The sequence below is a fragment of the Steroidobacter sp. genome (assembly GCF_036402275.1).
Taxonomy (GTDB): Bacteria; Pseudomonadota; Gammaproteobacteria; order Steroidobacterales; family Steroidobacteraceae; genus Steroidobacter.
Window position 1 is genome coordinate 115,344 of the sequence record NZ_DASWTF010000014.1, and the last position, 57,671, is coordinate 173,014.

The 57,671-nt window shown below is 61.5% G+C and carries 48 protein-coding genes and 2 pseudogenes (2 of these 50 cut by a window edge); 12 read left to right on the plus strand and 38 right to left on the minus strand.

The genetic code is table 11. The features are described from left to right. The 9 genes from VGD45_RS07525 to VGD45_RS07565 all read right to left on the minus strand — a co-directional run. Positions 1-943: the 5' portion of an MFS transporter gene (locus VGD45_RS07525; RefSeq protein WP_331154661.1), read on the minus strand. Its footprint begins 548 nt before the window's first position; 943 of the gene's 1,491 nt are visible here — the first part of the coding sequence; it begins with the start codon at positions 941-943; the stop codon falls past the left edge of the window. Beyond that, positions 934-2,457, minus strand: coding sequence for an AMP-binding protein (locus tag VGD45_RS07530; RefSeq protein WP_331154662.1), 1,524 nt, complete (start codon positions 2,455-2,457; stop codon positions 934-936). The genes VGD45_RS07525 and VGD45_RS07530 overlap by 10 nt, the downstream gene beginning before the upstream one ends. Positions 2,458-2,496: 39 nt before the next feature. Continuing rightward, positions 2,497-3,318, minus strand: a complete 822-nt coding sequence (locus tag VGD45_RS07535) for an SDR family oxidoreductase (protein WP_331154663.1) — start codon at positions 3,316-3,318, stop codon at positions 2,497-2,499. Then, the gene (locus VGD45_RS07540; protein WP_331154664.1) at positions 3,315-4,499 is read right to left on the minus strand and encodes a lipid-transfer protein; all 1,185 of its coding nucleotides are present in this window, start codon (positions 4,497-4,499) and stop codon (positions 3,315-3,317) included. The genes VGD45_RS07535 and VGD45_RS07540 overlap by 4 nt, the downstream gene beginning before the upstream one ends. A gap of 112 nt (positions 4,500-4,611) precedes the next feature. Further along, positions 4,612-6,210, minus strand: coding sequence for a GMC family oxidoreductase (locus VGD45_RS07545; protein WP_331154665.1), 1,599 nt, complete (start codon positions 6,208-6,210; stop codon positions 4,612-4,614). Position 6,211: 1 nt separating this feature from the next. Beyond that, on the minus strand, positions 6,212-7,390 hold the full coding sequence (locus VGD45_RS07550) for a CoA transferase (RefSeq protein ID WP_331154666.1): 1,179 nt from the start codon (positions 7,388-7,390) through the stop codon (positions 6,212-6,214). Next, positions 7,387-7,905, minus strand: coding sequence for a MaoC family dehydratase (locus tag VGD45_RS07555; RefSeq protein ID WP_331154667.1), 519 nt, complete (start codon positions 7,903-7,905; stop codon positions 7,387-7,389). Before VGD45_RS07555 ends, VGD45_RS07550 begins: the two co-directional genes overlap by 4 nt. Continuing rightward, complete coding sequence (locus VGD45_RS07560) at positions 7,898-9,397, minus strand: aldehyde dehydrogenase family protein (RefSeq protein ID WP_331154668.1); 1,500 nt, start codon at positions 9,395-9,397, stop codon at positions 7,898-7,900. Before VGD45_RS07560 ends, VGD45_RS07555 begins: the two co-directional genes overlap by 8 nt. Positions 9,398-9,414: 17 nt before the next feature. Further along, positions 9,415-10,962: an AMP-binding protein gene (locus VGD45_RS07565; RefSeq protein ID WP_331154669.1), complete on the minus strand. Its 1,548-nt coding sequence runs from the start codon at positions 10,960-10,962 to the stop codon at positions 9,415-9,417. A 310-nt stretch (positions 10,963-11,272) separates the two neighbouring features. Here VGD45_RS07565 and VGD45_RS07570 point away from each other — a divergent pair, with 310 nt between their 5' ends. Together VGD45_RS07570 and VGD45_RS07575 are read left to right on the plus strand one after the other, a co-directional pair. Further along, positions 11,273-12,181 carry an SDR family NAD(P)-dependent oxidoreductase gene (locus VGD45_RS07570; RefSeq protein ID WP_331154670.1) on the plus strand — a complete coding sequence of 303 codons (909 nt, stop codon included), beginning with the start codon at positions 11,273-11,275 and terminating at the stop codon, positions 12,179-12,181. 84 nt (positions 12,182-12,265) lie between these two features. Then, positions 12,266-14,992 carry a LuxR C-terminal-related transcriptional regulator gene (locus VGD45_RS07575; RefSeq protein ID WP_331154671.1) on the plus strand — a complete coding sequence of 909 codons (2,727 nt, stop codon included), beginning with the start codon at positions 12,266-12,268 and terminating at the stop codon, positions 14,990-14,992. Between the two features lie 63 nt (positions 14,993-15,055). Here the strand turns inward: VGD45_RS07575 and VGD45_RS07580 are convergent, their stop codons facing one another. The 7 genes from VGD45_RS07580 to VGD45_RS07610 all read right to left on the minus strand — a co-directional run bounded on the left by VGD45_RS07580 (position 15,056) and on the right by VGD45_RS07610 (position 22,139). Further along, the gene (locus VGD45_RS07580) at positions 15,056-15,952 is read right to left on the minus strand and encodes an enoyl-CoA hydratase (RefSeq protein ID WP_331154672.1); all 897 of its coding nucleotides are present in this window, start codon (positions 15,950-15,952) and stop codon (positions 15,056-15,058) included. Between the two features lie 14 nt (positions 15,953-15,966). Next, the gene (locus tag VGD45_RS07585; RefSeq protein WP_331154673.1) at positions 15,967-18,174 is read right to left on the minus strand and encodes a TonB-dependent receptor; all 2,208 of its coding nucleotides are present in this window, start codon (positions 18,172-18,174) and stop codon (positions 15,967-15,969) included. A gap of 147 nt (positions 18,175-18,321) precedes the next feature. Then, a complete protein-coding gene (locus VGD45_RS07590) occupies positions 18,322-19,467 on the minus strand; it encodes an acyl-CoA dehydrogenase family protein (RefSeq protein ID WP_349263232.1) in 1,146 nt (381 codons plus the stop codon). Further along, positions 19,436-19,888 (minus strand): MaoC/PaaZ C-terminal domain-containing protein, encoded by a 453-nt coding sequence (locus VGD45_RS07595; protein ID WP_331154675.1) that lies wholly within the window; start codon positions 19,886-19,888, stop codon positions 19,436-19,438. The genes VGD45_RS07590 and VGD45_RS07595 overlap by 32 nt, the downstream gene beginning before the upstream one ends. Before the next feature lie 5 nt (positions 19,889-19,893). After that, entirely contained in the window at positions 19,894-20,334 is a 441-nt protein-coding gene (locus tag VGD45_RS07600) for a MaoC family dehydratase N-terminal domain-containing protein (RefSeq protein WP_331154676.1), read from the minus strand. Between the two features lie 2 nt (positions 20,335-20,336). After that, a complete protein-coding gene (locus VGD45_RS07605; protein WP_331154677.1) occupies positions 20,337-21,524 on the minus strand; it encodes a lipid-transfer protein in 1,188 nt (395 codons plus the stop codon). A gap of 132 nt (positions 21,525-21,656) precedes the next feature. Further along, positions 21,657-22,139, minus strand: coding sequence for a MaoC family dehydratase (locus VGD45_RS07610; RefSeq protein WP_331154678.1), 483 nt, complete (start codon positions 22,137-22,139; stop codon positions 21,657-21,659). 432 nt (positions 22,140-22,571) lie between these two features. Between VGD45_RS07610 and VGD45_RS34315 the strand changes: the two genes are divergently transcribed. After that, positions 22,572-22,976: a GFA family protein gene (locus VGD45_RS34315; RefSeq protein ID WP_414717563.1), complete on the plus strand. Its 405-nt coding sequence runs from the start codon at positions 22,572-22,574 to the stop codon at positions 22,974-22,976. A gap of 1,059 nt (positions 22,977-24,035) precedes the next feature. Here VGD45_RS34315 and VGD45_RS07620 read toward each other — a convergent pair. Further along, complete coding sequence (locus VGD45_RS07620) at positions 24,036-24,977, minus strand: LysR family transcriptional regulator (RefSeq protein WP_331154680.1); 942 nt, start codon at positions 24,975-24,977, stop codon at positions 24,036-24,038. A 199-nt stretch (positions 24,978-25,176) separates the two neighbouring features. On the opposite strand from VGD45_RS07620, the gene VGD45_RS07625 reads away from it, so the two are divergent. The 3 genes from VGD45_RS07625 to VGD45_RS07635 are packed head-to-tail and all read left to right on the plus strand — an operon-like array spanning position 25,177 to position 27,942. Then, complete coding sequence (locus VGD45_RS07625; RefSeq protein WP_331154681.1) at positions 25,177-26,127, plus strand: SphA family protein; 951 nt, start codon at positions 25,177-25,179, stop codon at positions 26,125-26,127. Then, positions 26,120-26,758: an NAD(P)H:quinone oxidoreductase gene (wrbA, locus tag VGD45_RS07630; RefSeq protein WP_331154682.1), complete on the plus strand. Its 639-nt coding sequence runs from the start codon at positions 26,120-26,122 to the stop codon at positions 26,756-26,758. Before VGD45_RS07625 ends, wrbA begins: the two co-directional genes overlap by 8 nt. Beyond that, the gene (locus VGD45_RS07635; RefSeq protein WP_331154683.1) at positions 26,755-27,942 is read left to right on the plus strand and encodes an MFS transporter; all 1,188 of its coding nucleotides are present in this window, start codon (positions 26,755-26,757) and stop codon (positions 27,940-27,942) included. Before wrbA ends, VGD45_RS07635 begins: the two co-directional genes overlap by 4 nt. Before the next feature lie 848 nt (positions 27,943-28,790). On the opposite strand, the pseudogene VGD45_RS34065 reads toward VGD45_RS07635, so the two are convergent. From VGD45_RS34065 to VGD45_RS07690, 12 genes and pseudogenes are all read right to left on the minus strand, one after another. Next, a pseudogene (locus tag VGD45_RS34065) lies at positions 28,791-28,946 on the minus strand (deoxyribonuclease I); the annotation flags it as partial. A 215-nt stretch (positions 28,947-29,161) separates the two neighbouring features. Next, the gene (locus tag VGD45_RS07640) at positions 29,162-30,106 is read right to left on the minus strand and encodes an MBL fold metallo-hydrolase (protein WP_331154684.1); all 945 of its coding nucleotides are present in this window, start codon (positions 30,104-30,106) and stop codon (positions 29,162-29,164) included. 22 nt (positions 30,107-30,128) lie between these two features. Continuing rightward, the gene (locus tag VGD45_RS07645; protein ID WP_331154685.1) at positions 30,129-30,785 is read right to left on the minus strand and encodes a ricin-type beta-trefoil lectin domain protein; all 657 of its coding nucleotides are present in this window, start codon (positions 30,783-30,785) and stop codon (positions 30,129-30,131) included. Between the two features lie 11 nt (positions 30,786-30,796). Further along, positions 30,797-33,517, minus strand: coding sequence for a TonB-dependent receptor domain-containing protein (locus VGD45_RS07650; RefSeq protein ID WP_331154686.1), 2,721 nt, complete (start codon positions 33,515-33,517; stop codon positions 30,797-30,799). A gap of 172 nt (positions 33,518-33,689) precedes the next feature. Then, complete coding sequence (locus VGD45_RS07655) at positions 33,690-34,565, minus strand: NAD(P)-dependent oxidoreductase (protein WP_331154687.1); 876 nt, start codon at positions 34,563-34,565, stop codon at positions 33,690-33,692. Beyond that, on the minus strand, positions 34,562-36,244 hold the full coding sequence (locus tag VGD45_RS07660) for a dihydroxy-acid dehydratase (RefSeq protein WP_331154688.1): 1,683 nt from the start codon (positions 36,242-36,244) through the stop codon (positions 34,562-34,564). The genes VGD45_RS07655 and VGD45_RS07660 overlap by 4 nt, the downstream gene beginning before the upstream one ends. Positions 36,245-36,251: 7 nt before the next feature. Continuing rightward, complete coding sequence (locus VGD45_RS07665) at positions 36,252-37,280, minus strand: zinc-binding dehydrogenase (protein WP_331154689.1); 1,029 nt, start codon at positions 37,278-37,280, stop codon at positions 36,252-36,254. Positions 37,281-37,289: 9 nt separating this feature from the next. Continuing rightward, on the minus strand, positions 37,290-38,687 hold the full coding sequence (locus VGD45_RS07670) for a RidA family protein (RefSeq protein WP_331154690.1): 1,398 nt from the start codon (positions 38,685-38,687) through the stop codon (positions 37,290-37,292). Continuing rightward, entirely contained in the window at positions 38,666-39,259 is a 594-nt protein-coding gene (locus VGD45_RS07675; RefSeq protein WP_331154691.1) for a VOC family protein, read from the minus strand. The genes VGD45_RS07670 and VGD45_RS07675 overlap by 22 nt, the downstream gene beginning before the upstream one ends. A 2-nt stretch (positions 39,260-39,261) precedes the next feature. Continuing rightward, positions 39,262-40,122 carry a fumarylacetoacetate hydrolase family protein gene (locus tag VGD45_RS07680; RefSeq protein ID WP_331154692.1) on the minus strand — a complete coding sequence of 287 codons (861 nt, stop codon included), beginning with the start codon at positions 40,120-40,122 and terminating at the stop codon, positions 39,262-39,264. 111 nt (positions 40,123-40,233) lie between these two features. After that, on the minus strand, positions 40,234-41,466 hold the full coding sequence (locus VGD45_RS07685) for an aromatic acid/H+ symport family MFS transporter (RefSeq protein ID WP_331154693.1): 1,233 nt from the start codon (positions 41,464-41,466) through the stop codon (positions 40,234-40,236). A 74-nt stretch (positions 41,467-41,540) separates the two neighbouring features. Next, a complete protein-coding gene (locus VGD45_RS07690; protein WP_331154694.1) occupies positions 41,541-42,449 on the minus strand; it encodes a LysR substrate-binding domain-containing protein in 909 nt (302 codons plus the stop codon). Between the two features lie 578 nt (positions 42,450-43,027). Between VGD45_RS07690 and VGD45_RS07695 the strand changes: the two genes are divergently transcribed. The 3 genes from VGD45_RS07695 to VGD45_RS07705 all read left to right on the plus strand — a co-directional run bounded on the left by VGD45_RS07695 (position 43,028) and on the right by VGD45_RS07705 (position 45,876). After that, the gene (locus VGD45_RS07695) at positions 43,028-44,038 is read left to right on the plus strand and encodes an isopenicillin N synthase family dioxygenase (RefSeq protein WP_331154695.1); all 1,011 of its coding nucleotides are present in this window, start codon (positions 43,028-43,030) and stop codon (positions 44,036-44,038) included. 79 nt (positions 44,039-44,117) lie between these two features. After that, positions 44,118-44,315 (plus strand): hypothetical protein, encoded by a 198-nt coding sequence (locus VGD45_RS07700; protein WP_331154696.1) that lies wholly within the window; start codon positions 44,118-44,120, stop codon positions 44,313-44,315. A 922-nt stretch (positions 44,316-45,237) separates the two neighbouring features. Continuing rightward, a complete protein-coding gene (locus VGD45_RS07705) occupies positions 45,238-45,876 on the plus strand; it encodes an ester cyclase (RefSeq protein WP_331154827.1) in 639 nt (212 codons plus the stop codon). A 348-nt stretch (positions 45,877-46,224) separates the two neighbouring features. Here the strand turns inward: VGD45_RS07705 and VGD45_RS07710 are convergent, their stop codons facing one another. From VGD45_RS07710 to VGD45_RS07740, 7 genes are all read right to left on the minus strand, one after another. Next, positions 46,225-47,262, minus strand: a complete 1,038-nt coding sequence (locus VGD45_RS07710) for an endonuclease (protein WP_331154828.1) — start codon at positions 47,260-47,262, stop codon at positions 46,225-46,227. 177 nt (positions 47,263-47,439) lie between these two features. Beyond that, the gene (locus tag VGD45_RS07715) at positions 47,440-48,012 is read right to left on the minus strand and encodes a cyclase family protein (RefSeq protein ID WP_331154697.1); all 573 of its coding nucleotides are present in this window, start codon (positions 48,010-48,012) and stop codon (positions 47,440-47,442) included. Between the two features lie 33 nt (positions 48,013-48,045). Next, positions 48,046-48,381, minus strand: coding sequence for a 2Fe-2S iron-sulfur cluster-binding protein (locus VGD45_RS07720; protein ID WP_331154698.1), 336 nt, complete (start codon positions 48,379-48,381; stop codon positions 48,046-48,048). Beyond that, positions 48,381-50,513, minus strand: a complete 2,133-nt coding sequence (locus VGD45_RS07725; protein ID WP_331154699.1) for a TonB-dependent receptor — start codon at positions 50,511-50,513, stop codon at positions 48,381-48,383. Before VGD45_RS07725 ends, VGD45_RS07720 begins: the two co-directional genes overlap by 1 nt. 64 nt (positions 50,514-50,577) lie before the next feature. After that, the gene (locus tag VGD45_RS07730) at positions 50,578-50,970 is read right to left on the minus strand and encodes a YybH family protein (protein WP_331154700.1); all 393 of its coding nucleotides are present in this window, start codon (positions 50,968-50,970) and stop codon (positions 50,578-50,580) included. A 24-nt stretch (positions 50,971-50,994) separates the two neighbouring features. Next, positions 50,995-52,023 carry a Rieske (2Fe-2S) protein gene (locus VGD45_RS07735; RefSeq protein ID WP_331154701.1) on the minus strand — a complete coding sequence of 343 codons (1,029 nt, stop codon included), beginning with the start codon at positions 52,021-52,023 and terminating at the stop codon, positions 50,995-50,997. Positions 52,024-52,118: 95 nt separating this feature from the next. Then, positions 52,119-54,812, minus strand: a complete 2,694-nt coding sequence (locus VGD45_RS07740; RefSeq protein ID WP_331154702.1) for a LuxR C-terminal-related transcriptional regulator — start codon at positions 54,810-54,812, stop codon at positions 52,119-52,121. 247 nt (positions 54,813-55,059) lie between these two features. Between VGD45_RS07740 and VGD45_RS07745 the strand changes: the two genes are divergently transcribed. Together VGD45_RS07745 and VGD45_RS07750 are read left to right on the plus strand one after the other, a co-directional pair. Next, positions 55,060-55,743 carry a type 1 glutamine amidotransferase domain-containing protein gene (locus VGD45_RS07745; RefSeq protein WP_331154703.1) on the plus strand — a complete coding sequence of 228 codons (684 nt, stop codon included), beginning with the start codon at positions 55,060-55,062 and terminating at the stop codon, positions 55,741-55,743. A gap of 20 nt (positions 55,744-55,763) precedes the next feature. Continuing rightward, positions 55,764-56,987: an NAD(P)/FAD-dependent oxidoreductase gene (locus VGD45_RS07750; RefSeq protein WP_331154704.1), complete on the plus strand. Its 1,224-nt coding sequence runs from the start codon at positions 55,764-55,766 to the stop codon at positions 56,985-56,987. Between the two features lie 143 nt (positions 56,988-57,130). Here the strand turns inward: VGD45_RS07750 and VGD45_RS34320 are convergent, their stop codons facing one another. Further along, on the minus strand, positions 57,131-57,385 hold the full coding sequence (locus tag VGD45_RS34320) for a helix-turn-helix domain-containing protein (RefSeq protein WP_414717564.1): 255 nt from the start codon (positions 57,383-57,385) through the stop codon (positions 57,131-57,133). Between VGD45_RS34320 and VGD45_RS07755 the strand changes: the two genes are divergently transcribed. Then, positions 57,362-57,544, plus strand: a complete 183-nt coding sequence (locus tag VGD45_RS07755) for a hypothetical protein (protein WP_331154705.1) — start codon at positions 57,362-57,364, stop codon at positions 57,542-57,544. The genes VGD45_RS34320 and VGD45_RS07755 overlap by 24 nt on opposite strands. A 68-nt stretch (positions 57,545-57,612) precedes the next feature. On the opposite strand, the pseudogene VGD45_RS07760 reads toward VGD45_RS07755, so the two are convergent. Then, positions 57,613-57,671: pseudogene (locus tag VGD45_RS07760) on the minus strand (hypothetical protein) (its annotated part continues 169 nt past the right edge of the window); the annotation flags it as partial.

A 57,671-nucleotide genomic window follows, 5' to 3' on the forward strand; every position in this document is an offset into this window, starting at 1 on the left:
CCAGCGGCGCCCCCATGGCGAGGCCGAGCACGGCGGCCATCATCAGCGTCTGCATCTGTTCGGAGTCCAGTTCCCAGAAGAACACGCCGACGTGCAGCGACAGCGCCTGGTTGACTCCCTGCGTGATGTGCAGCAGCAGGCTCGCGCCGAAAAGGATGCAGAACGTCCGATTGCGCAGCATCTCGACCATCTCGCCGAGCAGGCGACGATGGATCGCATGTGTTGGAGCTGCGGTCTCGCGCTGCAGATGTCGGGTCGCCAGTCCGGTGTAGATCGCGGCGAGCGCCCCAATGACGATGAGCACAGTCAGCGTGAGCGTGAGCGAGAGATAGCCCTCGCGGCGCGAAAGCCCGCTTGGCCCCGCCAGGAACACACCGTAGCCCAGTGCGATCACCGCAACGGTGCCCATGATCCCGATGCCCCATCGCCACACTGCAATCGAAGAGCGCTCCGAATAGTCGCTGCTCAGTTCTGCACTCAACGCCTGGTACGGCAGAGAGAAGATGGAGAGCGACACGCGTAGCGACACGGACAAGACCGTCAGCCACATGAAAAGAGCGGTGTGACTCCACGTCGAGGGCAGCGCGAAGATGAGATTGAAGGTCAGCACCAGCGGAACCAGACCGGCGACCATGAAGGGCACGCGCCGGCCGAAACGCGATCTCCAGCCATCGGAGAGTGAACCGATCAACGGATCAAGGATCGCGTCGATGACCAGCCCCGCGCCGAGCGCGAGGCCGGCGAGCCCTGCAGGCAACCCGCACACCGCGGTCGTGTAGAACAGTACGAAGATGTTGAGCGTGCCGCCGATGATCAACTCGACCAGTTGCCCGGCGGAATAAGCGACCTTGCGTCCGAGCGGCAGTCGCTCCACGAGCGGCGCCGACGTATCCGGTGAAGCGCCGCCGAGAGCCGCGGACTCCTCGATTTCGCTCAGCTGCATTCAGTTGCCCTGCGCTGGGTGATCGCAATTCCATCCGGACGCAATTCAAACGCGCGCCCCGCCGCGAGCCAGGCCCGACGCTGCTCTTTCAGCAGCGAGCGGCGGACCTTTCCGGCGTCGTCTCGCAACGGCTTGTCGCTCACTTCATAGGAGGCGGGCCGTTTGTACTTCGTCAACCTTTCTTCGACGTGAGCAACGATCGCGGCAAGGTCCAACTTCTCTGCGCCGCGCAGTTCGATGATCGCGTGAACGCGCTCGCCCAGATCGGCACAAGGCAACCCGACGACTGCCGACGAGGCGACCGATGGATGCTCGTCCAGCACCGCCTCCACCTCGGCGGGATAGATGTTGGCGCCGCCGCGCAGAATCAGATCGGAGCGGCGATCGGCGAGAAACAAATAGCCGTCGTGGTCGATGTGTCCCAAATCGCCGATCGAGTAGCCGCCCGCGTGATCCGTTTTCGCTTCCGCACCGATGTAACGAAACTTGCTTCTATGGTTGGCCGAGAAGTGGATTTCACCAATCTCGCCCACGGCCGCCTCGCTGCCGTCCTCGCGCAGCACTCGCAGCGTTCCAGGGACCACCTTGCCCACCGAGCCCGGCTTGGCCAGCCATTCCCGGCCCGTGATCACGCAGCCGCCCGCTTCGGTTCCACCATAGCTTTCAAAGATCCGGTCGGCACCCAGCCACTCGATCCAGGCGCGCTTCACCCATTGCGGGCACGGCGCCGACATGTGCCAGACTTTTTTCAACGAGGACATGTCATGGGCAGCGCGCACGCATTCCGGAAGCGCCCAGATTCGTTGCATCATCGTCGGCACGACCGCGACGACTTCGATCCGGTGACGCTCCACCAGCTGCAGAAACATTTCGGCGTTGAATCGGTGCATGCCCACGACGTGCGTTCCCGCCAGCAACGCCAGGCTGGTGAACAGAAACGGCATGTTGTGATAGAGCGGTCCCGGATTGAGCATCGCGCCGCCATCGGAGAAACCCATCACCGCGAAAGGGGCTGTTTCGAAATCCACGACAGCCGGCGTGGTATCGACGATGATCTTGGGACGGCCACTCGAGCCGCCGCTGGCCACCGCCTTCCAACTGGCGGCGGCTGCATCCTTCACCGGAGCATCGCTGAACTGGCCCAACGCAGCGCCAGCGGCAATTCTAGGCCCGTCATAGGAGAACGGCACGTCGCCGATCACCGCTGCCGGCGCCGCAAGCGAAATGATGTCGCTGGCTTCGCGCCCCGGTAGTTTGGACGGCAGGATGCACGGCGTCGCGCCCGCTTTCCACACGCCCACCACCGCCTCGTGGAACTCGGTGCAGTTGGGCAACATCACCACAACCAGATCGTCCTGCTTCACTCCCATCGAGGCGAGCAATCGAGCACGTTGGTTCGAGCGCCGGTCGAGCTCGGCCCAGGTCAGCGAGCCATCGGGATAGGTGACCGCGGGCGCCGAGCCCTTGCGCCTGGCGTGATCCTGGACGACCGACGATATCGACTTAGTGGACATGGTTGCGTGCGATGGCGATGCGATTGTCGAAGCGCGGTTCTATGGCAAGGCTGCGAGTAGCGCCTGGGTGCGGGCCTTGATCGGTTCTTCCATGAAACGGTCAGTGTGAATGTACAGCCTGTTCTCCCGCACCGCTCGCAACACCATCTCACCGACAGTGTCGGGGCTGGTGCCTTGTTGAAGTGCCTGGTTGATCTGCTCTCTCAAACCGGCGCGGCGCTTTTCATGCTCCGCCGACAATTGAACGGCACCCTTGGGCGCGACCTCATGCGAACGATGCACGATGCCGGTCGCGACCGGCCCGGGGCACAGGACGCTGACGCCGATATCGGCGCCCCTGAGCTCGACATTGAGCGCCTCCGACATGCCCACGACGGCGTACTTGGTCGTGCAGTACAAGACTCCCGAGCCGGTGGTTGCCGCAAGGCCGGCACCCGAGGCCGTATTCACGATGTGCCCGCCCTGGCGGCGCTCCACCATCCTGCGCAGGAAAGTCTGGACGCCGTTTATGACGCCGTTGACGTTGATGCCGAGCGCGAAGTCCCAAAGATCGTAGTTGATCTTGGCCGGCGCCTCCGCCACCAGCACGCCGGCGTTGTTGAATAGTAGAGATACCGGGCCAAGCCTGCTTTCGACTTCATCGGCGGTGGATGCATAAGCTATGCGATCGCGCACGTCGAGCTGATACGTTTCTACCTGCGTCATGCCTTGCAACTCGGCTTTTGCGCGAGCGAGGGCAGCGACATCTACATCTGCAAGCGCCAACTTCGCGCCTGCGCGTGCAAGGCTCCGGGCGATGCCGAGGCCGATGCCGTTCGCCCCGCCGGTGATGAATGCGATGCGCCCGCTGACGTCCGTCATTTCGTCACTCCATACAGCGTGACCACGCACGCGCCACCAAGACCGACGTTATGTTGGAGTCCAAGGCGCGCGCCTTCGACCTGCGTCGTCTCGGCGGTGCCACGGAGCTGACGCGTCAACTCATAACATTGCGCCAGGCCGGTCGCGCCGATCGGGTGCCCCTTGGAGAGCAAGCCGCCGCTGGGATTCACCACATGCTTGCCGCCATATGTGTTCTGCCCATCCCGAATGTATCGTTCTGCGGTCCCCTCCGGCGTCAGCCCCAGCGCCTCGTAGGCGACCAACTCATTGGGCGTAAAACAGTCATGCAGCTCGACCACGTCCACATCGTCGGGCGACACGCCCGCGGTTTCATAGACCCGGCTGGCCGCGGCTTTCATCATGTCGAAACCGATGAGGCTGATCATGGAGCGCTGGTCCCAGGTGCTCTGGAAGTCGGTCGTCAAAGCCTGCGCGAGAATCTCCACCCGTGCATCGATCCCGTGCTTGGCTGCGAAGCGCGGAGAAACCAGCACCGCCGCGGCCGCGCCGCAAGTCGGAGGACACGCCTGCAGGCGAGTGACCGGGCCGGAGAGCTGAGGTGACGCCATCACCTCCTCCAATGTCACCGGATCGCGAAACACCGCCAATGGATTGTGAGCTGCGTGCCTGCGCGCCTTGACCGAGATCATCGCGAACGTCTCGGCGCTGGTGCCGTAACGCTGCTGATATTCAACGGCGGCGCCACCATACATCTGCGCGGTCGGCGGCTTGGTCGGATCGTACTCGCGCATTTCCAGGAATTTGGCGCCGTGCCGCTCCATCGTCGCCTTGCGATCGTTGAATACCGCGCCGAGAGCGCCCGGCACCATCTGTTCGAACCCGAAAGCGAGCGCGCAATCGATCGCGCCCGTCTCGATCATCTGACGCGCCAGATAGAGTGCACTCGATCCCGTCGCGCAGTTGTTGTTGACGTTGAAAACGGGAATGCCAGTGGAGCCCACACGGTACAGCGCGGACTGCCCCGCAGTGGAATCGGCGTAGACATACCCCGCATAGGCCTGCTGAATCAGATCGTAGGAGATGCCCGCATCGGCCAGGGCCAGGCGGATGGCCTTCTCCGCCATCACATCCCACTGCTCGCTCTTGCCGGGCTTGGTGAAGGGAATCATGCCGACGCCGGCCACTCGCACATTGCTCATTTCCCGATTCTCCCGTAGGGGCCTCGACTGCCCGCATGACTGTAAAGAAGCATCGTGGCGCTCTGCGACGCCGCTCGCCCCCCTCTTTTCGCAGGGGACGAACTCTGACAGCTCAGCCGCGCGCGAATTCGGCTGCGCGCTCGCCGATCATGATCGAAGTGGCATTCGTATGCCCGCCGATCAGCGTGGGCATGATCGACGCGTCCGCGATTCGCAAGCCTTGCAATCCATGCACCCGCAATTGCGGGTCGACCACGCTTGCAGCGTCAACGCCCATACGGCAGGTGCATGCGGGATGCTGTGCGGTGACGACGGCGGAGCGAATGAATTCCTGCACGTGCCGGACATCGCTGGCGCTGCGCCCGGGCAGTGCTTCCTCGCCCACGTAGCGTTGCATCGTGCTCGCGAACATCAAGTCTCGTGTCCAGCCGATCGCATGCCGCAGTAGATCCACGTCGCGATCGGACTGGAGCAGATTGAACTGGATCGCCGGTGGATCCTGGGGATTCGCCGACCGTAACCGCACGCTGCCGCGACTCTCCGGCCGCATCACGATGTTATAGATGCTCAGCAGGTCCGCGCTTGGTGGGCGAATGCCGGGAAACCAGACCTTGGCGTCGAGGCTCGTGGGTATCAACACGAACTCCAGATCCGGCCTGTCCAGCTCTGGCCGGGAACGATAATAAGCAACCGATGACAACGGCTGCGTCGCCAGGAAGCCCTTACCGGTGAACATCCAGCGCAAGGCGGACCAGGCAATCCGGTCGGCGCGTGTCGCTGATCGGACCCGCAGCGGTTGTCTGCTATGGAACACCATCGGAACCAATGGATGATCCTGAAGACCCGTGCCCACCCCTGGCAGATCGGCGATGACTGCAATTCCATGCTGCCGCAAATGCTCGGCAGGACCGACGCCAGACAGCATCAACAATTGAGGCGAGCCATAGGCGCCGCCACACAGAATGGTTTCGCGCGCGCAAGATGCTGTAAATGTGGTCTCACCTGCGCGGTACTCCACGCCGATTGCGCGCGTGCCCTTGAACAAGATGCGCGTAGCGTGAGCGCCAGTCACGATGTGCAGATTCGCACGACCGCGCGCGGGCGCAAGGAATGTGCTCGCGGTACTGGAGCGGCGGCCGTTGCCGACAGTCAGATCGGGCAGACCGAATCCTTCGTGCGACCCTGCTTCGAAGTCGTCGACCACCGGATAACCAAGCTCGACCGCCGTTTGTTCGATCGCATGCGAAAGTGGATCGTCGTTCGACATGCGCGAAACTGGCATGGGCCCGTCCACGCCGTGCCAGGTACTCTTGCCTCGATCGCTTCGCTCCGACCTTCGGAAATAAGTCAGCACGTCGTCGTACGACCAGCCAGCCGCACCCATTCGCGCCCATTCGTCGTAATCGCGTGCGTGGCCGCGCGAATAGATCATCCCATTGACGGCGGACGATCCGCCCAACACCTTTCCTCTTGGGATGTGAATGGACCTGGCGTTAGCGTGGGGTTCCGGCTCGGAACGGTAGCCCCAATCGAACAGCGCCAATTGTCGAATCAACCGGAAACCCAGCGGCATGCGGATCAGCACGCTCTTGTCCGGAGCACCCGCCTCGAGCAACAGCACCGAGTACTTCGCATCTTCACTGAGCCGTGCCGCTACCACCGCGCCGGCGGAGCCGCCGCCCACCACGATGAAGTCGAAGCTGTGATTCATTCTACGATCCAGCATTCAGCAAGCGATCGACCGCTTTCGCATCGAGGCCGGCTTCCAGAAGTATCTGCCGGCCGTGCTCCCCAAGCCGGGGCGGCAGAGTCGTCTTCGGCCGCTCGCCGTCGAACAGCACCGGCACACCGGGCATGCGAACCGCACCAATGACGGGGTCGTGCAGCATGTTGAAAAATCCGACCTCTCGCAGGTGAGGATCCGCGAGCAGCGCCTCTAGCGACAGGATGGGCCCCGCCGGAATCCCCAGACGCTCGCATGCGGCGAGCCAATCGGCGGAGCTCTTCTTCAAAAGAAACGAAGAAACGAGCTCATACAGCTCGTCTATGTGAGCCGTGCGCATGGCAATCGATCCAAAGCGCGCATCGGCGAGCAACTTGTCGGCGCCCACTTCCTGAAAGAACTCCCGCCAGTGCGCATCTGTGTACGGCATCATGCAGATGTAGCCATCCAAGGTCTTGAAGGGACGCCGCTCGCGAGACAAGGCGCGGGGATATCCGGTCGCGGCGAGTGGCGGCTCGAACTGATGGCCGTACAGATGCTCTACTAGGTTGAAGGCGGCCATGCATTCGAACATCGGAATCTCGACCACGCTGCCCCGGCCGCTGGACGCGCGCCCGGTCAGCGCTGCAAGAATGGCCAGTGCGGCAATCAGTCCCGTGGTCTTGTCCGCCGTGATGGTGGGAAAGTATCTGGGCTCGCCGCCCTGCCGGGCCATGAGATCGGCGCATCCGGACAATCCCTGGATGATGTCGTCGTAGGCCGGCTTGCCGCCATACGGGCCCGCTTCGCCAAATCCATGCAGACCGGCATAGACGAGTCGCGGATTCCTCGCTTGCAGAGCATCCGGTCCGAGCCCGAGCCTCGCGAGCTTTTGCGGGCGAATGTTGTGCATGAAGACATCCGCGCCATCGACGAGTTTCAATAACGCATCGCGCCCCGGCCCGCGCTTCAAGTCGAGCACGATGCTGCGTTTGTTGCGATTGGTGCTGAAGAACAGAGCCGCCATGCCGGACTCGATCGAGGGTCCGGTCTGCCGCGTCGAGTCGCCTCCCGGCGCTTCGACCTTGATGACATCGGCACCGAGATCGCCCAGCCATTGACTCGCCAAAGGTCCCATGGCAATCGTCGTGAGATCGATCACGCGTATGCCGGACAGCGGCGCGGTCATGGCGATTGTTCCGTCGCCGGCCGGCCGGCAAGCATGCGCTTGGAGGTGTAGCGCAGAACCAATGTTTTGTTCTGGTTGTAAATGGAGATCAGCGAATCGACGATGGCGCGGCCATGACTCAGCGTCGGGCGGACAGCGGTGATCTCGATCACGGCGTGGATCGTGTCGTTCACGCGCACCGGCGCGATCGCTTCCTGCGTGCAGGAGAGCATCGCGATGCCAGTCCCTCTGATCAGCGACTGAACGATGAAGCCTTCGATGAGCGCATAGGTAAGCGCGGCCGGCACAGGCCGTCCGCCCATCGGTCCGGCGGCGGTGGCGTCAAGGAAGGTGCTGTCCACCATGCCGGTCAAGGTCACGAACTGAATCAGGTCGGCCTCGGTCACCGTGCGACGGTAAGTCCGAAACCTCTGCCCGACGCTCAGGTCCTGCCAGAACAACCCCTGACCGAGCAGCGTTGCCGACTGCCACTCCATGGCCACGTCCGGTGGCGGCTGCGGATTGCCCTCAGACATCGAGATTGAGCACCACGGTCTTCAGTTCAGTGAAAGCCTCGATGGCCGCATAGCCGCCTTCGCGGCCGATCCCCGAGCGTCTGATCCCGCCCATCGGCGAATGCGGGCTGCTCGCATAGCCGTTGATGCCGATGGAGCCGCTGCGGATCGCGCGCGCGACACGAAATGCTCGCGTGATATCCGTCGTGAACACACATCCGGCGAGGCCATATTCACTGTCGTTGGCAATAGCGATCGCTTCGTCCTCGCTGTCGAAGGGAATGACGCTGAGCACGGGGCCGAAAATCTCTTCGCGAGCAATCGTCATGTCGTTGCGAACGTCGATGAACAGCGCCGGGTTGATCCAATTGCCATGCGACAGCTCGCCGCCGGGCGTATCCCCACCGAAGCACAACGTGGCCCCTTCACGCTTGCCGCTGTCGATGTAGCCGAGCACGCGCGCGACCTGCCGTTTCGAAATGATTGGAGCGGCATTGGTGGCCGGATCGAACGGGTCGCCGAAGCGAACGGTCTTCACTTGCTCGCTCGCGTGCTGGACGAACTCATCGAGCACCGAGCGGTGTACGATGGCGCGGCTCGGCGTCGAACATATCTGACCCGACAGGAACGTGGAGCACAGCCCCATCAACGTGCGCGCCGCGGCCGGGACGCTGCGGGCATCGGGAAACACCACGCCGGCGCTTTTTCCGCCGAGCTCCAGCGAAAGCCGCTTCATGTTCCGGCCGCTGGTGCTCATGATCTGCTCGCCTGCTGCCGCGCTGCCGGTGAAGGAGATCTTGTCCACGCCGGGATGCGTTACGAGCGCAGTTCCGGTCCGGGCACCGCCGGTGATGAAATTGAACACCCCGGGCGGCACGTCGCTACTCGCAAGAATTTTTGCCAGCCGCTCGACCGCGAGGTTTGTGTATTCCGAAGGCTTGACGATGACCGTGCAGCCGCTGGCGAGCGCAGCGCCTACCTTGATTGCAAACATGGCGAGCGGCGCATTGAACGCAAGGATTGCGGCCGCGACTCCGACCGGTTCCCGGAACGACAAGTAATGCATGTTGGAATCGGAGGAGAAGCGCGGATACGTTTCTCCGGTGATCTTGTCGCACCAGCCGGCATAGTGATCGAAGATGTCAGCCGCCGCCTTTCCCGAGACGCGCGAGCCACGGCTGAATTTGTACGGTATGCCGTTGTCCAGCGTCTGCAGCTGCGCGAGCTCTTCCTCGGCGGCATAGATTCTCTCGATGATGGGCTGGAGAATGCGTTTTCGATCCTGGGCCGGCATGCGCGGCCATGGCCCTTTGTCGAAGGCTTCTCGCGCGGCCGCGACCGCGCGGTCGACGCCGCTTTGGCCCGCTTCGATGAAGCTGGTCATCACCTCGTTGGTCGCCGGGTGAATCTGCTCGAAACGCTCGTCACCGGCATCGATCCACTCGCCGCGGATGAATAATTTGCCTGGCTGCACACCCAGCTTGTCTCGCACCGATCGAAGACTCGTAGCCAATGGACGTTCCCCCGCACTTACGCGCCAATTGTCGCCGCGGCCGGCGTGCTCGGCTGCAGCGCCGATTTCAGGATCTCGCCATTGACCGATCGCGGCAGCGCCGCTCGAAACTCCACGCTCACCGGACATTTGTATCCGGCGATGTAGCGACGGCAATGGGATCTGATCGCATCGAGCCCGGGAAGATGTATGCCGGCCTTGGGCACGATGATCGCGTGCACCGCTTGTCCCCACTGCTCGCTGGGAAGACCGATGACGGCGCAGGCTTCCACCGCCGGATGCAACATCAGCACGCTTTCCACTTCCGAGCAGATGACGTTCTCACCGCCGGACACCACCATGTCGCTCAACTTGCCGATGACGAACAGCTCGCCCGCCTCATTCATGTACGCGGCATCGCCCGTGTGCAGCCAGCCATCGCGTATCGTTTTTTCGGTCTCGACAGGCCGGTTCCAATAGCCCTGCATCAAGCCCGCGCCGCGAACGACCAGCTCGCCGGTCTTGCCTCGAGGGACTTCCTTGCCGTCCTCGCCAAGGATGCGAGCTTCGGTCGTCAAGCCGGGCCGGCCGACCGCGCCCGCTGGTTTGGAAACATTGGTGTCGCTGGCATCGATACTCACCAATGGCGCCATTTCTGGCACGCCATACACCTTGACGAACTTCACCGCGGGCAGCCATTTTCCGCAGTCCTTCGCGAGCTCGTCGGTCGAGGCGGAGACCACGCAACTGAGTTGCCGCAAGCGGGTGCGCCTCAGCTTTTCCAACGCCGGGCTGTCGAGCAGTCGGTGAAGCATCGTCGGCACCAACAGAGTGTTGGAGACCCCCTGCTCCACAATGAGCTTCACCGCGTCCTCCGCCTGGAAGCCTGGAGCAATGACCTGCGTTGCCCCACGCAACGTCAACGCGAGCATGAACATCGCGCCGGCCAGGTGAAACAGTGGCGCGACGTGCAAACCGATGTCTTGCTCGGTCGCCAGTTGTTCGAGCCCACCGAGCACACTGCTCATCATGTTGGCGTGAGATAGCATCACGCCCTTGGTCGACTCGCGGCTGCCGCCACTGTAGAAGATCGCCGCAAGCTGCTCGCCGCCGCGGCGGACATCGCCGTGCGGCTTCGAGTCGCGAATCAGCTGCTCATAGGAAAACATGCCGCTGTGGACGCTGCCATCGCCCGCATGGATCACGGTCTGCAGGTGCTCGGAACGGTCACAAAGGCCGGCCACCAGGGGCACCGAGGCGTCGTCCACGAACAGAATCCGGGTCTGACAGTCATCGAGCGCTCGGACCATTTCCCATTCGTTCCAGCGGATGTTGATGGGATTGGCGACGCCGCCGGCCCACCACACCGCATACAGAAATTCCACGAACCGATCCGAATTGTGGGACAACAAACCGACGCGATCGCCTTGCCTCAAGCGCAGCTTCGCCAGCGCCGAGGCCATCCGAGCCACTCGCACCGCGCAGTCGGCATAAGTGGTCGTCCGGTCCTGGAAGATCGTCGCCACCCGGTCGGGATGCTGCTGGGCGGCTCGATGCAAGGGTTGTGTCAGATACAAATTCGACATTCAGAGTAGCGACAACGAAGGCCTGCAATCACAGGTGCATGCAACGTCAACATACTGGATGCATGCGGGCATGCCGCCCCTCCTTTTCGCAGGGGTAATTGCGGCTGCATCTCTCCTAGTGTTTGGGGATAAATCATCCGCGGCCGAGCGAAGATGGCTCATCCCAGCACACTGGACTGGGCAGATCGCAGGTTGCAAGGCAGAGTCATGATCGGGGGATTTCCAGGCACGGGCGTTCGCGCCCGACCCACACGCCGGCCGCTTGCGTATCTGCCCCGCTTGGCGATCGATTCTCGTGAGGAGTAGTTCCATGAAAGACCTGTCGGGCCGTACGGCCTTCATTACCGGCGGAGCGCAGGGCATCGGGCTGGGAATCGCGCGGCGTCTGGCGCGTGAGGGCGTCAATCTGGCGATCGTCGATATCGATGCCGAAGCGCTGGAGCAGGCGCGGCTGGAGCTTGAAACAGCGGCGCCCGAACAATCGATTCGCGTAGCGGCGTACAAGCTCGACGTGCGCGATCGGCAGGCATTCGCGCAAGTCGCGGACCAGGTCGAAGAGCGCCTCGGCCCCGTGTCCCTGCTGTTCAACAACGCCGGTGTGGCATCCGGCGTGACTGTCGCGAAAATGACTTACGAAATGTGGGATTGGGTGCTCGGCGTCAACCTGCAGGGCGTGGTCAACGGGATCCAGACGTTCCTGCCTCGCATGATCAAGCGTGGCGCCGCGGGCCATCTCGTCAACACCGCTTCGGGCGCCGGCCTGGCGGCGACCAACGCGGGGTTTCTCTACACCACTTCGAAATATGCGGTGGTCGGTCTGTCCGAGTCGTTGCGCAACGAGCTGCAGGCGGCTGGGACCGGGATCGGCGTCAGCGTGCTTTGTCCGGGGCCCGTCGCAACCGGCATCGTCAGCCGCTCCATGATGGCTCGGCCCGGCGCCAGGCAAGAGGCCAACAGCGAAATGCTGAGCCGCCTCAAGGAAGTGGACAACCACCTTCTCCAGCACGGCGTCAGCATCGATGCCGTCGGTGAGATGGTGCTGAACGGGATCAACAACAACAGCGCCTACATCTTCACCGACCGGCTCGCGGAGGATCTGGTGATCGAACGTACCAAGAGCATTCTTGCGTGCCTGCCGCCGCGCTCCGATAAAAACGCCGACACCGACGCGCGCTCATTGTCACTGCTAGCCGGAGGGGCCGGAAGAAGCGGAAGTTGACGGGCGATCCACTATGATAGCGGCGAACCCACCTCGCCCTGCCGAGGACACCGAAACGGGTGTAGCAACGATAGTGGAACCTGCATGATGAAGCCGAAGTCTCCGGAACCCGCCATCATCCGGACCAGACTTGCGCCGCCCCGTATCGGCAGCGCGCCGGTGAGCCGAGACAAGCTGCTGCAACGTCTGAACGCGCGCAGCGACTGCAAAGTGACCCTCGTGCTGGGGCCGGCCGGCAGCGGCAAAACCATGTTGCTCGCGCAATGGCGCAAGCAGCTCTCGGAACAAGGCGCAAAGGTCGCCTGGTACAACCTGGGCACCGACGACGACGTGACCCAGGTCGCCGCGTACATCGTCGAAAGTCTGCGCAGCGTGCAGCTGGACATCCGCACCGACGAGCTGCAGTTCTTCAACCGCTCCGGCGGCAAGTCCCGCAACAGCTTGCTCGCCTCCCTGGTCGACGATCTGATCGACTGCGGCGAACAGGTTTATTTGATCATCGACGACATCCATCACGGCACCGCCTTCAATATCTTCCAGCTGCTGGACGCGTTCCTGGATGCGCTGCCCGAGAACGTCCATCTGGTATTCGGCGCCAGGTCGCGGCCGTTGCTGAACCTCGTCAAGCTGCAGACCCAGGATCAACTGGCCGAGTTCGATTTCAAGGATCTGCGTTTCGATGTCGATGAAACCGGCAAGTTCGTCGCCGCACAGGGCCTGACCAGCCTCGCTCCCGCCCACATCGCCCGCCTGCACGAGATGAGCGACGGCTGGGCAGCCGGACTGCAATTACTGCTGTTTTCACTACGCAAGGAAAGCCGCGTCGAGCACTTCTTCGAGCGCCACGCGAGCAAGCCGAGCGTTTCGCAAGAGGGCGCGCTGGTCAGCTATCTCGAATCCAATGTCGCGGACTTCATCAGTACGGAAGAGCTCGATTTTCTGTGCGCGATTTCCATCTGCGGCCGCTTCAATCGCGCCCTGTGCGAAGTCCTGAGCGATAATCCCAAAGCCGGCGAGCTGCTGAAGAAATTTGCGGACGAACAGTTGTTCCTGCTGCCGATCGACACGCCGGAAGTCGATCCCTGGTATCGATTTCATCGCCTGTTCAACGATTTCTTGCACAGCCGGCTGGAACAGCGCGAACGCGCCGAGATCCAGTCGCTATACCGAAAAGCCGCGCACTGGTTTGCGGAACAACGGCTGTATGTCGAAGCCGTACGTTATGCGAGTGAAGCCGGTGACAACGAGCTGCTGGCAGAGCTGATCGATCGTTCGGCCCGCCGGCTGTCGGCCGCTGGCAATTTCAGGCAGCTCATCAAATGGTGCGGCCAGCTGCCCAAGGACATCCTGGGTGATCGACTGAACATCAGTCTGAACCTGGCCTGGGCCCAGATCTTCTGCGGCCACTTCGATGCCTTTCAGGAAAACATTCAGGGCATCCTGCAGCACCCGAAGCACAATGCACACTCGGTTCGCTTCGAAGTTCAATTGCTGCGTGCCTGCGGCCACTCGGCAGTGGACGATACCGCCGCGTTGAATCGCATCGTCGAGCCCATGCTGCAGGAGTCACTACCCGCGGATCCATTCCTGCTGTCGCTGATCAGCAGCCTCGCCTCCGCCGGTTTCGCTTATGCCGGACGCTTTGCCGAAGCCAGGGAAGCGGTTCGTATCTTCTACAAGAATCTTTCTCCGGGCCAGACCCAGCACCAGTATCTGCTCGCCGACGTGGCGATCGGCAGCTCGTATCTCGCCGAAGGCCGCATCCGCGATGCGCTGGCCCACCTGATGCCGTTCAAGGAGAAAATCATCTTGCGCGGCAGGATCGGGCCCGACGCCGTCGGCAACACCATTGGCTCGCTGTGCGAGGCTCTGTTTCAATTCAACCTGCTGGATGACGCCAGAGAGCTGCTCGACTCCTACGCGGAAATGATCGGCGCGGCGGAATTGCCGGAAGGAATTCTGAATGGATATCGGGTTCGCGCCCGCCTGGAGTTGCTTGCCGGTCACGCGCAGTCTGCATTCCAGACCATGCAGCGCCTCGAGGAGATCGGCCTCCAGCGGCGGCTCGATCGGCTGGTGGCGTGGAGCCTGTACGATCAGTTCGCGCTCTCCGTGCACTTCCAGCATCTGACTTCCCGCGATGAGATCCTGCATCGACTTGCGCTGCTTGCGGCGAAATACGCTGAGTACCAGGACTGCTCGTGGGCGCAGATCCCAATGATCTACGCGCTGGCTGCTGCCGAGGACGCACTCCACCAGCGCCTCGACCACCTCGAATGTTTGCAACTCATCGAGACCGCTGAAACGCTCTGCCGGAGAATCGGTCGCGCGGCCATCCTGATACGCCTCGGATTCATGCGCTGTATTGCCAGGCTTGCGGCTGGCAAACAGCAGGCAGCGTTGAGCGAAGCCTCGGAGCTGCTCGCTAAGGCAGCCCAGCTCGGTACGGTGCGAGCGCTGGCAGACCTCGGCGCCCTCGCGCACCCATTGGCGAAGCTGCTCGTGAGTCGCGGACACGGCGAAACCGAGCATGAAATGCTGCAGATCGCTCTGCGCAGCGGCCGCTCTCTACCAGACACTAGCGCCGATTCAGCGGACCCCGTCGCACCGTTGACGGAACCATTGACCGCACGGGAACAGGACGTGCTGGAGCTCTTGGGCAAGGGACTCTCCGCCAAAAGCATCGGCCGCAGCCTGGACATCTCCCTGGCCACGGCGAAGTGGCACCTGAAGAATGTCTACGGCAAGCTGCACGCCGGTTCTCGCGAAGACGTGCTCGCGAAGGCAAGACGACATCGCATCATCAGCTAACAAGAACAAAGTAACGAGCCGGAATTGCCGCGGCAGATTATCCACCCGCCGCGGCTTTCGCTCTCAGCTCTTCCCTGCGAACTTACGCGTCGCCAGCACCTTTTCGATATTTGCCCGCATGGCGGGTGGCAGTTTCTCTATGTCGATGGGAAAGCCATTGACCAGCATCGCTTGCATGTGGCCGATTTGGTGCAGGTGAAAGCCATAGTCCTGCGCCGCCTTGCGTCCCATCTGATCCTGCGCGAAGTTGATCGCCTGCTTCACCAGCTTCATGGTGAACGGATTGTTCGCGGCAATCGCCTGGGCCAGCTCCAGTGTTCGAGCGGCGAGTTGGTCGCGCGGCACGACATGATTGATCATGCCCCGCCGCTGCGCTTCCTGCGCCGTCAGCCAGCCGCCGGTCATCAGCCATTCCTTTGCCTGGCGCACGCTCATCTCGAAAGGATGCTGCCAGAACTCGACACCGGCGATGCCCATCTCCGCCGCGGTGGCGTCACGGAAGCGTGCTTCCTCCGAGCAGACGATGAGATCGCACATCCATGCCAGGATGATCCCGCCAGAAATCACTGACCCCTGGATCTCGGCAATGGTCGGCTTCGGCGAGTTGCGCCAGCGCTCGCTGATCTCCAGATAGATCTCCTTCTCGCGCGCGTAAAAGCCCTCCCAGCCTTTGCCTTTATAACTGCCGCCCCAGAGTCCGACTGTTTGATCTGGCGCCGGGTTGTCCGGCCCCTCGCCGCTCAAATCGTGGCCGGCGTTCCAATGATCGCCGCTCGCCGCGAGGATGATCACATTGATGTCATCGTCGTGGCACGCGCGCTTGAACGCATCGTCGAGCTCGTACGTCATTGTGATGCCCTGCGCGTTGCGCCGGTTGGGCCGATTCATGACGATTCGCGCGACCTTGGGAGCGGGCTGCTCATAGATCAGTTGCTCGTACTCGCGGCCTTTAGCGGCCATATCCATCTCCTGTTTCAGAAGTTATATTCGAGCGACACACCATACGTGCGTGGCATTCCAAACGTAGCGGCCGTGGTGAGCACGTTCTGCGAATAGCTGGTGTAATAGCTCTCGTCGCTCAGATTCCGGCCGAACACCGACATCGACAGCCGGTCGTTGAATGCCAGCGTGGCGTTCGCGTCGGTGAGGAAATACGACGGCTGGCTCAGCGTATTGCTGAAATTGAAGTAGACGCGGCTCGAATACGCGCCGGACAGCGACAGATCCAGCCTCATGTCGCCGGGAAGCCACGCATGAAAGTTGAGCGCAGCGCTCGCAGACCACTCGGGCGCTCTGACCATGTTGGAGCCGCTCGCATCCACGCTCGTGCTGGAGTAAAACAGACCGAAGACGGACGCCGGATCGGTGGGATCGATCCGGTAATCGAGCGCGTTCGTGAACTCTTCGTAGCGAGCGTGCGTGTAGGCCACCGACGCTCGAAAATCGAAGGCAGTGTTGAAACGATAGGTGCCGTCGATATCCAAGCCGTAAATCTCGGACTTGGGCGCATTGAAGAGCTGTTGGAATATCTGCCCGCCGCTGGAGAAGATGGCGTTCACCTGCGTGTCCGTGAAATCGTAGTAATACAGCGCGCTGTTCAGCGTGAAGTCCTGCGACGAGGTCTTGTATCCGATTTCGTAGGCATTCACGTACTCCGGATCGACCTCATTCCCCAGCGGCGACGTGGCATCGAAGATGCCGGCCTTGTAGCCGCGCGTATAGGTCGCATAGACATTGCTTTCCGGGGTGAGCTCATATCGGACGCCGACGCGCGGAGTCCACACGCTCTCGGTCGTGCTTCCAACGTTTTCACCGCGCCCCACAGGGAGGAATCGGGTGTCGATCTCACGCGTTTCATGCGTATAACGCAGGCCGCCGATGAGCACCCAGTCGCCTAGATGATAGTTGCCATCGAAGTAGGCGGACTTCGCCGTGGTATGGCCGACGGTGACGAACTGCGTCACGTCGTTGATATTGAGATAAGGAATGTCGCCGCGATTGCGGTAGTAGAACAAGCCCGCCACATAGTCGAGCGTCGATCCCGGCCGCGAGGTCAGGTTCACCTCCTGAGTGAAGGTATCGAACTCGCTCTTCAGGGCGATGCGGGCATTGGCGGCGGGCACCAGATCCTGATAGGTCGAATCCAGATCGTTGACGCTGACCAGCTCGCTGCGCTGACTCGACGTCATCGACTGCAGCGTGCCGAAATCCAGATCCCACTTGACGCGGCCGGAGTATTGCGCCGACTCGGTGCGCACCAGGTCCTCGACATTGTGCGATCGATGAAATCGATCGCTGGCGATCGGGCCGGCATTGGCGTCGATACCCGGCACGCTGAAGAACGGCGAGGGAGAGATCGCCTGATAGCTCGAGCCGGTCGGATCGTCGAACTTGCTGAGATATCCTGCCAGCACGATGCTCAGCGAATCGGTCGGCTGCCACAGGAACTTCATGCGTCCCGAGTAATCCTCGCCTTCATTGACGAGATCGTTGGTGCGCGAGTCGCGGATGTATCCATCGGAATGCCGGTAGGAGACGGCGGCGTTTGCAGCGATCCCCTCGGCGATCGGCACATTCACATAGCCGCTGCCACGCGCCTGGCCGAAGCGCTCGTACGAGACTCTCAGTCGTGCCGCTGGGTCCATCGAAGGGTCGAGCGTGGTGATCAGGATCGCACCGCCGGTCGCGTTACGACCGAACAGCGTGCCTTGCGGCCCCTTCAGCACCTGTACGTCGGAGACGCTGGCGAGATCGAAGATGTTCGTCGCCTTGAAGGGCAGGTACACGCCGTCCACGTACACCGATACGTTGGATTCGCCGCCCGAAGAGCTCAGCGTCGAACCGATGCCACGTACCGTCGGCGAAAGACCATAGACATCGCGTTGCAAGTAGATGCCGGGAACGAGTTTGTTCAAAGACTCGAGGCTCATAGCGCCCGCACGCTCCATCTCGGAGATCGAGACTGCCGCTACGGAAATCGGCACATCGACGAGACGCTCGGAGCGCCGCTGCGCCGTGACGATGATTTCTTCCAGCCCTGCGGAGCTGACGCTACTCGCGTCGGGGTTGGCCGAAGTCGGAGTCGACGGTTCCTGCGGCGCTCCCTCGGCGGGCTGCGCCTGCGCGCTCGACACGGCCGCGCAGGAGACGGCCAGTAACGAAACAGCGACTTTTGTCATCATCGAACATCCCCCTTCCTCTATAGTTGTTCACCAGCATTGCAAAGCCAACATACTGGGTCCGTGGAAGCGCGGCCCCCTCTTTTTAGTAGGGGGAGTGGCACGATGGGACGGGCCGTATTGAATCCTGGCGAGCATGACGCCATGGCCTCACGGCAATTGGCGCGAAATGACTTCCTTCATGATCTCATTCGCGCCACCGTAGATGCGCGACACTCGCGCATCTGCCCAGGCACGCGCGATCGGGTACTCCCACATGTACCCATATCCGCCGTGCAGCTGCACGCACAAATCCAGTACTTTGCTCGACAACTCGGTGCACCAGTACTTGGCCATGGACGCGGTGGAGGCGTCGAGTTTGTCTTGCAGCTGCAGCTCGATGCAGCGATCGACGAACACTCGGGCGATCTGCACTTCGGTCATCGCTTCGGCCAGCTCATGCCGTGTGGCCTGGAATTCCATGATCTGCTTGCCGAAGGCTTTGCGCTCTCGACAATAGTTCGATGTCTCCACCACGGCCGTTTCCATCTGCGCCACCGCCGTGATGGCAATCTGCAAACGCTCCCAGCTCAGCTCCTGCATCAGGTACACGAAGCCCTTGTTGGCTTCGCCCAGCAGGTTGTCCCGCGGCACCTTCACATTGTCGAAGAACAGCTCGCCGGTGTCCTGCGCCTTCAGTCCGACCTTCTTCAGCCGCTTGCCCTTGCTGAAGCCGTGCATCGAGGTGTCGACGACCAACAAGCTCGTTCCCTTCGCACCCGCTGCCGGCTCAGTCTTAGCGACCACGATCACCAAGTCGCAGTGCATGCCATTGGTGATGAAGGTCTTGGAGCCGTTGAGAATGTACTGATCGCCATCCAGCATGGCCGTCGTTCGAATGCCTTGCAGGTCGGAGCCGCCGCCCGGCTCGGTCATTGCGATGGCGCCGATCATCTCGCCTGTGGCCATGCGCGGCAGGTACTTTTGTTTCAGCGGCTCGCTGCCATAGTGCAGGATGTATGGCGCGACGATCTCCGAATGCAGCGACATGCCGAGCAGCGCCGAAACATGCTTGCGCGCGAACGCCTCGAACAGCACCACGCTGAAGATCTTGTCGACACCGGCGCCACCGTACTGCGCAGGCATGGTTGGACACAACAAACCGGCATCAGCTGCTTTGCGCCACACCTCACGGTCGACGTAGCCCTGCTCTTCGTAGCGCTCGTAGTGCGGCACGACTTCGACATCCAGGAACCGGTCGACCGCGTCCCGGAACTGCAGATGTTCATCGAGCAACAGTGTGCGCGGCATTGCCATCGGAGCCCCCCAGCGCCACCAACGCCTCGCCTTGGATCTTCAGCTCGCCGTACTGGTTGCGCATCTCGACCTGCACGCGAGCCAACGGACTTTCTCCCTGATCGAGGGTCTCGATGACGCGGCCCGTGAGCACCGGTTGATTGCCGAGATGGATCATGCCCATGAAACGCACATCGAAGCGTCGCAGGCAGGATTGCGGGCGCCACTCGGTCAGCAATCGGCCGAGCCAGGCCATGCCGAGCATGCCCTGGGCGAACACATCGGGCATGCCCGCGCGGCGAGCAAAATCGATATCGATATGAATCGGGTTCAGGTCCCCCGATGCACCGGCATAGATGGCGAGCATCTTTCGGTCGATCGCGGGGAGGCGCAATTGCGGCAGCTCGTCGCCGACGACGACGGATTTTGCACTCGTGCTCATGTTCTTCAATTCCTCGCCACGAGGACCGAGGAGATGTCGCCCACGGCTTGCCCGAGCTGATTGGTCACAGTCGTACGAGTCGTGATCAGCTCCATGGTTCCGCCCTTCTTCTCGACGATATCGGCGACCGTCGATTTCAGCGTCAGCACATCGCCGGCGCAGACCTGCGCGTGATAAGTGAACGATTGCTCACCGTGCAGGATGCGCTGGATGGGCACTTCCAACGCGGCCAACATCTGCATCAGCGTGCCGGCATCGAACTGTGCCGCGAACCAGAACGTGGGCGGAGCGAGCAAGCCACGATGGCCGGCGGCGCGCGCCGCCGCATCATCGACGTATTCAGGTCGCTTCTCGCCAATCGCATTGGCGAAGGCGAGCAAGCGGCCTCGCTCGATCGCCCAGACAACTGCAGGCAACTCCATGCCGACGTGTTTTTTGTCGATCATGATCAGTTGTCACGTTGATACAAGGTGACGACGCAAGCGCCGCCGAGACCGAGATTGTGTTGCAAACCCAGGCGGGCGCCGGGCACTTGGCGCTCGCCCGCCTCACCGCGCAACTGCTCAACCAGCTCCGTGCACTGCGCGAGACCCGTGGCGCCGAGCGGATGGCCTTTCGACAGCAGCCCGCCGGAAGGATTGGTGACGACCCGGCCGCCGTAAGTGTTATCGCCGGCAGTCACGAATTTTTCCGCGCCTCCTTCGTCGCACAGACGCAGCCCTTCGTACGTGATGACCTCGTTCTGGGCGAAGCAGTCATGCAGCTCGACGACATCGATGTCTTTCGGTTCGATGCTCGCCTGCTCGTACACTTTGTCCGCCGCTTCGCGCGTCATGTCGGCGCCCACCAGTGCCATCAAGCTGCGCTTCTCAAAGGTGCCCGGACGGTCGGTGGTCATCGCTTGAGCGGCGATGAAGACACGGCGATCGAGGTTGTTGCGCTCGGCAAAGTCACGAGACACGAGGACGGCAGCAGCCGCGCCGCAAGTCGGCGGGCAGGCCATCAGTCGGGTCAAGCTGGCTTCGGGGAACACGAGAGGCGCGGCCATCACGTCATCTTCGGTGACCACCTTGCGCAGTAGCGCCATCGGATTATGCGCCGCGTGTCGGCTGGCCTTGGCGCGCACCTTGGCAAACAAGTTCGGCTTCACGCCGTACTTGTCCATGTACTCCATACCCGCGCCGCCGAAGTAACGCAGCGCCAGCGGCACCGGGTACGGATTGATCTCGTCACACAGCCGATCGAAGTCCGCAAACGGCGAAGGACGATCGGTCCAGTGAGTCGTGAGCGCGCCCGGCTGCATCTGCTCGAAGCCGAGCGCCAGTACGCAGTCGGCCGCGCCGCTCTCGATCAACTGTCGCGCCAGAAACAGTGCGGTCGAGCCGGTCGAGCAATTGTTGTTCACATTGGCGATGGGAATGCCGCTCATGCCCACCTGATAGAGCGCACGCTGCCCGGAGGTCGAGTCACCGTAGACATAACCAACGATCGCTTGTTGCACGTTGGCGTATTCGAGCCGCGCATTGGCTAATGCCTTGCCCACGGCGGCAGCAGCCATCACGTCGTAGCTGTCCGACGCGCCTGGCTTGCCGAAGGGCACCATGCCGACGCCGGCGACGTATGCCTTTTCTTTCATGAGAGCTCTCCGATTTCCCATCGCTGCGCCAAACTACTGCCCGATGCGGAAAGCTCCACCCTACGGAAAGTAGGGTTTACAGCACGACTTCTTCAATCACCCTCGCCGCGAACGGCAGTGCCCCCGAGATGATCAACCAGCGAGGTTCGGCCGTGGCAGAATCGTGAGCGTGAGCCACTCCGCCACCAGCGCCGGCTTGTGTTCACCTTCAATCTCGACGGTGGCGGTAAGGATGGACTGCCATTGTGCCGGACTGCGCTCTTGCAGGTCTTTAAGCGTAAAAATCCCTCTGACGTGCTTGCCCACGCCTACCGGCTGCAGAAAGCGCACGCTGTTCAAACCGTAGTTGATCATCATCTCGGCACCGACCACGGGAGGAATGACCGAAGCAGCCATCGCGCTCAGCATCGAGAGAGAAAGGAACCCGTGTGCGATCGTGCCGCCGAAGGGCGTTGTTGCCGCGGCCAACGGATCGACATGGATGAACCGCTCATCCTCGGTTACCGCGGCGAACCGGTCGATGCGTTGCTGGTCCATGAGGTACCAGCCTGACACACCGATCTGTCGGCCCACGAATTGCCTGTACTGCTCCAGTGAAACCGGCTCAATGGCCATCGCAGCACCTCGACGAACGCCATGTAGACTCGACGCATCACACATGGTCAGGTTTCCTCGGTCTGACTCGCGTCGAATCCAGCTTTAGCAAGTTCTATTTGGGCTTGGAGCGATGCGCGCTCGGGCACGATCTCGTCATCGCGATTCGACAGCTTGTCGTAGCTCGCTTGCAATCGCTCGGCCGCATCGGCGCCGTCACCGATCCAGAACTCCTCGCTGTCCGGCTTGGTACCAGTGAAGATCGGACGTCGCGAATCTGTGTCTACGGCGACAGTTCAACACAAACAACTTAGAGAGGTATGATGCATGCGCACGATCGGACTCGAGGGAGGATGCACCTGCGGAGCGATCCGGTATCGATTGGCAGCGATGCCCTACGATACTGGCTGGTGTCACTGTCGTGTCTGCCAGCGCGCGTCGGGTTCAGCCGGCATGGTCTTCACCACGGTCCCGAAAAAGAGCTACACAATCGTACAAGGCTATGATCTGATATGTCGGTTCCAGTCGACCTCATTCGGTGAGCGGACATTCTGTCGGAATTGCGGCGCGCCGCTGACGATTCACGTCGACCATCAACCCGATGAGATCGATATCGCCGTCGGCTCGCTCGATGAGCCAAGCGCGGTCAAGCCAGGATTTCATCTGTTCGTCGAGTACATGCCAGCATGGATGTCACTCGCGGATAACCTTCCCCGTTACCCAGGTCTACGTCCGAACACGAGAGGCCTCGAGCCTGGTCAAACGGATCCTGTGGGTGGCGTCGCACGGCCGCGGGCAGCTGATACAACCCGCGGCAGTGAGATCGCAAGCGAATCACAAGCCAACCGGATTGACTAAGCCAATTCGGGGGTTGAGCAACGAGCTTGGTTCGGCTTGCCTCGCATCTGCCGGGACGCACCTTGCAGGCTCAACGGAGGTGATAGTACCCGACGAGTCCGGGAGTAAACGTTACCTTGTCGTTCCCGACCGCCTCGAGAATGCCGTTACGAACGGATTCACTCGGAGTGCCATACACCTCCATGCTTTGAACGACGCAGTACCTCATGACCTCACTTATATGGGGATCGGAAACTTCCCAGTGACGGAGAACAGCTTCAGAATTCGCATAGAGTTGGAAGCTATAGCAAAGGCACTTTTCATGATCAATGAATACTTGCACCATTAGCTGAGGGGCATTTTTCTCGGCGAACAAAACAGCATTCCGTATAGCCCGCTCAAATTCAGTCGTGTGCTCGCGCTCGTATGCCATAGTGTTACGGAGCAGGATAGCTCGTTCAGGCCGTTCTTTTTCCATAGCAAAGACTTTCCATTACTCATGGTTGAAACGTTCAGTGCGCTCGAAATCCTAACGTTTGACACGAGAGGCGTCGCCCGGCTTGCCGGCGACGTACTCTCGATGGAAGGGTCAAGCGGCCGCACCTAAGCGCGTAATGCGCTTTCGAAGCCTCGGGCTAGAAGCAGCCTTGGATGTGCGTGGCCTACTATTGGCGCAGGCGCGCTGCCTTTTCCCCAAGCGCAAGGGAAAAGCCTTCAGCATTTTGGCTCGGATTCAATCAGCATGCTGCTCGCTCCCATCTCGGCGGCCTTGCGATGGCGTGACGCGCCAGGCCTCTGCCTATCCCCTGACCATTGCCTGTGGGTTGATCCAAAGGTGCTCGAGCCGCGAGCAAAGGCGCCTCGCCTTTGCGAGTCGGGCGCGCAAATGCGCGCGGACTCGATTCTACAGGACAACCCCAATGCCGGGGCTACGCCGCCGTCCGCCACTTTGCTTGCAATGACGATCTCTTGCCCCGCAGAGAGCCGGAAGATACTTCGAACTTCGCCATCTGAATGCCTGACTTGCGGCACGGTCTTGATCTCGTTCACGTCAAGAATGCGCAGATTGGGATTTCTGAGTCAACTGGCGCGCTTTGATGATTTCCGGGGCGAAGCTCCACGGGTGGTGGCTTGTGCTAGCCCCGACGCAAAGGCGCGAGCCGCAGGACCGAGCGCCTGATCGGTGCGGTGACTCAGATATGCATGATAGTTCGCCTCGCCGCCCGGACCTAACGCCGAGGCAGGCAATTGGATCAGCGTGCGCGCTTTCAGGTCAGCTTCAACGAGCCATCGGGGCATAGTGCCCCAGCCGACGCCGGCGCGGAGCAACGCGAGCTTTACGTGCATATCATCCACTTTCCACGTGCGTGGTGACAGCACCCCGAAATCCTTGCCCCGCGTGAGTTGCGACTTGTCTTCCAGGACGATCTGAAAATGCTCGCTCAGCAGATGTTGCTGCTCCGGAAGCTTCCTGGGCAGGCGCGATAAAGGATGGCCTGGCGCGACGACCGCGACTGTCGTGAGCGGCATGACGAACTGGCGCGTGAGTCGATCGTCCTGCCAGTCCAGCACCGCCACCGCCACCATGCATCGCTTGGTCAGCAGTGCATCCACGGTGCCACCCATTGATGCATATTCAATCCTGACATCTACGCTCGGGAAGCGTGCGTGGGTCTCTCGTAGCGCCTGCGCGAGTATATGCAATGGAAACATCGTATCCACGGCGATCGAAAGGACGATCTCCAGGCCTTCCTCTAACTCGCGGGCACGAGCGCGCAATCCATCCACTTTCGCGAGCACCGCACGCACCTCAGCCAGCAACGATCGACCCGCGGCCGTCAGAGTCGGCTTGTAGACCGAGCGATCGAAGAGCTGCACGCGCAGCTCCGATTCCAGGTTCGAAATTGCGTGGCTCACCGCCGACTGCACTCGATGCAGACGCTGAGCGCCGGCGCGGAAGCTTCCGGCCTCTGCCACGGCGGCGAACACTCGCATCTGATCCAGGGTGAGATTGTCCAACATGTTCTGAATCTTCGATCAACTTGAGCGATTTTATCCGTTTTCATTGCTCGGGTGCACTTGGCAAATTGACGCCATGTTCGCCTCGACGCACTTGCCAAGCACTAAGCAGGGCCAGAGCACCCGCCGGCCGTCACGCAGGACCACGCAGCTGCTGATCCTTACCATGCTGTGCTGTGCCGCCCTTGACAGCCATGCACAAGTGAGCCTGCCTCCGACCAATCTCGGCGATACCAGCTTTCGCGATGGCATCGCGGGTCCCGGCGCATTGCTCGAGCATTCACTTTCCTTCTATCGGGCGACGCGACTCACCGATGCGGACGGGGATGCCCAACCACAGTTCGATCAGCTCGAAGTTGGCGCTCTTGTCACGCATGTTGCGCGTATCACTGATCTACGCATTTTCGGCGGAAACTGGGGATTTGAAGCGCTGTTGCCGATCGTCTCGAGTGCATCGTCGCCCTCCCCCGCCGCCAGCCATTCGCGCAGCGGACTCGGCGATCTGACCGTGAGCGCTTTCATCTTGCAGTGGCCCGCTCGGGACCTGGGCACCGGTCGCCTGTGGCAGCGACTGAACCTCGCTGTCACCGCACCCACCGGTAAATACGACGCGCAGTCGCCGATGAACATTGGAAGCAACACGTGGATATTCAATCCGCACTATGCGTTTACGTGGGAGGCGGCCTCTGGATGGGAGCTCAGCGGCCGCATTCATTACCTGTGGCCAGGAGAAAATGAGCAGCCGCCCACGCCGATCGCGCGTGGCTCCACCAAGGCCGGTGAGGCTATGCATTTGAATCTATCTGTCTCTTATGAAATGTCACAGCGGCTGCGCTTGGGCATCGCAACCTACGCCCTGAGCCAAATCTCCGAGGACCGGATTGACGGTCGTGAGCTACGCGGATCGCGCGAAGCCATCTTCGGCATCGGACCCGGGCTGCAGTACCAATCACGCTTTGGCGATCTATTTATCAACAGCTATGTCGAGACTGCGGCACGCAACCGGCCGCAGGGCGCAAAGCTCATGGTGCGTTGGGCGTTCCCATTTGCAGCCGACACCCGGCCAGCACAATCGGCGAACAGCCGGAGCGCTCCTGTTCGGACCATGACGTTGCAAGCAACCCAGAATCACGGAGGTGTGCAAAGTGACTGACGTGCTCGTGCTCTACTACTCTTCATACGGCCACATAGCGACGATGGCATCGGCGGTCGCCGAGGGAGCGCGTGAAGCTGGTGCAAGAGTCACCATCAAGCGCGTCCCTGAACTCGTGCCGGAGCACGTGGCGCGTCAAGCCGGATATGTGATCGAACCTGACGTGCCGATCGCAACCGTGGAGGAACTTCCAAAGTACGACGCGATCATCTTCGGCACGCCGACGCGCTACGGAAACATGGCTGCGCAAATGAAAAACTTCCTGGACAGGACGGGCGAGCTGTGGAGTCGGGACGCGCTCGTGGGCAAGGTCGGCAGTGTCTTCACTTCGACCGGCAGCCAACATGGAGGCCAGGAGTCCACGATCCTATCGACGCACGTCGTATTGCTGCACCTGGGCATGTTGGTCGTCGGACTGCCCTATACGTTCAAAGGCCAGCTGCGAATGGACCAGATCACGGGAGGCTCGCCCTATGGAGCCGCAACGCTGGCCGAAGACGTCGACCATGCAGATCGGCGCCCGAGCCAGAACGAGTTGCATGCGGCGCGCTTCCAAGGTCGACACGTTGCCGAGATTTCAGCCGCCCTGAGATCGGGACGGTCGGAACGACGTGAGGCGAACGTCACATGAGCCGCGCGAAAAGAGAAGACGCTCCGAGCGGGCCGACTATATTTCTGTTGGTTGGCGCGGGCATCATTTCGGCCTGGCAGGTCGGCAAGATGCCAGTGGCGCTCGCGAGCCTGCAGAGCGATCTCGCGTTGGATCTGGCAGCCGCGTCCTGGCTGCTCTCCGCATTCGCCTTTGTCGGTGCGATCGTGGGTGCCCCCATAGGGGTCGCGGTGGATCGTTTCGGCGCAAAGCGCATGACGATCGCCGGGCTTCTCGTTCAAGGCATCGCGAGTGCAGTGGGCGCCATGGCCACCGATGAGATTCTCCTGGGCATGACGCGAGTCGTTGAGGGTGTGGGATTCCTGGCGGTCATCATCGCAGCGCCCGCCTTGATCGTCAGCGTCGCATCGCCGGCGGATCGTGAGCGGGCCATGGCGCTCTGGGCGACCTTCATGCCGGCAGGCATGAGTTCGATCATGCTCGCGGGAGCCGCACTGGAGCACGTGAGTTGGCGAGGCTTCTGGATGTTTATTGGAGTGACACACTTGGCGTATGTAGCGACGCTCGTGCCGGTGCTGCGCCGACACGCTGTCACGCCTGGCGATCGTCGCGACATTCGGCAGGATATTACGCTGGCAATCAGGAGCCGCGGACCGTGGTTGCTCGGTGGCCTGTTTGCCGCACAAGCCACAGCGTTCTTCGCGGTGTTCGGATTTCTGCCCTCAATCCTGTCCGAACGACTGGCCATCGAGGGCGCTGCGGCCGCGGTGCTGAGTGCCATTGCGGTTGCAGCCAGCGCTGTTGGCAACCTCGTCACTGGCCAGCTCCTGGGGCGAGGGATAGCGCCCTCACGACTGCTTCTCATCAGCTTCGCTACGCTGGCCTGCAGCGCATTTGGCATTTTCAGTGGCAACCTGTCAGGGATGATGGCTTACATCTTGTGCATCGTCTTTTCGATTGCGGGCGGAGTGATCCCCGTCGTCATATTTAACGCCGCTCCCAGCTCAGCCCCACGGCCCGAACTGGTCGGTCTCACCGTAGGCTTCGCGATGCAGGGGAACAATGTCGGCCTTGCATTAGGCCCGGCAGCGACGGGCGCGCTGGTGTCGGCTTTCGGCTGGTCGGCGATCCCGTATTTGATACTGACCGCCGCGATTTGCGCGAGCGTGCTCACGTTCGCGCATTCCCGCTTGAAGTCCGCGTAGCAACGGAGAGTTGTCGCAGGACAGAGACCCGCGCGAGAGACACAAACACTCAAAGTCCGTCGTCAACACGCATGAAGGCCGCCAATTCCTCGGCAAACACGCAAAAGCAGGGTGAGCTTCATTGAGTCACGCCCTACGATGGCCGCAACTTGAATCAAATTCAAACATCGTTCTGAGTGGTGAGTTGGCCGGTTGGCCATGCCACCGCCCCCGATCGCGTCGAAGGCCAACCTCGCGCCCGTTGTGTCGATGGCGTCGGCGTAGTGTCTGAAAACTCCGTCAACAGGCAACTTCCCGATGACAGAAGTTGAGCCCATGATCAGGAGTCAGATGCTCTATCGAGGTCGCGAACTGTCGCATCCCGTTGCGACTGACGCAGCGAACGCTTCGTAGTGTATCGACGCGCCGGAAATCAGGACACGTGTTTTGAAGTTTCGGCGTTGTCCCCAGATTGTCCCCAGTGCATTTTTCCGATCTTGTGCGCGGATGTTTCTAAACCGCTTACGCCAACTACCGATCCCATCCATCATTGGACCCGCCGTCACTGTCGAACGTTCTCGTCATCCGAGCAACCAAATGCGACAGTTTGAGACCATGGACACGAAGCCGGCGAGATCCATACCGCGATACGCGCAGTCTGTGCTCGCGGCACCATGAAGCTGGCCAGAGTTTGACCAAGCGAAGGTCGCGCGTGTTTTCCGCGGCAAAATATCAGACGAACCAGGTTATCCACAGAGTTGCGCACAGCTTCTGTGGATCGCTCGAGTGAGCGTTTGCGCGGCTCAAAACTTATGGGGATGTCAAGCTCCCGGCTCAATCAATGCGGTCGCCGATGTCGACGCACAGATTCATCGACAGTTGCCAGCCTTGCGGAAGCCGGCCGCCCGCGCCTTCGCCTCATGTTCGAAGTGCACTCGGTTCTTGGCTGAGACGCTCTCATAGCCTGGACAGCTTTGCGGTAGATGGTAGACCTTGGAGCCGCGGTTTCCGAGGACAGCGCTCACATCTCGGCAATCCGACGATCGCGCTCGAACTCCCACGCGGTTGCCGGGATCAGCGGCGCAGGCAACTCGATCGTGCGTCGACTTGCCTTCGATTTCGGCTTTGAGAATACGCCCCGCTTGCGTTCTGCGGGTCTCTGCAATACCACGCTCCAAGGTGCGATTGCGCGCATCGACGCGCTCGGACTATCAGACGATGCTCGACTGTTATCTGCTGGCTATTCCTTCGACGTGTTCGCCGCCGCTGCACCCTTCATGACCTTGTCGACCACATTCTGCCACGCATCGTGAGCCGGCCCGAGATTCGGCTCGCGCTTTCGGTACAGGTAGTCCCACATCGAGACGATGTCCGCTTCCAGCCACTGCGGATAGCCCCGCCAGCCGGAGAACTGCGGCAGCTTCATGGTTTCCAGCATCGTCTGCAACGACGCGCCCTTCACCATTTCGTCGAGCACGGCCTGGCGCAAAGTCTGCACATATTGGATGTTGTTGAGAATGTCCTCCTTCGGTGACGTACCGCCGTGACCATTGACGATCACATCGATGTCGTACATGCGATAGACGTAGTTCCAGGTCTTCAGCATGTTGTCGACATCCATGTCGCGGAAGTCCGGGATCAATCCCTGGCCTCGCTGCATGAAGTCGGGTGCGATCAGCACCTTCTCGTCGGGCACGTAAACCTGGATCAGATTATCGCTGTGCGTGGGACCGAAGTAGACCAGCTGAATTTCCTTGCCTCCGAGCCACAGCGACAGCTTGTCTTCGAAAGTGATATCCGGAACGGAGGTGTTGCGCTTTTCCCGCACCACGGCTTCGCGTGTTTTCACCTGCGAGACAGTGGTAGCAGTATCGTCGAATACGTCGAGATCGCAGATGTGGTCCTCGTGATCGTGGCTGAGCACCACATACTTCACCGGTTGCTTGAAGCGCGTCTTCAATTCACCATTTAGCCACGCCGCCGTGCCTTCGCTGCGGCAAGTCGCGTCGACAACGACCAGTCCCTCGCTCGTGACAATCACACTCGATATCGCGGCGCCCGGCCTATCGCCCTTCACCCAATAAACGCTCGGACTCGCCTGTTCGAGTGTCGCAGCTTGACTGCTCGTCAACGATGCGGCGGCAGTCGCGAGCATCAACAAACCTACGCGTAGCACACGATTCATCTCTTGTCTTCTCCGGGAAAAATCAAGAACGAGCCGCGGGCGGAACGGCGAGCCGCCATTTCTGACGATTGCCTTCGGCCTCGCTGCAAGTGCTGAGGGTGATAGCCCTCTGATACCACGGCTCGTTGGACGCTTTGTTACCTGCTTCATGCGCCTCCGTGCCGACCGTCAGGCACTTTTTTGAATCGAGCGCCGGGCGAATCTCGCCGCTCGCATTCAGCATGAACTGCTGACGAGGATTGTCATTGCACGGCGCCAGCAGCACCCATGAGTCTTCACGTACCGCTGACTCCCTGCCTACCTGCATGATCTCGGCACACTTATCAAAGCGCGTGAAGCGAATCTGGCCATTCGACTTTTGCAGGCCCGAGCGAGATATCAGCTGATCCACGAAGAAATAGTGCGCCTTGGGCAACTCCGTCTTGCAGGTGTGGGTCTCGATCGGCCAGTCCATCTTCCAGCCCTCGAAGCCGGAGCGAATCATCCCGAAGCCAGGAATGTCCAAACAATACCGCGGTGGATTCCCTAGCGTATCGATCAATTGCAGCAGCACTTCATCAGCCTCCGGCGGTGGCGACGCGAAGCGCTCCACGTCCGGCGGCAATTCCGCGGCAGCGGCGAATCGAGCCAGGACAAGCAATCCCAGGCAGATCGAACCTTTCTTCAAGCAATCGCGCATCGCTCGCTCCATCACATTTTCATCCGCAGGCCCAAGCGGAACTGCCGGCCCAGCGTATCGAAGAAACTCGCATTCGTGCCGATGCTGGTAAAGGCGTTGCCGCTCGTGACCACCGACACGGCCGGATCTCGGTCGAAGACATTCTGTACGACGCCGAACAGCTGCAGCTGCGTGCCACCGAATTGCAGATCGTAAGTCGCCGACACATCGACGTAGGTTCGATCCGAGACTTCGTTGCGATCGATGTCGAGCGGGCCCCACTCTGCCTTGAGCACCCCGCCTTTCACGTAGCGGCCGGACACGGTTGCCGAGAAGGACTCGCCTTCATAGGTCACCGATGCCAGGCCGCGCCACTTCGAGACTCCGAGTGCATCGCCTGTTACGCCGTCATAGTCGATGGTCACGCCGAACGAGTCGACTTCGCGATCCAGAATGTGACTCGCCAACAGGCGCACCATGACCGGTCCGCGCCATGACGCCTCGAAATCGACGCCACTGATGGTTTCGGACAAGACGTTCTGCGGCAATACGCGCAATTCAGTGATCACGTTGCTGGCATTGCGCGTAATGGCCGAGCACAGCGAAGCAACTCCGGCAAAGCACTGGTTGATGACGATCTGCCCGTCGGGCGTGAAGATCGAATCGTCGATACTGATGTCGTAGTAGTCGGCCGAGAACGAGAAGTCGCTGAGCCATGCCGGTTTATAGACCACCCCGAAGGACGTCGTCCTGGCGTCTTCCGGCTCCAGCTCGCGATTGCCCGCGATCACGCGCGGCACCGAGTAGCTGGCGCCGGTCAGTGGATCCACAATGGCAAAGTTGGTCGTCGAGGCGGCGAGGAACAGCTCATTGAGGTTCGGAGCACGGATGTCGGCAGAGTAAGTGCCGCGCAGGCGCAGTTGCTCGTTGAGATCCCACGAGATCCCTGTCTTCCAGGTCGTCACCTCGCCACTGGTGCTGTAGTCGGTCCAACGCACTGCGCCGCCGAATTCCAGCCGTTTTGCCAGTGGTAGATCCGTCAGCAACGGCACCACCGTTTCGAAATAACCTTCTCGCACGTTGTAGGCGCCTTCCGAAGGTTTATAGTTGCCGAGGAAGAAGCCGTTGACGAGCGAGATCGGGTCGGGCGTCTCCGCTTCGTATTCTTCCTTGCGATACTCGACGCCGACGGCGATCGACACGGGCCCGGCCCAGGAATTGAACGGCTCGCCTCTCAGGTTCGCGGCGGCGACTTGTTGCTTGATGACAGTGAGCTGATGCGCGACGCCGAGAATGTATGAGCGCGCCTCTGCAGAGATGCCGTCGGTGCCGAAGATATCGATGGGCACGCAGCCATCGTCCAGGGTGAGGCTCGAGCGGCACACGATGCTGCCGTTGGACACGATCGCGTCGACAGCGCGATTATAGTTGGCGGTAATCGGATTGTTGATCGCCGCCGTATCGAAGTCCGTCTGGCCATACTGATAGTACGCGTCCCAGCTCCATCCCCCGCCAAACGTACCCTCGCCACCTACCACACCGCGCATGAGCTCGCGGCTACTCTCAACGGTAGCCGGCGGTAGATCGGTGTGAAGCTTGCCGAGCATGAATGACGTGAGACCTCGGGCATCCATCCGCGCAGCGGTCGCGGCATCGAGATAAGCGTTCTGTCGGCTGATGGCGATGTTGGCGTCGCGCTGGTAGTAGCGAACTACATAGGTGGAATCCGAATCGCCGTAGCCGCCCTCGGCGAAAAATGTCACCGCGGGTGTGATCTCATATTCGGCTCGAGCGAACGCCGTATCCCATTCGACCGGATTGATCAGCCATGCATCGGCGCCAGCGAGATAGGCATCGCCGCCGTAAGAGAGCAAGCCCGACACCACGCCCGGATTGAATGGCGCGGGTGTGCCATCCGCAAGAAACTGTGTTCCCGCCAGCGGACCGGTGGAAATGAGGCCGCCCGGCGTCGAGCGCGACAAGCCGACGCCTGGCACAAGCAACCGCCGGGGTTGCGAGCCACCGGCCACGAATGCCGGGTTGTCGATGATGTTGTAGCCTTTGTACCAGTCGCGCGAGCCGGCATCGCCGGCGTCGCGCAGCTCGCTGTGCTCGGCCGTAATCAGAAAGTGTCCGCGCTCATCCGCGAAGTCGGTGCCGAAAGTGAGGTTGCCTTTGAACTGTTCGCCTTCGCCGTCGTCGTTCATGCCATAGACGACTTCACTCTTCACACCGCTGAAGCGTTTGTCGAGCACGACGTTCACTACGCCGGCGACCGCATCGGAGCCCCACGCGGACGACGCGCCGCCCGTCACGATGTCGACGCTCTGCACGATGCTCGTGGGCAACAGGTTGAAATCCACGTTGCCCGTCAACGCCGATGGCGCGACGCGCCGGCCATCGAGCAGCACGAGCGTTCGACTCGTGCCGAGCCCGCGCAGATTGATGAATGCCGCGCCCGCAGTGGCGCCGTTGCGGTTGGTCGTGGGGGACAGCGAGTTGCCCAATGCCGGCAGCTGATTGATAGAATCGGCGAGACCAACCTGCGCCGTCTTCTCTATGTCCTCAACCGACATCACGGTGGTCGGTGTCGGCGCCTCGTATCCGTCACGCACGATACGAGTGCTGGTAACTACGATCTCGACGAGCGGCCCTGCTTCCGGACGGCCCACATTCTGTGCGCCGACACCAACAGAGCAGCCAAGTGCGGTAACGCCGCAGAGCAGCGTGGACGCGGGTTTGCTGAAACGCATTTGTCTTGTCCCCCTCGAAGCTGTCGACGCCGAGCGTGTTTGCTCGATCCGGCCGGCGGATGTTCCTCCGCTCGTGCCACATTTCGTTGTCCCTGCCTGCGCGAAGACTGTGCCCTGGCGGGGCAATGGGCGTCTACGAGGCTGCGCGCAACGGAGTGTTCCAATCGTGATATCACTCGCATCGTTCATAGAGCCGCATCAGCGCGGCCAGATCTTCATGATCGAACCGCCGCCCGCGGACCTGGCGGTAGAGCGCCTGGACCTGTCGGGTGAGCGGAATTGAACTGCCGCTTGCGTTCGCTGCGGCGACCGCTGCGTCGATGTCCTTCAACATCAGCGAAATCTCGCCGAGTTTGGGTGTCGTGATACCCGCCGCCATCCGTGGGCCGAAAATCTGCAACGGCAGCGAGTCCGCGAATCCGCCAGCCAGGGCTGCTGGAACCTGGCGAGTATCCAGGCCGAACGTTCCAGCAAGGCAGAGCGCCTCGGCAATGGCCAGCAGATTGCTGGCCACGATGAGCTGATTGCATAACTTGACAGCCTGACCGGCCCCCAGCGGACCGAGGTGATGCGCGCGAACTGTAAGAGGCGCCAGCAACAGTTGCGCTCGCATTACGTCCTCGTCCTCGCCGCCGCAGAAGGCGACAAGCTTGCCCGCCTCTGCTCCCTTCACTCCACCGGAGACTGGCGAGTCGACCCATCGCACGCCGCACCGGGCTCGCAGCTTCGTGGCAAGGCTGCGCGTGACCGCAGGATCGAGCGTAGAGAAATCAATGAGCAGTTGGGTCGGTCGGCCTGCAGCGGCGACGCCGCGTGGATCGAACAGCACAGCTTCGGCCGCTGTGGCATCGGCTAGCGCGAGGCAAATGAAATCGGCCTCGGCGATCGCTTCAGCGGGACTTCCGGCGGCGACGACGCCGGCTTGAACCAGTGGCGTGAGCTTCGCGACCGACCGATTCCAAGCCACGACACGGTGCCCCTCGCCGGCCAGACGCGCCGCCATCGGAGCGCCCATCAAACCGGTACCGAGGAAGGCGATCGTTGTCACGTTTGCTGCGCGCCGCTATGTGTGACGGCACCCAATGAAGCAGATCCCACCAGCGACGCGTACTTCTCGAGGACGCCGCCCGGCGGCGGCGATCGCCCGCTGGCGAGGGGACGCCGAGCAAGCTCTTCCGGCGAAAGCTCGACATCGAGCCTACCGGTCGCGGCATCGATTGAAATCATGTCGCCATCGCGTATCCGAGCCAGCGGGCCACCTGCCGCGGCTTCAGGACTCACGTGCCCGATGCACATGCCACGCGTCGCTCCCGAAAATCTTCCATCGGTGATGAGTACCACCTGCTCGCCCATGCCTTGTCCATAGAGCAGCGCTGTGACACCCAGCATCTCGCGCATTCCGGGACCACCGCGGGGACCTTCGTTGCGAATGACGATCACGGAACCGGATGCGTAGTCGCGTGCTTCGATGGCGCGAGCGCAGGTTGCTTCGCTTTCAAACACACGAACCGGGCCACGAAATGTCAGACGTTTCAATCCGGCCGTCTTCAACAGCGCGCCTTCGGGGCAGAGATTGCCCTTCAGCACGACCAAGCCGCCGGTCGGCGACAGCGCGTGCGCGACGCCTTGAATCACAGATCCATCCACATCGCGCTGATTGCTCGCCCACGCTGCCAGCGTGCCAGCGGCGATATGTGGTGTCTCCCCGTGCAGCAGGCCCGCTCGAAGCAATTCCTTCACGAGGACGCCGATGCCGCCCACGGCGTGCAGATCCCTGGCGAGGAACTTGCCGCCCGGCTTCATGTTCGCGATGAGTGGCGTCCGTCGCGCAACCGTCGCGAAATCATCGAGAGTGAACTTGACGCCCGCTTCGTGCGCAATCGCTGGAATGTGTAGCGCTGCATTGGTGGATCCACCGGCCGCGGCGACTACAGCGCTCGCATTCTCCAGACTCTTGCGTGTGATCAGATCGCGGGGCAGTGGCCCACCTTCGCGCAATGCTCGCATCACCGCCTGACCTGCCTTCACGCACAGCGTGTCACGATCCGGATCGACAGCAGGCATCGAGGCCGTAAGTGGCAAGGCAAAGCCCAGGGTCTCGGCCACCATCGCCATGGTGTTGGCCGTGAACTGCCCCGGACACGAGCCCACGGTGGGAATGGCAACTCGCTCGATCTCATCGAGCGCGTCGCGGGGCAGGTCGTTGGCGAGCACCGCACCGACGCCTTCGTAAACATCCTGGATGGTTACATCCATCCCGCGCCACTTCCCCGGCAAAGCGCTGCCGCCATACACGAATACTGATGGAACGTTGCAACGGACCATGCCCATGATCATGCCCGGCAGACTCTTGTCACAACCGGCGACCCCGACCAACCCGTCGTATGCATGACCTTGCACCACCGCTTCGACGCTGTCGGCGATGATCTCGCGGCCCACCAGCGAATAACGCATGCCCGGATGATTCATCGACAAGCTGTCGGCGACCATCGCGACGCCCGATTCTCGCGGCAGTCCGCCGGCGTCGCTGACGCCTTGTTTGATCCGCTCCATCAAATGCCCGAGATGCAAATTGCATGGAGTGATTTCGCCGCGCGGCCCCAGCACGGCGATCATCGGCTTTTCCAGGTCCGCATCCGACAACCCCATCGCTCGCAGAAAGGCACGATGCGGCGCGCGCGTCAGGCCGCGCTTGATCACGTCCGAGCGCTTCGCCTTGGTGCTCATGGGCGCGCTATGACGCTTGCAGATCGAGCACGATGCGCCCGGCCGAACGCGACGTTTCACAATGTTCATGAGCCTCGGCGATGCGCTGGAACGGAAAGACCTGATTCAGCACCGGCCGAAGCTTGCCCGCGTCGACGAGCTCCGCAATGGCGCGCAATGCGCCGCCATCAAGCTCCGCGAATACCCAGTTGTAGCCACGACCCAGCGCTGCCTGCGCCTGTGCCCGCTCCGCGAGCAGGCGCTCGCCTTCCTTCAGGCCCTCTTCCAAGCCGTACTGATCGATCAGCTTGAGCTTCGGTGATACGACGCTCACGTAGCGTGCGCCCGCGTTGATTTTGAGCGAGTCGAGCAGCACCGGCTCCGTATCGAACGACGTGTCGAATGCAACGTCGAAGTCGCGAAATACGCCGTGCAGATCTTGCTTCGTATAGTCGACGACGAGATCGGCGCCGAGCGACTTCACGAGCTCGACATTGCGAGTGCTGCAAGTCGAAGCGACATAGCCGCCCCATGCCTTCACGAGCTGAATCCCGACGCTACCGACGCCACCTGCGCCGCGAGGAATCAGCAGTCGCTTACCAGGCGTCGTATGTACATCGAGGCCAGCCGTTTTCACCAACGCCGTCCAGGCGGTCAACGCGGCAAACGGCAGAGCTGCCGCTTCGATGTAGCTGAGGGATCCGGGCTTGAGCGCCGTCTGCGCAGCAGGGACCGCGATGTACTCGGCATTGGCGCCATAGAAAACGGACGCATATACCGCATCGCCGGGCGCGAACGCTGTGACGGCAGATCCATTCGCGACGATGTCTCCGGCGATATCGCGACCTGGCCGCAGTGGCAAGGCGGCGCGTTTTTCGAAGAACGCGCGTCCATAACCGCTGCGCAAAGCGCAATCGATCGGATTGACGGAGGAAGCGCGCACACGAATCAGCAGCTCATCCGGTCCAGGCTCTGGAATGGGCGCGTTCACGATTTTCAGCACTTCGCGCGGCGCGCCGTAGCGGTCGTACTGCGCAACTTTCATCGAATCAGCCATCGAGATTCCTCAGGGTACATGAGCGATGCAATCGAGTTGGACGTGCGCTCCAGGCGCAAGCAGCGACCTCTCTCCCCCCATGCCGAGCGCCGTCAGCGCCGGCGGGTCGGCGGGAAAGGCATTGGTCCAGGCGGCGAGTACCTCGGGCAAATGCTCGAGGTCATCGAGGAACGCGTGCACCTTGCAAACCTCGGGCAACGAACTGCCGCCGGCCTCGCAAATGCGTTGCATGCGTTCGAGTAGCAGCTCGGCCTGTCGTCGCGCATTCAAACGGAAGTACGGGAGCGCCGAGTCGCGTCGCAGACCATTGGGCACGGCGCCATCGCGGCCGACTGGCAGCTGCGTGCTCAAGAACAAGAATTCCCCTGCTTTCACCGCATGCGGCGCATGACCGAACACGGGCGGCAGCTCCGGCACGCAGATGCTCTGTCTGGCCAACATCGAATCGTCGGCAAGACACTGCAAGGCAATTTCAACTCGCAAGCCTTTGATGACGAGTTGCGCGCCAGTGACCACGGTGCGCGCCGGTGGATTGTTCGGAAACCACCTGCGCCACACCCGATCCATATCGAAGAAATCGTCCGGATGCGCCAGCGTGACATCCGCCTTCACGCAACGATCGAGCGACGTTCCGGCGGCCTGCGCGATCTTCGACATCATCCTCAGCGTGTACTCTGTCTGTGCCTCGACTGCCGAGCCAAGCCAGATGTATGGATTCACGCGCGCCTCGGGGGCAAGCATGCTCGGCTCGCCCATGTGCACGGAGGCCATCCAATCGCCTCGAAAGTCAGTCGCCCCAAACCCCGCCAGGAAGATCCAGTCGCCCCAGCGAATCGCCGGTGAGTAGCCGATGTCCGGCTGCGGTACGCCTTCGGGCGCACGAAATGCCTGCTTTTCCACGCCCGCTCGAGGCTGTGCGGCGATCAGATCGACAGCCATCAGTGCGTCAGGCACCGCCAGCTGCCGAACGCCGATGCCGGTCGACGCGCGACGCGGATCGCCCACCATTTCCTTGAGCGCGCGTGCATAGGGCGTGGCGGAGCGGAATCTCGGCCAATTGGATGCGGTCGCTTCGTGATCTGCGTTCGCTGGATAGGTCGCCGGCGCCCACTGCCAGATGCGCAGAATGTCACGACGAATGTCACAGTCGGCCGCCTGTAACAGCTGTCCGATACTCGAAAGAATGTGGCGAGACTGCAGCTCCAGCGCCTCATGAATATAAGGTTGCCGTGGATCGAGCCGCGCCTCGACGGCGATGCCGCTCTCGAAGTCGGTCGCCATGGTGCCGGAGACAAACACCCAACCGCCGGCTTGTACCGCGGCACTCCAGCCAGGCGGCGTGGCCACTGCGCTCGCGCGGACGACGGATCTGCCTTTTGGCGCCATCATGGGCGATGCATATCCCATGGCGTCATCCCCTGCGGCAGCTCGGGCCGTTTATATAGCTCGACGATCGGCACACCGGCTTCGAACTTCCGGATCATCTCCTCCGGATCGAAAATGATGCCCATGAAATTTTCCGGGTAGTACTGGTCGAGGAACGCGTTGGTCTCGGCGGCGGTCGCGAATACATCGACCTGCAGCTCGACCTTGTTGCCGTCGGGATCTCGGTAGTACATCGAAATCGTCGGACCGTGATTGATCGTCCAGAACGGCTCGATGCGGGCCGCTTTCAAGCGACGATATGTTGCGAGCAGCTGGCCGAGATCCGCGTACGTGAACGACGAATGCTCCAGTCCCGGCGACGGCGTGGGATGGACCGCCAGGCCCGGCAGCTGCACGATGCCGATGCGGTGATGCTCATCGTCGTAGGTCATGAAGCAGACCTGTTCGTTCTGATAAGCGATGCGCGCCTGCAAGACCGTCAGATACCAGTCGCGCAAGCGCGGCATGTCGATCGTGCGCAGCACGATGTGACCGAACTTGGCCGGCACGATGGCGCCCTTCGACGCTATCGCGTCGATACTACGCACCGCCATGCTCATGGCTCAGGCACCACTTTGTTTTCGATGTAGCCGATGCCTTCTATCTCGACTTTCACCACATCGCCCACCGTGAGATACACCGGCGGTTGCCGTGCGCCGCCGACACCCGCGGGCGAACCCGTCGTGAGAATGTCGCCCGGCTCCAATGTGAACACCGTGCTCAGCTCTTCGATCATCGCGCCGAAGCGATAGATCAGATCGCTGGTATTGCCGTCCTGACGCAACTCGCCGTTGACCCAGGTCTTCAGATAAACGTTGTGTACGTTCGGCAACTCGTCGGGCGTCACGATCCACGGCCCAATGGGTCCGTGCGTGTCGAATGACTTGCCGAGCGTGGCGGTGAAAGCACGCAGCTGCCATTCGCGCACGCTCACGTCGTTGCAGACAGTGAAGCCGGCGATCATCTGTCTTACATCCGCGCCCTTCACCTGACGACCGCGCTTACCGATGATGATCGCGAGCTCGCCTTCGTAATCGAGCGTGTTCGATACTTTGGGCAGATGGATGTCGTCGTACGGCCCATTGACGCAGGTGACTTGTTTGTTGAACCAGGTCTGGTGCTTGGGCCGCTGCATGATGTGCGCGGTCTCTTTGAGGTGAGATTCATAGCTGCCGCCGAGACCAAGGAATTTACGCGGATTGAGCACCGGCGCTTCGAGGCGCACCGAATCGACCGGCAGTACGACTTGCGGATTCGCGGCCGTCGCGCGCGCGATCTGCATTCCCTCCGAACCGGTGTTGAAGAACCCAATCATGTCGGTGGGAAGGTTGGGGACGACCGACAGGTCGATCACTTCCCCATCGCGGACGACGCCGATGCGTGTGCGCTTGTCGTGAGTGAATGTCGCGAGCTTCATCGCCGTTCTCCGCAGCAGTGCGAAACCTGACGGCAGCGTGCCTGCGGAAGCGTCGCACTGTCTATGCGCGGAGCTGGAACAGATCGTTCCAGAATCGATGACTGATCTTTCTTACTGCTGAGGCGGCGCAACTGCCTGTGGCACGGATTCGACGCCGGACCGCTGTTTGCGCGATATCACGAGGTGCCCTGCGCCGATGCAGAGCGCAGCGACGGCGCATGGAATCGCCGCGATCTGGAACAACGCGCCGTAGTCCGGCGTGCTCGCAACCAGCACGCCGCCGACCGTAGGACCGATAATCGAACCAATGCGCCCCACTCCCATCGTCCATCCGATGCCAGTGCCACGCACGTGCATCGGAAACAATCGTGCAGCCAACGCGGGAATACTCAGCTGCGCCCCGAGCACACACGCGCCAGTGAAGAAGACGAGCGCCATCAGCGGCAATGGCACCGACGAGCTCGCGCCCATCACGACGACGAGCAACGCCCCGGGTATCAAAGTGAACGCGACGGCACGGAATGCGCCCACTCTATCGATAATCGTCGTCAGCAGCGCCGCGCCAACGATACCGCCGAAATTCAGCACGACGGCTCCCATGATGGCGCGCTGCTCCGGAACTCCGGACAGCGACAGGATGGTCGGCGTCCAGTTGATCAGGAAGTAGCTCAACAGCATGATCGAGAACACGCCCAGCCACAGCAGTACGACTGCCGGCGCCCGCCCGTCGCCGAATTGAGAGACGATCGTGGCTCGCGATGTGTCGTGCCGGGCCGCGACCAATGTCTCCGGCACACCCCACCACACTGCCGGCAACAGCAACAGCGGCAGCGCCCCGCCGAGCATGAACACTGTGCGCCAGCCGAGCGAGCCAATGATCAGCGCCGTCAGCGCGCCGCCCAGCACGGCGCCGAGCGGAAAGCCGATGAACATCAATGTCACCAGCGCGGACCGTCGCCGAGTAGACGCATGCTCCGCAGTTAACGCGACGATGTTGGGAATCGCCCCACCGAGGCCGAGGCCACCTGCAAGCCGAAGCAAGGCCAACTCCGTCGGCGTTCGTGCAAAGGCGCATGCTAGCGTCAGCACAGCGAACGTCGCGACGCAAATGAGGAGTGTTCGTTTCCGTCCGAGTCGATCGGCGACCACGCCGGCCGTCATTCCGCCCAGTGCCGCACCGATCAATCCCGCGCCGAAGATCCGCCCCAACTCCGTGGGCGAAAGACCCCAGGTTTCCAGAATCGCCGGACCGATAAACGACATCACCAGCGTGTCGAACCCATCCACCATGGCGATGGCAAAACAGATGGCGAGCACGCGCAGCGTGGGAGTATTGGCTTTCATGTCATCGTAGCGTGCCCCTGACAGTGAGGAGCGTCCACTCCGAGCACGCAACACACTGTTCCATGCATGATACCTCAGAGCTGCTGAAGATTACGCCCGACGGTGTCGACCAGATAATCGATGAAGTGACGGACGGCCGTCGTCATGCCCTTTCTCGAAGGATAGACCGCATGGATCTCGTGCGCCGGCGTCGTCCAATCCGGCAACACCACTTCCAGCGCGCCTGCCCGAATCTCCTCCACGCACATCACCAGCGGCAGGCGCGCAATGCCGGCGCCGACCAGCACCGCATCCTTCAGCAACGACAGGTGCTCGGCCGTGAGTCGGGGCACAATGGGCACAGTGGTGCGATAGCCGGCCTTCGAGATCAGTTCCCATTCATGCGCGCCGATTCGGCCGCCGGCCGACAACGCGGGAAGCTCCGCCAGATCTTTGGGCTCCCGCAACGGCGGTGAACGGCTCAACAGCGCCGGGCTGGCAACCAGCACCTGCTTGCTCACAGCCACCATGCGCTCGATGAGCATGGAATCCTGCAGCGGCGCCCGGTGGACGAACAACGCCACGTCAATGTTCTCTTCGATCACATTGACGTTGCGGTTGGTCGACAGCACGTTGATGCGCACTTCCGGATTGGCCAAGAGGAACGCCGGCAGGATCGGTCCCAGCACGAACTGAGACATGGTGACAGTACAACTGACCCGCACTGTGCCGCGGGGTTTGGACTGAATCTCCGCAACAGCGGTATCCGCCGCATCCGCTTCCGCCACCATCGCCTGACAATGCTGGAGAAACAAGTGCCCCGCCGCCGTTACCGCGAAAGTCCGGGTAGAGCGCTGTACCAGCCTCGTGCCCAGCCGCTCCTCCAGCGCCACGATCCGACGACTCAAGCGCGACTTCGGAATTCCCAGTACGCGGCTCGCCGCGGAGAACCCGCCATGTTCGGCTACCTGGACGAACAGGTACATATCATTGAGATCTCGCACGGGCTCACCACATCCGACCGACGACGATCAATGATATCGACCGCGGGCCACCCGGCGATATGGTTCATTGCCACGCACTTTGAGACCCCGACGCGGGGGTGGAAGTGGGCCTAGACGTGCCCTTGCGTCTCAGACCGGACCCGCCCCCAAGGAGGCTTCTTCGGCGCCGCATACCGTACTGCCGGTGCCCACTCGTTCGAACGAACATCCATCATTAGCAGTGCTGACGGATGGTCCGAGCGGCTTCGGACACAATCCCGCGACTGACGCGTACGTGCCCGAGGAATGCCGCTGTGGACGACAGGGTGATTCGCGTTGCGCCTGATCCCTCTCGAACCCGAGTAACAACTTCAGCAATCGCACCGAAGCCGGCGCGAGTCACCTCGTAGAGCGCCGCGCCCTCTGCCGTCAATGCCGAGGGAAATTCCGCGAAATCAAAGTGGGAATCAATGATGGCGACCGGGATGGCTGACACGGTGTTCCCTCTGCACTAAGATCGAGAATGTATTCGACGAAAAGCCGCACGATGCGTCCCTCCCAGGCATCCGCGCTCCGTACGACTTCACGCGGAAACAGCCATGATTCAGCCGGCGCCGACGTTGCCCATCATCGACCTTTCCTTGCTTCACCAAGGAGCTCGCGACCGAGCGCGGGTGGCCGAGCAACTGGATTCGGCTTGTAAGCAATTCGGTTTCTTTTACCTAGTGGGACATGGCGTCACCGAGCAAAGCGTCCGCTCGCTGATGTCCCTTGCGCGCCAATTCTTCGCGACACCCGTCGAGGACAAACTCTCCATTCATATGTCCAAAGGAGGACGGGCATGGCGAGGCTACTTCCCCGTTGGCGAGGAGCTCACGTCCGGACGACCCGATGGCAAGGAAGGAATTTACTTCGGCACCGAGCTCGACGATTCCGATGCGCGCGTAAGAGCCGGTATCCCACTACATGGCCGCAATCTGTTTCCTACCACGCACGCGCTGCGCGAGCCGGTGCTCGCCTACATTGACGACCTGACGCAACTGGGGCATCGCCTCATGTCGCTGCTGGCTACGGCGCTGGGACTGGATACAGAATTCTTCCGCACCCACTACACGCGCGATCCCACCATTCTCTTCCGTATCTTCAATTACCCGCGTCGCACCGACGGTCACACCGGCTGGGGTGTCGGCGAGCACACCGACTATGGGTTTATCACTTTGTTGAAGCAGGATGACGTGGGCGGCTTGCAAGTGCGCCATGCCGATCGTTGGCTGGAAGTGCCCGATGTGGCCGGCTCGTTTGTCTGCAACGTCGGTGACATGCTGGAGCGACTGACACGCGGCCGCTATGTCTCTGCCCTGCACCGCGTACGCAGCTCCCCCACGCGCGACCGTTTGTCGATGGCGTTGTTCTTCGACCCTGGTTTCGATGCGGTGCTGACGCCGATTGAAGATGTTCGCCCCGATAGCGACCAGCCTCACACACACGTGCGCTGGGATGACATCGATCCGCACGCTGCCGTCGGCACTTACGGTGAGTATTTGCTCAGCAAGGTTGGCCGCGTCTTCCCCGGCCTGCGGGCCGAGGCGATGGAGCACGACGAGTCGTGACCAACTCGTCACTGCGGCGCGACTGACTGCGTCACCCTCCTTCAGTAAATTGACACTGCAAGGCGATGAGGAAGTGACGATGCTGTATTCGTGGTTTCAATGGCGCGCCAGCGTGCTCGCCATCATTCGATATGATTTCGGCCGAGTGCTTGCGGAATTGACCGACAGCGATCTGGACTGGGATGCCTGGCGCCCTTTCTACGACGAGGGCCGCTCGCCTCAGTTCGCCGTGGATCGCGCCTTCCTGCGTGATCTAAGAAGATCCAACGCGACCTAGAGCGACCCGCGTACCTGCCAGCCGGACGATCTTCCCCGAGTCTGGTCTCTGGCCCGACCAGGGCGAACCCGACGACGCCAGTGAAACCCGAAGCATGACAGTCGCTTACCCCAAGCCCGCCGGCGTTATACCTCGGTTACATCGTAGGGCGTTATAGCGACATGCGCATTCATTCGTTCTGTGCATGAGCGAGCTGCCCTACGCGGGAACCCTCTGATCGACGGTAGATGTAGACATGCTCACGGACCGACCGGACAACGTAATCGCTCTGGCGCCTTACCGGATGGCGCGACTGGCTGCCACCAGGCCTCCGCGGCCATATGTGATGTGGTATCCGCACGTGGGTTTCGTGCCGTCGCAGGCGATGACAACTGCGACACCGGGTCGCTCCTTGCAAGTTGCACGCGCGGTTAACCCACGTGATTTGTGGCCGACTCCACGCCCCTTTCCTCAGGCGAAGCTGACCGGAATCATCACGACAAGCAGTTGGCGCACGTCATCGGCGGCAACCAGCAAGCGCGTATTGCCTGCCACATATCGATCCGCCGCGCTTGATCGGCAACACCGGCGAAGCCGCGGAGTTCGTGTTGCCCTTGGCGAATCCGAACGCCAAGCCCGGCGCGGAAATGGATGATTTCAGCTACGACGCCATTGCGTGGCCGCTGACGGCGCATGAAGCGCGCCCGGGTCACGAGCTGCAATTTTCACGATCTCATCGTCAATCAAGGCCTGTTGCAGTTCGACCTGCTCGAGCAGGCAGTGATGAGCGAGTTCGGTTCGGCGCAGCCGTAGCCGGCGACTACTTCGCGCATCTGTCCGCTGCCTTTTCCTGTTCGCGCGCCCCGAGAGGCTACCCGTTTCGACCGTGCACGAACACCGTGAGATGACTTCGAGGCGGACCATTCTCAATTCCCGATTGAAAGTGATTTCGCCTTTTAGATCTTTTTTGCACGCCTGTGAAAGCGGGATGATTTGCGCACAGAAAATTGCACACGGATGGGAGTTACTGATGAACGAGCTTACTCTGAAAGTCCGCATCGCTGCGATGATTGGTTCTGTTGGGTTGACGGCGGCCTACGCTCATGTGTCCGCCGCTGCCGAGCAGGTGACTCTGCCGGCGCCGATCGTTGCAGTGCCTGGCGAGCGTGCAGCTGCCGATATGCTGCGGGCGGCGCGACACTTCTATTCGTTCTGGAATTCCGGCGACGATGCGCAGCTGAAGCTTGCGATCTCGCCGCACTTTGTCGATCGCACACTGCCTGTCGGTCGACCGCAAGGCCCCGAAGGGCCGGCCTATGCGTCGAAGCACTTCCGCGGCGCAGTGCCCGACCTCAACTGCGAGGTCCAGCAACTCATATTGGCTGGCGACCGGGTTGTCGCGCACCTGAGATTTCGCGGTCACTTCACCGGCGTGTTCGGCTCGATCCAGGGCACGGGTGCCCCCATTGATTTCACCGCTACGGACATTCTGCGCATCGAGACCGGACGGATCACCGATAACTGGCACATCGAAGACAACCTCACGTTGATGCAGCAGCTCGGGATCGTGCCGAAAAATTGAGCGCTGACACCAACACACGCGCTGCTTGATGGAATCTCATTCGCATCACGAGTGGCAAAGCGCACGTGGACGACCTGTCATGGCGGAGGCGTCGAGAAATCCGCGCGTTTCCAGAGTGCTCGAACGGCATGGGGCGAACGTCAAAAGCGCGCTCGGACGATCGGTGCAGCGAGCGCGTGCTTGCGCCGCCATGAAACTGGCCAAAGTTTGAGCAAGCGAAGGTCGCGCGTGTTTTCCGCGGCAAGATATCAGGCGCACCAGGTTATCCACAGAGTTGCGCACAGCTTCTGTGGATCGCTCGAGTGAGCGCTTGCGGAGATCAAAACTATCGGGGTGTCAAGGTCCAGGTCAACGGCAGTTGCCAGCCTTGCGGAAGCCGGCCGCCCGCGCCTTCGCCTCATTTTCGAAGTGCACTCGGTTCTTGGCTGAGACGCTCTCATAGCCTGGGCAGCCTTGTGGCAGATGGTAGATTCTGGAGCTGCGGTTTCCGAGGACGGCGCCCATAGGTGTCGAATGGGTGGCCTCCGGCGCTGCCTGGGCCGAGGAAGATGGACGCAGCGACCGATGTCCCGCCGGGATCGGTGTCACTATTCCATCCGCGGTGTTTCTGTGGCCACGCGTCCACTGCCGCGTACCAACCACAAACGGGTTGGAATGGCCCATGATCTTGGCAATCCGACGATCGCGTTCGAGCTCCCACGCGGTTGCCGGGTACCTCTTGTCCCAAGCCATCAACAGGCGTTGCTGCTGATCACTCATGCGGAGGTCATACCGATCGTGCATGTAGAAGTAGATCCGAGCGAACATCCCCTTCACGTCATCGCGCGGCTCGACGATGCGAGCCTTGAAGTCGACCTTGAAATCACATGCGCCATGCCGCCTGGGCGTCGATGGAAGGAGCCCGAAGCGGAAGTTTGAGCGATCGGCGTTGAGCTCGCCCGCGGACGGCACGAGGTTGTGCATGTCCGCCTCCATCATGCGGAACACAGGGTCATCCGCCAGGCAACGCTTGCGCCCACCCTCTTGCCAGCATTTTCGGTGCTCGCCGAATGAATGTGCGGGCACGACATGCTCCCACTCAAGCCGAGTCGCACGCTCTGCATCGGCGCGAGCCAGAAGACCACAGCTTCTCGCGTCGATGCGCCCGCCCGAGCGGCCGACCCAATCCCAATCACATCCACAGTACGCGGTGCCTAGCGCACTGCTTCGGCTCTGGTCTTGGTAGACGGACTCGCGTAACGCGACTTTCGCCTCATCGAACGTTGCGGGCGACGATGACTGACCAAATACGGCGGACAGTAAGAGTGGAAAGGCAAGAAATGCGTGCAAGTGGATGCGTACCAAGTAGCCGTGATCGAGGTCGCGCGGCTGCTTCCGTCGCACCATCTTTTGGGATTTCGTGAGATGCCCACGGAAGGCCGCGCCATCCCAGGTGCCCTGATCATGACACAATTGCTGCGTCGCGGCACACCGCCTTCAGGCGGCCCGTCACGGAATCCATCGGTGGAGCGTCACGCCGATGGATGCCTTCTGAATCGATTCGTCCGTCTGGCCAGGGTTTGTCTACGCCGTCCTGGTCTCCGCGATCACTCGACATGGCAAACCGCTCAGGTCCGTCCGGCTCAGCGGCGCCGTGTAGACGGTGAATGGCGATGAGAGAGCCAGCAGCCGCTTGACGTTGTTCAGATTCTCGATGATGAAAACCCCGCGGTCGGCGCAGTACTGATCCACGGCAGCGTGCTTCTTCGGTTTCTGCACGCCAGCGGCGTCCACGCCGATGAGGCGCACGCCCTGATCGACCAGGTACGCCACGGTTGCATCTGCAAGCTCGGCGCTCTTCTTGACGTAGTCATGAGCGGTGTCATAGCCCAGCTCGTCCACCCAGCCGGTGTAGAAAATGAGGATGTCGCCGCTCTGGAGCGGAACGTGTGCGATGTCCGCGATCTCGACCTCGCGATCGCGAATGTGCGAGATGTCGACGACCTTGCCGTTGGTGCGGAAGCTCTCCAGAGGAAAGGTCTTGTCCATGACATCGAAGTGCGTTCCTGCATGCCCCGCCTCGACGATCTTTCTCACATAGTCTTCTCCGCCGCTGAACTGGGCCAGGTTGAGCGGCAACGACAAATCGATCAGCATAGAATCCTCCACACAAGAAAAAGAAAATGCGCCCTACTCGTCCGGCGCAACGACAATGCGCGCAGCGGCAAGCGCGGCGGTCACTTCGACCTGACAGGCAAGTCGAGATTGACCCCGACGAAAATGACGACTGTCTTCCAGCAAGGCGGTCTCTTCCGGGCTACGCACGCGCTCGAAATCGACGCTGTCCGCTTCGACATAGATATGACACGTGCCGCAGCTCATGTTCCCGCCACAGACCGACCCGACCGCGACGTTCGCATCTTGCAGCGAGGTAAGCATCGTTTCGCCCAGCTGCACCTGCACGCGACGTTCTCCTGCGTCGTCGACCACAAGGAGATCAATGACCGGCTGCTCTTGATTCGACATCAGTAACGAACCGTCAGCTCGATCCCGTAGCTCGACCCCACGGGTGGGTAATACAAATCATGCCCCAGCGGGTGCCCGCTATTGGTGTAGGGCTGATAGTCTCCGGTGACCTTCGTGTTCAGAACGTTTCTTCCCCAACCTGTCACGCTCCAACGATCGTCGCTGTCGCGCACACCGGCTCGCAGATTGACCAGATCGCGCTCGGGCCTGCGATAGACATTCTCCGGATCCCAATAGGGGCCGCTCTCGTATCGGTAGTCCGGACGGAAGAACACGGTGAGTCCGTCCGAGATCGGCAGCTGGAGATCGAACCCGACGTTGGCAGTGACTTTCGCGATGCGCGGCGGCCGATTCCCGATATAGGTGCTCGCCTCGCCTGTAAAGCCAGCAGGCGGTGTGAAGTCCCTGATCTCCGGATCCGTGTAACCGAAGCTGGCGTAAATCTGCAGGCCCTGCATCGGACGAAAAGCGCTCTCGATCTCGAAGCCACGGATACGAGTCTCGTCGATGTTCACACCTACGTTCGTGGCGCCCACCGTATCGAACAACTTGAACTGGCCGTTCTCCAGATCGGTCTGAAACACCGCTGCATTGACGGTCAGCGCCCGATCGAACCAGCGCGTCTTCGCCCCGAGCTCATAGTTGGTTGCGGTCTCGGCGAGGATCAACGGATTGCCAAAGCTCGAGCCGCTTGCGTTGAAGTCGCCGCTGCGGAATCCCTGACCCGCCGATACATACAAGTTGAGATCGCCGGACGCTTTGTAGATGAAGGTAGCCTTGGGCTGCCACTTGGAAAAGCCCGCTTCGCGCTCGGCGCCGGCGCCCGGGACCTGATGAATCTCATCGTCGTCATAACGCAGCGCCAGCTCGACGCCGAACCTGGCGGTAAAATCGTATTGCACCTGCCCGAAGCCCGCCCAGGTCTCGTAGCGATTCAAATCGCTATTGGCCGAGAACAGCGCATCGGCCTGCGTCGGGACGGGCGACAGGCCGAAGAAAAATGGATCTACGTAGATATTCGTGTCCCGGCGCTGATTCGACCGAACGTGATAGCCACCGATCAGCCAACTGAGAGTGCTGCCCGAGGGCGAAGCAAAACGCAGCTCCTGAGAAAAACCCTTTTGCTTCTCATGCTGAGTCGCCGCCAGAATGTCTGCCGACGTCATGTCCAGATCTTCGGCGAGGCCTTCGGTCACATCGACGTAGGCGAGCGTCAGCGTCGTCGTCGCGAGCGAGTTGTCCCACGTCAGCCGGCCGGAGAGGTCGTGCAGCTTGCGCGGATTACTTCCCACACGGTTCGCATCGAACGGATCGGAGCTGATCGCGGGATCGCCGGAGCGACTCCAAACGTACGCCGGATCGTGACCCTCGGCATCCGAATACGTGTATTTGATATCCGCCTCGACGTTATCGGCCGGCGTCAACACGACCCGCAAGCGGGAGGTCACATCCTCATACTTATCGGAGTAGCCAGCCGTTGTAACGTTGCGCACCTGGCCGCGCCGATCCGTGTATGAAACGCCACCGAGCACGTACAGCAGATCGGGAACCACCGCTCCGCTCACCGAGCCCTTGCCGATCCATTCATCCGCGGACCCCGCACTCGCAAGCGCGTGAGCGGCAAACTCCGGCCCCGGCTTCGCAGTCGTCAGGTTGATCGCTCCAGCAATCGCGTTGCGCCCGTAGATCGCGCCCTGCGGGCCTTTCAACACCTCGATCTGCTGCAAGTCGAACTCATCGACGTTGAACTGCATCGGTGAGATGTTGAGTACGCCGTCGACCACGATGGCGGCCGGCGGTGGTGAGTACTGCGCCTGGCTCTGCCCTCGGATCGACAGGTAGTTCGTGCCGAGATTGAGCGCGTTGTCGAACGTGACATTCGGCGTCAGGTTGGCGAAGTCCTGCACGCTCACGATGCCGGCCCTGGCGATGTCCTGACTCGTCATCACGGTCACCGCGATAGGCACGTCCTGCAGCGACTCGCTGCGACGACGCGCCGTCACGGTAATCTCCTCCAGGTTGGCGGATGCATCCATCGTTTGCTGTGCAAGTGCCGAAGACATCGTCGCGACCGTAGCCAGATCGACGGCCGCAACGAGTGCGTAGGTCAGAGGTCGTTGTCGCAGTCTCATGAAGCTCTCCCCTGTCGATTTAGTTATACGATCTGCGCTACGTCATCGCTGACGATCCGTCACTTCAAAGCAGCTTGCCCCAAGAGAAGAAGTCCATCTCGACCCGCCAGCCCTCCGGCGTCCGCCGCCAGGCGATCATGTATCTGCATTCCGTCGACTCGACGCCTGGCTCCCGCGGCTCGAGGATGGCGCGGCTCACTTCGTATGCCAGATCGCCTCCGGCTCGCACCTCAACCTGCACGAGACGGCATCTCACGAATGCCTTCATCACTTCAGTGAACAACGCCGCGATCGCTGCTCGGCCGCGTAGCAGCGGCGAATCCGGGGCGGACATCATCGGCTCGGCGACGTAATAGTCCGCAACCAATGCCGCCGCATCGGATGCCGCGAAGTGTTTCTCGAACAGATCGCTGCGTACGCGGATCGCCTGACGAACATCGTCCGGGGCTTGAGTCATGCCACTGCTCCTCTTTCAGGAATATCACTTGATGAAATCCGCGGACGGGTGCGCACGCGGATACTTTCGGAGCATCTCGATGTATCGCCCCAAGGTGAGATCGCCGCGGGTCAATGTGCCCGCCGTGTAATGGATATTGTCGAGAATGGGCTTGTCCTCGAAGGCCGTGCGGCTCAGCAGCTGTTTGCCGAACTCGAGGCGCTCCTGGACCTGCCTCTCGCTTTCCGGCGAGCCATCGCCCTTGTGCACGCAGATGGCCATGAAGGGCCGATGCGCGCCCGGCCGTGGCAGCGAGAAACCGGCGAACACGCCGAGCCACCAGCCATCCACGGTGCCCTCTTGAATGTATGTGCTCGAGCCGCGAATGCCGACGTTCCATTCGATGGCCTCATCGTGCTGATGACGCGCACTGATCTTCATACGAAACCCGTACGGCTCCCACTGGACCACTGCGTGCGGGTCATCGGTGAGGAACCGAATGCCATGCACCGCCTTGATGTGCTGGATATCCGGTGTGTTTGCCGCGAAGATCCAGCCGTCGCAGGTATAGAGGTCCGCGTAGAAGGCCGTGTACGCGAGCTGCTCGTCCGGGGTATCGAAGTCGAACAAGTCCCACAGCGGCTGCTCGCCATTGAAGACCCAGACGATGCCGAAGCGCTCGATGACTGGGAACTTGAACAGGCACGCGGTTGGCGGCGGCGGGTCGCCGACACCGGTCTTCGCACACCAACCCTCGGCGTCGTACTCCCACCGGTGAAAGGCACATTGCAGACGATTGCCGATGACCGCTCCGACCGACAGATCGGCGCCGACGTGCGGGCAATAGGCGCTCATCACTCGCGCCACACCGTCTTCGCCGCGATACACGACCACGCGACCGTCGAGGAAATCTCGTCCGATCACCTGCCCCTGCGCTACTTCATTCGATAAGCAGATCGGAAACCAGGACTGGCTGAACAGGCCGTTATCGCCCTCATGCGGCACCGGGCTCCGGTGCCGTCGCCGGATGCGATCGATCGCGACCGTGTGCGCCTTCACTGCGTCATTCGCCATGCCCCTGCTCCTGATCTTCTGGTGGTGCTTGCGTGGGCGATAAGGTCCGCCGAATGAGCCGGCGGAGCAATTCGACCAAAAGGGGGATGGGACGATCAGACGATCAGCTTCGCGCGCGCGAGTGCGATCGCCTGCGAGCGTCGGTTCACACCGAGCTTCTGATAGATTTTCTTACGATGCGTTTTGACGGTGCTCACCGAGACCGAAAGGCGGTAAGCGATTTCTTTGGTCGAGAGCCCTTCGGCAACCAGCGAGAGTATTTCCGCTTCTCGTCCACTCAAGTCGACTTCGGCAGCGGCTTGCGTGCGACGGCGGGGAATCAAGCGGCGCTGCAAGGTCTGCCGCGACTCGGCTGCATCCGCGTGGCGAAGCGCCGAGCCGCAGAACTCCGTGATGCGAGAGGACATCGGTCGACCGGCGCTCATTGCCCACTCAAACACTTCGAGCAAGCTCTCACGATGATTCAGCAGCTGGCGCGTGAACCCGGCCTCGAGCGCCAGCTCCATGGCACGAACGAAAGTATCGAAGGCCTCATGATGCCGACGCAGGCGGAATGCCGTCGTCATGGCGAGCACCTCGAATGTGAAACGCAGACGCGCGTCGCCATCCTGCACGTGTCGTCGCTCCAGGCGACGCAGGTACTCCGCAGCCTCACGAAGACGGTTCATGCGTAATAGCAGCCGCGCCCCTTCGATCAATGCCGCGCTACGCAGGCGTAAGCCCCACGCCGGGACCGTGGCGCCCGGCGCTGTCAGCTGACCGATCGTTTCGCTCTCGAGCAAACTCATTGCGTAAGGCAGATTGCCAACACGAGTGGCTTCGCGCAGGCGTAGGATCTGAATGTAATCGGCAAGTCGCTGCAGTCGCTTCTGCCTCGCGATGATCTCTGCCTCGTTCAGCACCGTCGCGACGGCCGCCTCGCCTTCTCGCAAGCCGGCCAGGTCGACTGCGGCGCTGAAACCGTTCGCATACAGTTCGAACCAGCCATTGAGCAGGGCCTCATGTCGCAGCGAGGTTGAGAGCACCCGCGCGGCGATGTCGAGGTCGTTGTTCTCGTAGTACAACACTCCTCGCAACACGTCCACGATCGCATCGCCATGTCCTCGCTCACCGAACGCCCGACGCGATACGCTCTGAGCATGCTCGATGTGCAATGTGCTTTCCTTCGGGCGACCCAGCATGAGCGTGACTGTGGCCTGCTGCATGTGCAGATAGAACAGCACATGGTCGGCACGATGATGGCGCAGCGACCCCAGCCCCAACTCGCCGATCGCATACGCATCCCTCACGCGGCCGCAGCTCGAGTATGTGACGCACAGAATCGATGCGAGGCTCGCGAGCATCACCGGATCGTTATCCATCGCCTGCTCGAGATGCCGCTCGAGGATGTCGATCTCGGGAGCATCCATCGCCTGGTCTTCGTACACCCGAAGCACCATGTCCAGCACGTCGACCAGACTATCGACGTCGGTCTCCCGGCCGCTCGCGCGCAGACTCTGGAAGTCATGCGTCGCCGCCCGCAGATGATTGAACTGCGCGCGCGCTTCCTCGAAACGCCCATCCTGGGCCTTGAGATAAATCTGACCGAGCGTGAGTAGCGGATATTCGTGTGCACGCCCCGGCGGCTCCGCTTCCAGGCGCAACACGGACACTCCCTGATGCATACTCAACCGAAACGTGCCGGCCCGTTCCACAACGGCCGCCGCAAACTCTCGATCGCCGCATGCATGCGCGTGGCGAACTGCCTCCGTCGGATAACCATTGGACTGGAACCATTCCGCGGCGAATCGATGCAGGTCGCGCTCCCTCTCACGCGCCATGCGCCGCAACTGTCGGCACAGAAACGCCGCCAGCAACCCATGCAACCGATACCACTCCTCGCCTTCATCGAGTGGCTGCAGGAACAGTCCCTTGCGCTTCAGCCCCAGCAGATCGCGCCAGTTCCACGAGCTGTCCGGCAGCTCGCGCACTATGCTCGCCGAGAAACGTTCGAGTACCGCGAGCTCCATCATCAAGCGCAGCTCATGCTCTTCGAGCGAGTGCAGAACCTGTTCTTCGAAGTAGCGGCCGAGCGGATCCGGGATACGCGCGATGACGGCGCCGTCGGGCACTTGCCAGCTCCAATCGCTACCCGCCATTGCAAGCGCACGTGCGCCAGCGGCCCATCCTTCGGCGGCTTCCAAGACCCCGGAGACGTCCGCCGCAGGGCAATCGGCACACAATGCGAGCAGTTCCTCCTGCGACATGCGCAACTCGCGCTCGGACCAGCGGGCAGCAATGCCCGCAAGCTCGAGGTGGCCAAGCTTGAGATCGCATTCACCGCGAGCGGCAATGAATATCCGGGAATCCTCGCTCACGCTGCCGACGAGGTTGGCCAGCACGCGCCAACACGCGGGGTTACGCAGAGAATCCACATCATCCAGAAATAGATCTGTCCCCTGCACATTGCCGAGCGCCTCGACGAGGCGCTCGGGCGTGTCATATGCCGGGCCGAGCGTGAGCCAGCGCAAGCGGCGCGCCCCCCGCCACTCATGCCGTGCTGCTTGTGTTAATAGCGCCGTCTTTCCGTAGCCTGCCGGTGCAACGATCTCCCATACGCGGACATGAGGTTGATCGCGCAACATGCGGGAGAGCAGTTCCTGGCGCATGACCAGCGGCGCCGGCAGTCTCGGCAGCTCCATCGACACTGACTTGGTCAATGGCAGGTGAGCCACCGGGCGCAATGTCGTTCCTGGATTCGGCGCTGGATCGCGACTGGCTGGGCCCTTGGATGAGTTGTCGGTTGTCATCGGCCGATGCTGGACTGCAAGCGTCAACGGTACGCCATGTTCGTCTCGTCAATCCACCCCAAGGCGATATTTGCCCCGAGGGGTCGCTCGCGCCATCCCCCAAAAAGGACGAGGGACCGGTGGACGTACCGAATTTCATCTCTATGTGCCCCCTCAATGGACGATGGGTCCGCCGCCCCGGCGCTGCGACCATGCGCACCGGCTTTCACATCGCCCTGTTATCGCCAGGGCGCGATCAGGAGAATCCATGTCCAAGAACATTCTGATGGTGGTCACCTCGAACGACCGCCTCGGCGATCATGGCGCGACCGGCACCTGGCTCGAGGAGCTGGCCGGTGCGTACTACACGTTCGTCGACGCGGGACACACGGTCAGCATTGCGTCGACACAAGGGGGACATGCACCGCTGGACCCCGGCAGCCTGCAAGAGCCCTGGCTCACGAATATCGGTCGAAGATTTCAGCAAGACGCACGCGCCACCGCCGCCTTGAACGGCACTCTGCCGATCGAAGGTGTTACGGCTGCCTCCTACGACGCGGTCTATCTGGTCGGGGGCGCAGGCACGGCGTGGGACTTTCCGACCAGTGCGCCATTGACCCGATTGATCGAAAGCCTCGATCGCTCGGGCCGCATCATCGCTGGCGTGTGCCACGGTGTACTTGGACTGACGGCGGCGCGCTGCCCTCATGGAAAAGCGCTGGTTGCCGATCGCAACGTGACTGGCGTCAGCAACGCCGAAGAGCGAGCCATCGGCTACGACAAGATCGTGCCACTGCTACCCGAAGATCGGATGACTCAGCTCGGCGCACGTTACTCCTGCGCGGCCGAGCCTTTCCAGTCGCACGTAGTCCGCGATGGCAATCTGCTGACCGGCCAAAATCCTGCTTCCGCCGCACCGCTTGCGATCGAAGTGCTGCGGGCACTCGGCTAGTGCGACAGTCGGCCACTGGCATGCCCGATCGCATCGTCATTCTGGGAGCGGGCCACGCGGCCGCACAGGCGATCGAGACCTTGCGGCGCCGAGGGCACGCTGGCCCGATCGTTCTGGTAGGCGACGAGCCGCACCTGCCCTATCAGCGCCCGCCGCTCTCGAAGAAATATCTCGCCGGGACACACGAGCGCTCGCGACTGCTGGTACGCCAGGCTGGATACTACTCAGAGCACTCGATCGAAACCCGGCTCGGTCGGCGCGCTCTGGAAATCGACAGGCGTACGCAACGAGTGCGCCTGGACGACGGTTCGGCTCTTGCTTACGACGCCTTGCTGATCGCAACCGGCAGCCGCGCGCGGACTTTGCCTATACCCGGCGCAGAGCTGGATGGAGTGCGTTACCTGCGGACGATGGCTGATGTCGACTCGCTGCGAGCCGCGATGGAATCCGCACGTCGACTCGTGATCATCGGCGGCGGCTACATCGGCCTCGAAGTGGCAGCGACCTGTCGCAAGCAGGGGCTCGCAGTCACCGTCCTCGAGGTGCAAGACCGCGTCATGAAACGAGTAGTCAGCAAGGAAACGTCTGCTACGTTCACAGCCGAGCATGTCCGCAATGGTGTGAAAATCCTCTGCGGCGTAAGTCGTCTGGAAATAGCCGCTCACTCCGGAACGCGCCGGGTGCGCGCAGTGCTCTGCGCCGATGGCAGCGAGCACGAGGCTGACATCGTGTTGATCGGTGTCGGCGCCGAAGCCGCTCAAGAGCTCGCTCGCGATGCAGGTCTCGAAATCGACGACGGCATCGTCGTAAATCGTCACTGCCGCACGTCCGATCCATCGATCTATGCCGCTGGCGACTGCACCAGTCATCCCAGCGTGCGCTACGGCGGCCAGGTAAGGCTCGAATCCGTCGACAATGCATTCGAACAGGCAACGACTGCTGCGCTCAGCATGCTCGGCGAGCCGGCCGTGCACGATGGCGTGCCGTGGTTCTGGTCGGAACAATTCGATCTGAAGCTCACAATCACCGGGCTCGGCTCGGGAGCCGATACCGTGATCGTACGCGGCGACCCCGCGACGCATTGCTTCAGCGTCTGCTATCTCCGCGCCGGCGAACTGCTTGCGGTCGAGAGCATCAACAATGCAAAAGATGCGATCGTCGCACGCAAGCTCATTGCCGCGCGAACCCGCCTCGATCCGCATCGGCTTGCGAATCGGACCAGGGCACTCCCGGAGTGCGTTTAGCGAAGTTGGCGCTCAGCCGCCGTCAACCGTCGACCTGCTGATGAGCGCGCCGTTCGATGAGTGATGAAGGGCTCAGAGATCGATGGTCGGACCTGGCTATACATATCGTCAGGCAGTGGATGGGACGCCGGATGAGCGACGCATCAATCGGACCGCTCATTATTCGGTTGTCGGCGCCACCGTCCCGGGCTCGTCCCTATCCGCCTGCGAAATACTCGCGTGAAATGAGATTGGTCGGAGAAGCCGCAAATATGGGCGATCTCAGTCACAGAACGCGAAGACTCCTGCAACAAGACTTTCGCTCTACGCAGTCTCAGCAGCGACAGATATTCCCATGGAGACGCGCCGACAGTCAGGCGAAAAACACGGCAGAAATGAAAACGGCTCAGATTCACCACCGCAGAAAGATGGTGTATCCGAATGACCTCCCCGAGATGGCTTTCGATGTACTCGTTGACGCAGCGGATCTGTTGCTGCGTGAGTTGGCGCTTGACCTGCCCTCGGCGCTCAGCGGCATTTCGTCGGAGCGCGAGATCCTCCGAGGTTGCTCGCCGTAAAGGTGAGATTTGAATTGAGTCCATTAAACGCTGCAGGATGTGACCTTGCTACCGCGAGCGCTACGCGGTCAGAGTTTGCTCGCGGTGACACTCACCGGCCCGCGGACGTGATCGAACACCGCGGAGA

What these genes read in the sequence shown, in the direction of transcription:
- VGD45_RS07530 (WP_331154662.1), bottom strand. Translation starts at nt 2,457, where the DNA reads ATGTCCACTAAGTCGATATCGTCGGTCGTCCAGGATCACGCCAGGCGC.
- VGD45_RS07535 (WP_331154663.1), bottom strand. Translation starts at nt 3,318, where the DNA reads ATGACGGACGTCAGCGGGCGCATCGCATTCATCACCGGCGGGGCGAAC.
- VGD45_RS07540 (WP_331154664.1), bottom strand. Translation starts at nt 4,499, where the DNA reads ATGAGCAATGTGCGAGTGGCCGGCGTCGGCATGATTCCCTTCACCAAG.
- VGD45_RS07545 (WP_331154665.1), bottom strand. Translation starts at nt 6,210, where the DNA reads ATGAATCACAGCTTCGACTTCATCGTGGTGGGCGGCGGCTCCGCCGGC.
- VGD45_RS07550 (WP_331154666.1), bottom strand. Translation starts at nt 7,390, where the DNA reads ATGACCGCGCCGCTGTCCGGCATACGCGTGATCGATCTCACGACGATT.
- VGD45_RS07555 (WP_331154667.1), bottom strand. Translation starts at nt 7,905, where the DNA reads ATGTCTGAGGGCAATCCGCAGCCGCCACCGGACGTGGCCATGGAGTGG.
- VGD45_RS07565 (WP_331154669.1), bottom strand. Translation starts at nt 10,962, where the DNA reads ATGTCGAATTTGTATCTGACACAACCCTTGCATCGAGCCGCCCAGCAG.
- VGD45_RS07570 (WP_331154670.1), top strand. Translation starts at nt 11,273, where the DNA reads ATGAAAGACCTGTCGGGCCGTACGGCCTTCATTACCGGCGGAGCGCAG.
- VGD45_RS07575 (WP_331154671.1), top strand. Translation starts at nt 12,266, where the DNA reads ATGATGAAGCCGAAGTCTCCGGAACCCGCCATCATCCGGACCAGACTT.
- VGD45_RS07580 (WP_331154672.1), bottom strand. Translation starts at nt 15,952, where the DNA reads ATGGCCGCTAAAGGCCGCGAGTACGAGCAACTGATCTATGAGCAGCCC.
- VGD45_RS07585 (WP_331154673.1), bottom strand. Translation starts at nt 18,174, where the DNA reads ATGATGACAAAAGTCGCTGTTTCGTTACTGGCCGTCTCCTGCGCGGCC.
- VGD45_RS07590 (WP_349263232.1), bottom strand. Translation starts at nt 19,467, where the DNA reads ATGGCAATGCCGCGCACACTGTTGCTCGATGAACATCTGCAGTTCCGG.
- VGD45_RS07595 (WP_331154675.1), bottom strand. Translation starts at nt 19,888, where the DNA reads ATGAGCACGAGTGCAAAATCCGTCGTCGTCGGCGACGAGCTGCCGCAA.
- VGD45_RS07600 (WP_331154676.1), bottom strand. Translation starts at nt 20,334, where the DNA reads ATGATCGACAAAAAACACGTCGGCATGGAGTTGCCTGCAGTTGTCTGG.
- VGD45_RS07605 (WP_331154677.1), bottom strand. Translation starts at nt 21,524, where the DNA reads ATGAAAGAAAAGGCATACGTCGCCGGCGTCGGCATGGTGCCCTTCGGC.
- VGD45_RS07610 (WP_331154678.1), bottom strand. Translation starts at nt 22,139, where the DNA reads ATGGCCATTGAGCCGGTTTCACTGGAGCAGTACAGGCAATTCGTGGGC.
- VGD45_RS34315 (WP_414717563.1), top strand. Translation starts at nt 22,572, where the DNA reads ATGGTCTTCACCACGGTCCCGAAAAAGAGCTACACAATCGTACAAGGC.
- VGD45_RS07620 (WP_331154680.1), bottom strand. Translation starts at nt 24,977, where the DNA reads ATGTTGGACAATCTCACCCTGGATCAGATGCGAGTGTTCGCCGCCGTG.
- VGD45_RS07635 (WP_331154683.1), top strand. Translation starts at nt 26,755, where the DNA reads ATGAGCCGCGCGAAAAGAGAAGACGCTCCGAGCGGGCCGACTATATTT.
- VGD45_RS07640 (WP_331154684.1), bottom strand. Translation starts at nt 30,106, where the DNA reads ATGAATCGTGTGCTACGCGTAGGTTTGTTGATGCTCGCGACTGCCGCC.
- VGD45_RS07645 (WP_331154685.1), bottom strand. Translation starts at nt 30,785, where the DNA reads ATGCGCGATTGCTTGAAGAAAGGTTCGATCTGCCTGGGATTGCTTGTC.
- VGD45_RS07650 (WP_331154686.1), bottom strand. Translation starts at nt 33,517, where the DNA reads ATGCGTTTCAGCAAACCCGCGTCCACGCTGCTCTGCGGCGTTACCGCA.
- VGD45_RS07660 (WP_331154688.1), bottom strand. Translation starts at nt 36,244, where the DNA reads ATGAGCACCAAGGCGAAGCGCTCGGACGTGATCAAGCGCGGCCTGACG.
- VGD45_RS07665 (WP_331154689.1), bottom strand. Translation starts at nt 37,280, where the DNA reads ATGGCTGATTCGATGAAAGTTGCGCAGTACGACCGCTACGGCGCGCCG.
- VGD45_RS07670 (WP_331154690.1), bottom strand. Translation starts at nt 38,687, where the DNA reads ATGGGATATGCATCGCCCATGATGGCGCCAAAAGGCAGATCCGTCGTC.
- VGD45_RS07675 (WP_331154691.1), bottom strand. Translation starts at nt 39,259, where the DNA reads ATGGCGGTGCGTAGTATCGACGCGATAGCGTCGAAGGGCGCCATCGTG.
- VGD45_RS07680 (WP_331154692.1), bottom strand. Translation starts at nt 40,122, where the DNA reads ATGAAGCTCGCGACATTCACTCACGACAAGCGCACACGCATCGGCGTC.
- VGD45_RS07685 (WP_331154693.1), bottom strand. Translation starts at nt 41,466, where the DNA reads ATGAAAGCCAATACTCCCACGCTGCGCGTGCTCGCCATCTGTTTTGCC.
- VGD45_RS07695 (WP_331154695.1), top strand. Translation starts at nt 43,028, where the DNA reads ATGATTCAGCCGGCGCCGACGTTGCCCATCATCGACCTTTCCTTGCTT.
- VGD45_RS07700 (WP_331154696.1), top strand. Translation starts at nt 44,118, where the DNA reads ATGCTGTATTCGTGGTTTCAATGGCGCGCCAGCGTGCTCGCCATCATT.
- VGD45_RS07710 (WP_331154828.1), bottom strand. Translation starts at nt 47,262, where the DNA reads ATGGTGCGACGGAAGCAGCCGCGCGACCTCGATCACGGCTACTTGGTA.
- VGD45_RS07715 (WP_331154697.1), bottom strand. Translation starts at nt 48,012, where the DNA reads ATGCTGATCGATTTGTCGTTGCCGCTCAACCTGGCCCAGTTCAGCGGC.
- VGD45_RS07720 (WP_331154698.1), bottom strand. Translation starts at nt 48,381, where the DNA reads ATGTCGAATCAAGAGCAGCCGGTCATTGATCTCCTTGTGGTCGACGAC.
- VGD45_RS07725 (WP_331154699.1), bottom strand. Translation starts at nt 50,513, where the DNA reads ATGAGACTGCGACAACGACCTCTGACCTACGCACTCGTTGCGGCCGTC.
- VGD45_RS07730 (WP_331154700.1), bottom strand. Translation starts at nt 50,970, where the DNA reads ATGACTCAAGCCCCGGACGATGTTCGTCAGGCGATCCGCGTACGCAGC.
- VGD45_RS07735 (WP_331154701.1), bottom strand. Translation starts at nt 52,023, where the DNA reads ATGGCGAATGACGCAGTGAAGGCGCACACGGTCGCGATCGATCGCATC.
- VGD45_RS07740 (WP_331154702.1), bottom strand. Translation starts at nt 54,812, where the DNA reads ATGACAACCGACAACTCATCCAAGGGCCCAGCCAGTCGCGATCCAGCG.
- VGD45_RS07745 (WP_331154703.1), top strand. Translation starts at nt 55,060, where the DNA reads ATGTCCAAGAACATTCTGATGGTGGTCACCTCGAACGACCGCCTCGGC.
- VGD45_RS07750 (WP_331154704.1), top strand. Translation starts at nt 55,764, where the DNA reads ATGCCCGATCGCATCGTCATTCTGGGAGCGGGCCACGCGGCCGCACAG.
- VGD45_RS07755 (WP_331154705.1), top strand. Translation starts at nt 57,362, where the DNA reads ATGAAAACGGCTCAGATTCACCACCGCAGAAAGATGGTGTATCCGAAT.